Source organism: Chryseobacterium sp. KBW03 (assembly GCF_003852415.1).
Classification (GTDB): domain Bacteria; phylum Bacteroidota; class Bacteroidia; order Flavobacteriales; family Weeksellaceae; genus Chryseobacterium; species Chryseobacterium viscerum.
The window spans coordinates 288,358-346,028 of record NZ_QAJO01000003.1 but is presented as its reverse complement, the minus strand read 5'-3'; the positions used below and the strand labels follow the sequence as shown (position 1 = coordinate 346,028).

General features: G+C 36.6%; 50 protein-coding genes (2 of these 50 only partly in view). 23 read left to right on the top strand and 27 right to left on the bottom strand.

What is annotated here, in order from left to right; genetic code table 11:
- From DBR39_RS05430 to DBR39_RS05420, 3 genes are all read right to left on the bottom strand, one after another.
- On the bottom strand, positions 1–638 hold the 5' end (the start) of the coding sequence (locus DBR39_RS05430; RefSeq protein WP_124531186.1) for a response regulator. Its footprint begins 2,971 nt before the window's first position; only the first 638 of its 3,609 coding nucleotides appear in the window; it begins with the start codon at positions 636–638; the stop codon falls past the left edge of the window.
- Positions 639–643: 5 nt separating this feature from the next.
- A complete protein-coding gene (locus DBR39_RS05425; protein WP_124531185.1) occupies positions 644–2,122 on the bottom strand; it encodes a response regulator in 1,479 nt (492 codons plus the stop codon).
- Between the two features lie 261 nt (positions 2,123–2,383).
- Positions 2,384–2,989 carry an alpha-ketoglutarate-dependent dioxygenase AlkB family protein gene (locus tag DBR39_RS05420; RefSeq protein WP_124531184.1) on the bottom strand — a complete coding sequence of 202 codons (606 nt, stop codon included), beginning with the start codon at positions 2,987–2,989 and terminating at the stop codon, positions 2,384–2,386.
- A gap of 384 nt (positions 2,990–3,373) precedes the next feature.
- Between DBR39_RS05420 and DBR39_RS05415 the strand changes: the two genes are divergently transcribed.
- Positions 3,374–5,983 carry a TonB-dependent receptor gene (locus DBR39_RS05415; protein WP_124531183.1) on the top strand — a complete coding sequence of 870 codons (2,610 nt, stop codon included), beginning with the start codon at positions 3,374–3,376 and terminating at the stop codon, positions 5,981–5,983.
- 86 nt (positions 5,984–6,069) lie between these two features.
- Here DBR39_RS05415 and DBR39_RS05410 read toward each other — a convergent pair whose 3' ends face one another.
- The 11 genes from DBR39_RS05410 to DBR39_RS05360 all read right to left on the bottom strand — a co-directional run bounded on the left by DBR39_RS05410 (position 6,070) and on the right by DBR39_RS05360 (position 18,353).
- Entirely contained in the window at positions 6,070–6,651 is a 582-nt protein-coding gene (locus DBR39_RS05410) for a YdeI/OmpD-associated family protein (protein WP_124531182.1), read from the bottom strand.
- Between the two features lie 127 nt (positions 6,652–6,778).
- Positions 6,779–7,258 (bottom strand): MarR family winged helix-turn-helix transcriptional regulator, encoded by a 480-nt coding sequence (locus DBR39_RS05405; protein WP_124531181.1) that lies wholly within the window; start codon positions 7,256–7,258, stop codon positions 6,779–6,781.
- Between the two features lie 2 nt (positions 7,259–7,260).
- Complete coding sequence (locus tag DBR39_RS05400) at positions 7,261–7,749, bottom strand: GNAT family N-acetyltransferase (RefSeq protein WP_124531180.1); 489 nt, start codon at positions 7,747–7,749, stop codon at positions 7,261–7,263.
- A 215-nt stretch (positions 7,750–7,964) separates the two neighbouring features.
- Entirely contained in the window at positions 7,965–9,380 is a 1,416-nt protein-coding gene (locus DBR39_RS05395) for an efflux transporter outer membrane subunit (RefSeq protein ID WP_103233436.1), read from the bottom strand.
- 94 nt (positions 9,381–9,474) lie between these two features.
- Entirely contained in the window at positions 9,475–12,621 is a 3,147-nt protein-coding gene (locus tag DBR39_RS05390) for an efflux RND transporter permease subunit (RefSeq protein WP_124531179.1), read from the bottom strand.
- On the bottom strand, positions 12,621–13,808 hold the full coding sequence (locus DBR39_RS05385; protein ID WP_103233438.1) for an efflux RND transporter periplasmic adaptor subunit: 1,188 nt from the start codon (positions 13,806–13,808) through the stop codon (positions 12,621–12,623). The genes DBR39_RS05390 and DBR39_RS05385 overlap by 1 nt, the downstream gene beginning before the upstream one ends.
- A gap of 1 nt (position 13,809) precedes the next feature.
- Entirely contained in the window at positions 13,810–14,265 is a 456-nt protein-coding gene (locus DBR39_RS05380) for a transcriptional regulator (RefSeq protein WP_065394571.1), read from the bottom strand.
- A 117-nt stretch (positions 14,266–14,382) separates the two neighbouring features.
- The gene (locus tag DBR39_RS05375; RefSeq protein ID WP_124531178.1) at positions 14,383–14,895 is read right to left on the bottom strand and encodes a GNAT family N-acetyltransferase; all 513 of its coding nucleotides are present in this window, start codon (positions 14,893–14,895) and stop codon (positions 14,383–14,385) included.
- 174 nt (positions 14,896–15,069) lie between these two features.
- On the bottom strand, positions 15,070–15,300 hold the full coding sequence (locus tag DBR39_RS05370) for a DUF2007 domain-containing protein (protein ID WP_103233441.1): 231 nt from the start codon (positions 15,298–15,300) through the stop codon (positions 15,070–15,072).
- Between the two features lie 62 nt (positions 15,301–15,362).
- A complete protein-coding gene (gene lat / locus DBR39_RS05365; RefSeq protein WP_124531177.1) occupies positions 15,363–16,688 on the bottom strand; it encodes an L-lysine 6-transaminase in 1,326 nt (441 codons plus the stop codon).
- Between the two features lie 114 nt (positions 16,689–16,802).
- Positions 16,803–18,353: an aldehyde dehydrogenase family protein gene (locus DBR39_RS05360; protein ID WP_103234564.1), complete on the bottom strand. Its 1,551-nt coding sequence runs from the start codon at positions 18,351–18,353 to the stop codon at positions 16,803–16,805.
- Positions 18,354–18,488: 135 nt separating this feature from the next.
- Here DBR39_RS05360 and DBR39_RS05355 point away from each other — a divergent pair, with 135 nt between their 5' ends.
- Positions 18,489–18,638: a histidine kinase gene (locus tag DBR39_RS05355; RefSeq protein WP_045496381.1), complete on the top strand. Its 150-nt coding sequence runs from the start codon at positions 18,489–18,491 to the stop codon at positions 18,636–18,638.
- Between the two features lie 190 nt (positions 18,639–18,828).
- Here DBR39_RS05355 and DBR39_RS05350 read toward each other — a convergent pair whose 3' ends face one another.
- On the bottom strand, positions 18,829–19,017 hold the full coding sequence (locus DBR39_RS05350) for an Arc family DNA binding domain-containing protein (RefSeq protein WP_103234566.1): 189 nt from the start codon (positions 19,015–19,017) through the stop codon (positions 18,829–18,831).
- 78 nt (positions 19,018–19,095) lie between these two features.
- Positions 19,096–19,962: an SPFH domain-containing protein gene (locus DBR39_RS05345; protein WP_103234567.1), complete on the bottom strand. Its 867-nt coding sequence runs from the start codon at positions 19,960–19,962 to the stop codon at positions 19,096–19,098.
- 237 nt (positions 19,963–20,199) lie between these two features.
- On the opposite strand from DBR39_RS05345, the gene DBR39_RS05340 reads away from it, so the two are divergent.
- On the top strand, positions 20,200–20,973 hold the full coding sequence (locus tag DBR39_RS05340; protein WP_185147137.1) for a T9SS type A sorting domain-containing protein: 774 nt from the start codon (positions 20,200–20,202) through the stop codon (positions 20,971–20,973).
- A 78-nt stretch (positions 20,974–21,051) separates the two neighbouring features.
- On the opposite strand, the gene ccsA is transcribed toward DBR39_RS05340, so the two are convergent.
- The 5 genes from ccsA to DBR39_RS05315 form a co-directional block, all read right to left on the bottom strand.
- Entirely contained in the window at positions 21,052–24,396 is a 3,345-nt protein-coding gene (gene ccsA / locus DBR39_RS05335) for a cytochrome c biogenesis protein CcsA (RefSeq protein ID WP_124531175.1), read from the bottom strand.
- A gap of 288 nt (positions 24,397–24,684) precedes the next feature.
- Positions 24,685–25,266: a Crp/Fnr family transcriptional regulator gene (locus tag DBR39_RS05330; protein ID WP_124531174.1), complete on the bottom strand. Its 582-nt coding sequence runs from the start codon at positions 25,264–25,266 to the stop codon at positions 24,685–24,687.
- Between the two features lie 292 nt (positions 25,267–25,558).
- Positions 25,559–26,200: a cysteine hydrolase family protein gene (locus DBR39_RS05325; protein WP_124531173.1), complete on the bottom strand. Its 642-nt coding sequence runs from the start codon at positions 26,198–26,200 to the stop codon at positions 25,559–25,561.
- Positions 26,201–26,333: 133 nt separating this feature from the next.
- Positions 26,334–26,834 (bottom strand): hypothetical protein, encoded by a 501-nt coding sequence (locus DBR39_RS05320; protein ID WP_124531172.1) that lies wholly within the window; start codon positions 26,832–26,834, stop codon positions 26,334–26,336.
- A gap of 10 nt (positions 26,835–26,844) precedes the next feature.
- Positions 26,845–28,533: a hypothetical protein gene (locus DBR39_RS05315; RefSeq protein WP_124531171.1), complete on the bottom strand. Its 1,689-nt coding sequence runs from the start codon at positions 28,531–28,533 to the stop codon at positions 26,845–26,847.
- Between the two features lie 610 nt (positions 28,534–29,143).
- On the opposite strand from DBR39_RS05315, the gene DBR39_RS05310 reads away from it, so the two are divergent.
- From DBR39_RS05310 to DBR39_RS05295, 4 genes are all read left to right on the top strand, one after another.
- Complete coding sequence (locus DBR39_RS05310) at positions 29,144–31,708, top strand: FtsK/SpoIIIE family DNA translocase (protein ID WP_124531170.1); 2,565 nt, start codon at positions 29,144–29,146, stop codon at positions 31,706–31,708.
- Between the two features lie 63 nt (positions 31,709–31,771).
- Positions 31,772–32,419 (top strand): LolA family protein, encoded by a 648-nt coding sequence (locus DBR39_RS05305; protein WP_109738988.1) that lies wholly within the window; start codon positions 31,772–31,774, stop codon positions 32,417–32,419.
- A 110-nt stretch (positions 32,420–32,529) separates the two neighbouring features.
- Positions 32,530–33,987: an LptF/LptG family permease gene (locus tag DBR39_RS05300; RefSeq protein WP_109738989.1), complete on the top strand. Its 1,458-nt coding sequence runs from the start codon at positions 32,530–32,532 to the stop codon at positions 33,985–33,987.
- Between the two features lie 133 nt (positions 33,988–34,120).
- Positions 34,121–34,912 (top strand): hypothetical protein, encoded by a 792-nt coding sequence (locus DBR39_RS05295; protein WP_124531169.1) that lies wholly within the window; start codon positions 34,121–34,123, stop codon positions 34,910–34,912.
- Positions 34,913–35,139: 227 nt separating this feature from the next.
- Here the strand turns inward: DBR39_RS05295 and DBR39_RS05290 are convergent, their stop codons facing one another.
- A complete protein-coding gene (locus tag DBR39_RS05290; RefSeq protein WP_124531168.1) occupies positions 35,140–36,198 on the bottom strand; it encodes a 3-oxoacyl-ACP synthase III family protein in 1,059 nt (352 codons plus the stop codon).
- A gap of 570 nt (positions 36,199–36,768) precedes the next feature.
- Positions 36,769–37,323, bottom strand: coding sequence for a ribosome recycling factor (gene frr / locus DBR39_RS05285; RefSeq protein ID WP_124531167.1), 555 nt, complete (start codon positions 37,321–37,323; stop codon positions 36,769–36,771).
- A gap of 462 nt (positions 37,324–37,785) precedes the next feature.
- Here frr and DBR39_RS05280 point away from each other — a divergent pair, with 462 nt between their 5' ends.
- The gene (locus DBR39_RS05280; RefSeq protein ID WP_124531166.1) at positions 37,786–39,144 is read left to right on the top strand and encodes a lipase family protein; all 1,359 of its coding nucleotides are present in this window, start codon (positions 37,786–37,788) and stop codon (positions 39,142–39,144) included.
- Positions 39,145–39,227: 83 nt separating this feature from the next.
- Here the strand turns inward: DBR39_RS05280 and pyrH are convergent, their stop codons facing one another.
- On the bottom strand, positions 39,228–39,935 hold the full coding sequence (pyrH, locus tag DBR39_RS05275) for a UMP kinase (protein ID WP_109738992.1): 708 nt from the start codon (positions 39,933–39,935) through the stop codon (positions 39,228–39,230).
- A gap of 167 nt (positions 39,936–40,102) precedes the next feature.
- Here pyrH and porQ point away from each other — a divergent pair, with 167 nt between their 5' ends.
- The 5 genes from porQ to DBR39_RS05250 all read left to right on the top strand — a co-directional run bounded on the left by porQ (position 40,103) and on the right by DBR39_RS05250 (position 43,194).
- Positions 40,103–41,095, top strand: coding sequence for a type IX secretion system protein PorQ (gene porQ / locus DBR39_RS05270; protein WP_124531165.1), 993 nt, complete (start codon positions 40,103–40,105; stop codon positions 41,093–41,095).
- 84 nt (positions 41,096–41,179) lie between these two features.
- Entirely contained in the window at positions 41,180–41,854 is a 675-nt protein-coding gene (cmk, locus tag DBR39_RS05265; RefSeq protein WP_124531164.1) for a (d)CMP kinase, read from the top strand.
- Between the two features lie 96 nt (positions 41,855–41,950).
- On the top strand, positions 41,951–42,301 hold the full coding sequence (locus DBR39_RS05260) for a YtxH domain-containing protein (protein ID WP_124531163.1): 351 nt from the start codon (positions 41,951–41,953) through the stop codon (positions 42,299–42,301).
- Positions 42,302–42,381: 80 nt separating this feature from the next.
- The gene (locus DBR39_RS05255) at positions 42,382–42,690 is read left to right on the top strand and encodes a phage holin family protein (RefSeq protein WP_103234809.1); all 309 of its coding nucleotides are present in this window, start codon (positions 42,382–42,384) and stop codon (positions 42,688–42,690) included.
- Between the two features lie 3 nt (positions 42,691–42,693).
- Entirely contained in the window at positions 42,694–43,194 is a 501-nt protein-coding gene (locus DBR39_RS05250; RefSeq protein ID WP_124531162.1) for a phosphoribosyl-ATP pyrophosphatase, read from the top strand.
- 75 nt (positions 43,195–43,269) lie between these two features.
- On the opposite strand, the gene DBR39_RS05245 is transcribed toward DBR39_RS05250, so the two are convergent.
- Positions 43,270–43,995: a TrmH family RNA methyltransferase gene (locus DBR39_RS05245; protein WP_124531161.1), complete on the bottom strand. Its 726-nt coding sequence runs from the start codon at positions 43,993–43,995 to the stop codon at positions 43,270–43,272.
- Here DBR39_RS05245 and DBR39_RS05240 point away from each other — a divergent pair.
- Positions 43,981–46,590, top strand: coding sequence for a BamA/TamA family outer membrane protein (locus tag DBR39_RS05240; protein WP_124531160.1), 2,610 nt, complete (start codon positions 43,981–43,983; stop codon positions 46,588–46,590). The genes DBR39_RS05245 and DBR39_RS05240 overlap by 15 nt on opposite strands.
- On the opposite strand, the gene DBR39_RS05235 is transcribed toward DBR39_RS05240, so the two are convergent.
- Both DBR39_RS05235 and DBR39_RS05230 read right to left on the bottom strand, forming a co-directional pair.
- On the bottom strand, positions 46,587–47,144 hold the full coding sequence (locus DBR39_RS05235; protein ID WP_394337108.1) for a vancomycin high temperature exclusion protein: 558 nt from the start codon (positions 47,142–47,144) through the stop codon (positions 46,587–46,589). The two genes, DBR39_RS05240 and DBR39_RS05235, sit on opposite strands and share 4 nt — an antisense overlap.
- A gap of 56 nt (positions 47,145–47,200) precedes the next feature.
- Positions 47,201–48,325, bottom strand: coding sequence for a ferredoxin--NADP reductase (locus tag DBR39_RS05230; protein WP_124531159.1), 1,125 nt, complete (start codon positions 48,323–48,325; stop codon positions 47,201–47,203).
- A gap of 33 nt (positions 48,326–48,358) precedes the next feature.
- Between DBR39_RS05230 and DBR39_RS05225 the strand changes: the two genes are divergently transcribed.
- From DBR39_RS05225 to DBR39_RS05185, 9 genes are all read left to right on the top strand, one after another.
- Positions 48,359–48,919, top strand: coding sequence for a TlpA family protein disulfide reductase (locus DBR39_RS05225; RefSeq protein ID WP_124531158.1), 561 nt, complete (start codon positions 48,359–48,361; stop codon positions 48,917–48,919).
- Between the two features lie 25 nt (positions 48,920–48,944).
- The gene (locus DBR39_RS05220) at positions 48,945–49,916 is read left to right on the top strand and encodes an iron ABC transporter permease (protein WP_185147136.1); all 972 of its coding nucleotides are present in this window, start codon (positions 48,945–48,947) and stop codon (positions 49,914–49,916) included.
- 338 nt (positions 49,917–50,254) lie between these two features.
- Positions 50,255–50,632 carry a GxxExxY protein gene (locus DBR39_RS05215; RefSeq protein ID WP_124531156.1) on the top strand — a complete coding sequence of 126 codons (378 nt, stop codon included), beginning with the start codon at positions 50,255–50,257 and terminating at the stop codon, positions 50,630–50,632.
- Positions 50,633–50,730: 98 nt separating this feature from the next.
- A complete protein-coding gene (locus DBR39_RS05210) occupies positions 50,731–51,654 on the top strand; it encodes an ABC transporter ATP-binding protein (protein ID WP_124531155.1) in 924 nt (307 codons plus the stop codon).
- A 166-nt stretch (positions 51,655–51,820) separates the two neighbouring features.
- Positions 51,821–52,273 carry a MarR family winged helix-turn-helix transcriptional regulator gene (locus DBR39_RS05205; protein WP_103233950.1) on the top strand — a complete coding sequence of 151 codons (453 nt, stop codon included), beginning with the start codon at positions 51,821–51,823 and terminating at the stop codon, positions 52,271–52,273.
- A gap of 54 nt (positions 52,274–52,327) precedes the next feature.
- A complete protein-coding gene (locus DBR39_RS05200) occupies positions 52,328–54,721 on the top strand; it encodes a 3-hydroxyacyl-CoA dehydrogenase/enoyl-CoA hydratase family protein (RefSeq protein WP_124531154.1) in 2,394 nt (797 codons plus the stop codon).
- Positions 54,722–54,841: 120 nt separating this feature from the next.
- Entirely contained in the window at positions 54,842–56,023 is a 1,182-nt protein-coding gene (locus DBR39_RS05195) for an acetyl-CoA C-acyltransferase (protein ID WP_124531153.1), read from the top strand.
- A 57-nt stretch (positions 56,024–56,080) separates the two neighbouring features.
- On the top strand, positions 56,081–56,449 hold the full coding sequence (locus DBR39_RS05190) for a four helix bundle protein (protein ID WP_124531152.1): 369 nt from the start codon (positions 56,081–56,083) through the stop codon (positions 56,447–56,449).
- Positions 56,450–56,566: 117 nt separating this feature from the next.
- A protein-coding gene (locus tag DBR39_RS05185) for an acyl-CoA dehydrogenase family protein (protein ID WP_124531151.1) crosses the window boundary here: on the top strand, positions 56,567–57,671 show its 5' portion. It continues 671 nt past the right edge of the window; 1,105 of the gene's 1,776 nt are visible here — the first part of the coding sequence; it begins with the start codon at positions 56,567–56,569; the stop codon falls past the right edge of the window.

The window sequence follows — 57,671 nt, the reverse complement described above, 5'->3', positions numbered from 1 at the left end:
TTTTCCAGCTTATCTCTTCGAATAAGATCCGCTCTCATTTTGATATAGAAGAAAATCGTCACGACTACTGCGGCCAAGGCGGAAAAAATAATAAAAAGAACAGTTGTACCGGATGAACGGTTTAAGTCTTTGTTTTTAATGTCCAACTGGCTTTCTTCATATTGTACAAAATCATTTACCGCTTTCCTGCACTGATCCATATACGCTTTACCAGTAACGATCTGCTGCTGAGTCATTATGATGCCTCTGCGTCTATTTTCAACCAATTGCTTCAGGTTCTCCATCACCTGATTAACTGCTGTTTTTAAGCCAGCAAGTCTCTCCAATTGATTTTTATCCTGAATTCCTAATGATTCTGCACGTATCAAAGCTTTAGGATATTCTCTCAGACCACGTTTGTATGGCTCCAGAAAATCCTCTCTTCCGGTCAGCTGATACCCTCTGTTACCTGTTTCTGCATCCAGTAATGCTACCAGCACATCTTTCACTGCTGTCACAGAACGTCTGCTTTTTGAAAGACTTTCGCGATGATTCATCTGATTCTGGATACTCCAATATGAAGCCAGTGAACTTGCTATTAAAATCAAAAGGGAAAGACCTACTCCAAACTGAAGATTTCTTATAATTTTTTTCGGCATGCAAATTAATTTAGGGGTAATGTGAAATAAAAAGTAGAACCTTCATCTAAGATACTGGAAACGCCAACACTTCCATGATGCTGTTTGATGATTTCAGAGCAGATAAACAATCCAATCCCCATTCCCTGGAACTGCAGTGAAGATTCTTCTACCCGATAGAATTTTTTAAATACGGCATCCTGTTTAAAATCAGGGATTCCAATACCGAAATCAGTTACATTAACTCTGACCTCCTGTGCTTCTTCATCTACAAAGGTGGTAACAATCACCTGATTGTTATGGGGAGAATATTTAATTGCATTGGTCAGAAAATTAATCAGTACCTGCTCTATACGGATTTCGTCTAATGGGATTAAAATATCTGGTTTGATTCCGTGGCGTTCAATTTTGACTTTACCTTCATCATGGGTCTGCAGTATCGTTTCAATGGCGTTACTGATAACTTTTTCCAGATTAACCTGCTTTTTATTGATTTTCAGTTTTCCATTTTCGATCTTGGAAACATCCAGCAGATCTGTAATCAGTGTATTCAGCTTCTCAATCTGTCCCTGAACTTTCGTCACAAATCCTGCTTCAGGACTGTCTTTATCTAGTTTTAATTTTCTTTCCAATAACTGAACGTATGCTTTAATACTGGTTAAAGGTGTTTTCAACTCATGGCTTGCAATGCTTAAAAATTCATCTTTTTCTTTTTCCACTTTTTTCTGATCATCAATATCAGTAAAAGTTCCAACCCAGTTCTTAATACGGTCTTCATCATAATATACAGGAGTTACTCTCAACAAATGATACCGGTAATGACCGGAAATCACGTTTTTAATTCTAATTTCTAATTCGAGAGCCTTTCCTTTTTTCCTGCATCGCTCAAATTCCTCCTTGATATCATGATCGTCAGGATGTGTTTCTGGGAAATTCTGTTCAGTATCAGAGTACTGATACCATTTACCATTAACAAAATCAATGATTCCTGCTTCATTGAATGTGAATGCAATCTGAGGAAGAGATTCCAGCATTAAATGAAAGTGATCTATCTGAGACTTCATCGTAACCTGAGACTCCCGCCTTCCCTTCACCTCTAATTCAAGATTCTGCTGGGTCTTTTTCATGGCTATATTCTGCTCCTGAAGATTATAGAAAGTTTTTACTTTAAGTAAAAGGATTTCAGGATCTACAGGCTTGGTTACATAGTCTTTGGCGCCGGAAGCATAACCACGTGTTATAAATTTTTTATCTGTATTAACGGCGGATAAAAATATAATAGGAACCTCCTTCGTTTTACTATAATCTGCCAATGTTTCGGCAACTTCAAAACCATCCATATCTGGCATTTGAACGTCTAAAATAATCAGGGCATAGTCATTTTTTAGAGCTTTACCAAGAGCCTCTTCTCCTGAGCTGGCTGTTTCTACTTGGAAGTTTTTTGATTCAAGTAATTTTTGTAGTGAATAAAGATTACTTTGGTTGTCATCAACAATTAAAATCATAGAAATTAAAATCAATAATTAAATACTGGTATTTTAGGTTCAAAAATACTCACAATATTTGAAAAAACAGTAACTTTTAAAGGATTATGATTATACATTCCATACCACATTTTATGGTTGAAACAAGGAAAAATTATGTTTTGTAACGGTACTATATCTTTTTGAAAGCTTTAATTTCTGTATCATTAATTGCTGCAGTACTAATACAGGATGAAATGTCAAAGAAAAGTTTTAGCAAAAGGATTTTCATCCAGAAATGGGTCAACGAAGTAGTCTAAATGTCAGATTGATACGCTCTTTCATAGAGGTCACAGATTTGGCAATCCGGTGTTCCCAGTTTTCCTGTAAATCTCCTTTCATAATCAATAATGAACCATGGGGAAGAGGCAGGCTGTATTTACTCTGATGATGATCTTTTTTCCGGAAATCAAAGTTTCTTGTCTGTCCCAAACTTACCGATGCAATCACCGGGCGGTTTCCATATCTGCTTTCCTTGTCCCGATGCCAGGCAACAGAATCATTGTGATCCCGGTAAAGATTAAGCAATACAGAATTGAACTGATACCCAAAGGTTTGTTCTATTCTTTGTTTTAAGGAAAGTAGTTCCGGAGTCAAGGAATGAGTATCCAGTTCACCATCACCCAAAGGATAAGTATTTTCTGGATCTCCATACCATGCTGTTAAACGTGGTGTCAAAACCATTTTGTCATACATTTTCTGGGTACGTTGTTTCCATGGAGCGGTTTCCAGCAGATGAGCCCTAAGCTGATCCGCTTCTTCCCTGCTCAAAAAATGCTCTCTATACTCCAGAAGGTCCTTTGGAAATTCATATAATTCTTCTGAATCGAACAAGCTGAGCTGGGTCATATTTTTCTAATTTTTTAATACTTTACTATCTTCCAGTTGCTTCCTGAAAATCGTATGCTGTCTCAGAAAACAAAATTGATACAAATAATATCTACAAATATATTAAAATTGATACAAAATAAACCAAGCAATAAAACCTTTCAGGGAAAAAGTAAGCCATGATAAATTTCATAAGAGCTATATAATTATTTTATGTATTTAAACAGATTTCTTTTTTATAACAAATTGTAAACTAAAGATCTGAAATAATTAACACACTCAAAAAAATGAGTGGCAATACTCGTTTCACGCGCTGTATGAAGTCACGTAATGAAGATTTAATACTTTATTAAAAAATAAATTTTCATCTTTGCAGCCTTAAAATCAAACACGCTAGTTTATTTCATGAGCATTACTTTTAAAAAGCGACTTTTTATAGCGCTTGTATTACCTACGGCCGCCATATATTATGGACAGAGTACAAAGGATTCATTAGAAAAATCAAAATCTATTGATGAGGTTATGTTGGTAGGTAGAAACCTTTCCCAAACAGCCAAAGAGAGAAAAACTCCTGTTGCAGTTTCCAACATTAAGGCAGCAGAAATTCAGGAGAAGTTAGGAAATAGAGAATTTCCTGAGATTATGAAGTCTACCCCATCCGTATACGTTACCAAAGTAGGTGGAGGATTTGGAGACAGCAGAATCAACATGAGAGGATTTGATGGTGCCAACATTGCGGTTATTATCAACGGACAGCCGGTTAACGACATGCAGGGAGGTACCGTATACTGGTCCAACTGGACGGGATTGGCAGATATCGCGAGCAATATTCAGATCCAGAGAGGTTTGGGTGCTTCTAAATTTGTAGTTCCTTCTGTAGGAGGAACCATCAATATTGTAACCAAAGCTACCGATTCTGAGCAAAAAGCAATGATTAAGGGAGAAGTTGGAAACGACAACTACTCCAGAATATCAGCAATGTACTCTTCCGGATTAAAGAACAAATGGGGAACCACAGTATTACTTTCCCGCTGGCAGGGTGATGGCTACATCAACGGAACAAAAGGAGAAGGCTATTCTTGGTTTTTCTCAACAGGATTTAAGCCTAATGAAAAGCATGCGTTCAATTTAATTGCAACCGGAGCACCTCAGGTACACGACACCAGAAGATCTTCAGCAACCGGAGCGAATGTAGCAACGCTGCAGCAATTTGATACTTATGGAAGAAGATACAATCCACAAACAGGAATGTTAAATGGTTCTCAATTCAACCTGGCTCCTAACTTCTATCATAAGCCTATTGCATCCTTGAACTGGGACTGGACTATGAATGATAACCTGAAGTTATCTACAGTTCTTTATGGTTCATGGGGACGTGGCGGCGGTGGTACCGGACTTAATGGTTCTATTAAAAACGGCAGCGGACAAACCATGAACTTCATGAATTATGGTGCTGGTGGAGATGGTACCATCAACTGGGATATGATTTACCGTTATAACAGAGGGGGTATGGTAACAGATTATAATGGAAACACCTTCCAGAAATCAACCTTTACTGCGCCTGCGGGCTCTCCCGGTGATTACAACGGACAATATGTAGCGACGCTCAACGGAACCAACGGTATTGTGAGAAAGCAAAGTATTAATGCTCATGACTGGTATGGTGTAATTGCAGACCTTAATTACAAAAAAAATAACTGGACCTTTAACGGAGGTATCGATCTTAAAACTTATAAAGGAACACTGTATGATATTGTGACGGATATGTTAGGATCTGATGCAGTATTTGTTCCCAATACAGCGAATGCTCCAAAAGGATATTATATTAACCAAACCGTAAAACCGGAACCGCTTACGAAGCTTAAAGATGCTCAGAAAGTGTCTATACACAATGAAGGGCTGGTAAAATGGGCAGGAATCTATGGAATGGTTGAATACAGCTCTGAAAAACTAAGTGCATCTGTTCAGGGATCTCTTTCCGAACAATACTATAAGAGAAGAGACTATATGCTGTACACTCCTGGAAACCAGGAAACAAAATGGTATCACAAAACAGGTTATATTGTAAAAGGTGGAGCCAACTATAATATAGATGACCATCATAATGTATTTTTCAATACAGGAGTTATTTCCAGACAGCCGTTATTCAACGCTTTGTTCCCGTCAAATCAGAATATTTACAACGATGCAAAGAATGAAAGAATCTTCTCTGTAGAGTTGGGATATGGTTTCAAATCTCGTTATGTAGATGTGAATATCAATGCGTACAGAACGCAGTGGGATGACAGATTTATTTCAAGAACATTCAATGCTACTTCCGCAGATATTGCAAAGTTCCCTCAACTAAACCTTGGAAATGCTTATTTCTACAATGCTCTGAATGTTGGACAAGTACACCAGGGGATTGAATTGGAAGCAAAAGCAAGACCTTTTAGCAATCTTAAGCTTAGAGGAATGTTATCTTTAGGTAACTGGAAATACAAAGGAAACGCCAACTTCAACATCCTTGATGTTCAAAGCAATCAGGAAGTATCCGGAGCAACAGGAATGATCAATATCAAAGACCTGAAGGTTGGAGATGCTGCTCAAACAACCGCTAGCATCGGGGCTGATTATAATATTACGAAAGCTTTCAGTATTGATGCCAACTGGGAATATTATGACAAATTATATGCACAGTTCAACCCGATCAACTTCCTTACTGAAGCAGCTAGAGAGAAAGGAATTGTAAAGTTACCAAGCTATCATTTATTTGATGTGGGAGCTTCTTACAAGTTCACGATTGATTCGAAAAAATCTTTAACACTGAGAGCTAATGTGTACAACTTATTCAACAAATATTATGTTTCTGAATTAAGCTCTAACATCTTCGCTGGGGATAAAATTGCCAATGGTCCGGATGCCGGAAAAACGTATCAGGATGCAGGCAGAGTGTATCAGGGTATTGCTGATGGTAATACAGGATTTCTTGGTTTTGGAAGAACCTGGTCTGTTGCAGCAACTTTAAGATTCTAAGATAATATCATTTCAATAATGAATCAATTGAATAGGCTGTCCCAAAGTGGGACAGCCTATTTTTATATTGGTCAAAGGCCTGAAGCTTAAAAGTTTTTAGGTTTCTTATTCTGAGCTGCCTGTATTGCTATTTCATCAATGCGATTTTTCCTGGTTTCGGGTCTTTTGGCAAGTATAATCCATTGCAGCATCATTTTTTTTATTGATTTGCTCAAGCTTAAAAAATATGCTTCTGAACCTTCATGAAGTTTAAATGTTTCATTCAGATCTTCCGGAATTATCAATTCTTCCACAGTATCTAAAATAGTCCAGGAACCATTTTCTTTTGCAATCCTGATCGTTTCAAGGCCTGCCTGAGTCATCAGCTTATTTTCAATCAGTCTTTCAACTTTCTCTTTGTTGATCTTTGACCATGTACTCTTGGGTTTTCGCCTGCTGAATAACTGCATAAAAGAACCTTCATCAATTGTTTTCCTCGTACTGTCAATCCAGCCAAAACAAAGTGCTTCATCCACTAGTTCTGTCCAATAAACAACAGGTAGATTAGATTTTTTGGTATTGCATACAAGCCATATAGATTGTTCCACATGATGATTATTTTCTAACCATTCTCTCCATTCTTCTTTTGTATTGACATATACTGTTGATCTTTCTGAAGATGTTCCCATAGTATTGTGTTTTTAAACTTTCTGATAATGTAAAATTAAAAAAAATGAGTGACAACGGTTTGTCAGTATAAAAATTGAATTCTATGCTAAATAGCACACATTTTTTCAATACAATAAATAATTTATTTTATTTCGAATTCTTAACCTGCAGCGCTCTCTGATAAAAAGACTGACTGGCTATTTTCTCTTCCGCTTCATCAATGGCCATCAGCAGATTGTTTGTATTATCGGTAATATCTCCCAAAATCTGTGACATCAGCTCCCAAACGGGTTTCATTTTATCGATGAGTTCCTGACCTTTTGGAGTCAGCTTAAACAATCTCTTGCGCTCGTCCTGCTTATCTTTTTCCCACTGTATCAACTCCAGTTTTTCGAGTTCTTTGAGCAAGGTTATTGTGGAGGGATGGGTGTATCCAATCTCATTGGCTATTTCGACAACGCTTGCTATTTCTTTTTTATAAATGGTAAAAATGACCGGAAACCATTTCAGTTCAAAATCAATTCCGAATGCTTTATAGACCAAGGCTCCGTCTTTCCTCAATTGTTCACTGAGACGGTGCAGTCTGGTGGATATCGCAAGAATTCCTGCTTCGTTGATCACATTCATGTTTAGTCAATATGTAGATGGTAAAAAATATCGTCGGCACTCATTAGAGGAAATTTCACAGGAAGATTTCTTTTCTCAATCTTCACAAACTGATTCCGTTCGTAGAAATGCTGAGCTGCTTTCAATACATTTATGGTTCCTAAATACAGATCATCAATTCCATTTTCCTTGCAAAAAGAAATTAATACTTCTAATAATTCCTGAGCAATATTCAGTTCTTTTCCTCTGAATTCTTTTTTAACAAACATTTTTCTGATCGCTCCTGCCCTTTCATCAAACTTAACCAATGCAATAGAACCCACCAGTTCTCCCTCTACAAAAGCTCCCCAGAAGTTACCTCCGGCCTCCGTATAGAAACTTTCTATCTGCAAAAGATCAGGCTGATCCTGTATCGTAATCGGAATATTAAACTCCTTCTGCTGAATAGTCAAAATCAAGTCAATCGCCTGCTCTGAATATGAATTTCCTATGGTTTGTATCTCCAATTTCATAGTGCTTATATTTTAAAGTACAAAACTACGTAGTTGAATACATATATACAAACAGTTTTTACTTTTTAAAGAATTTTAACATACCTATTTAAAATTGACTTGGACTTTCTGATCGATGCTTTTAAGTCTGGATGGACTTAGTTTTATCTACCTAAAAAATAAAAAAAACGTATGCCGTTTCTGACATACGTTTTCATTATCTAACAAAAATAGTGTTATTTCCAGCCTCCGCCTAAAGCCTGATAAAGCTCTACAGCTGCTTTCATTTTACTATATCGTGCATTGGAAATATTAAGTTCCGCGTTCAATGAATTCACACTTGCATTCAATACTTCAAGGTAGTTTGCCATACCATAGTTCACCAATTCCTGGGAATAGTCAACCGATTTTTTGTAGGCATTCAATTCTTTTTGTTTTAATTCAATAAATGAATCCTGTACAGAAAATACTCTGATTGCATCTGAAACTTCTTTTCCAGCAGTAAGCACTGTTTTTCTGAAGTTTAAATAAGCCGTTTCCTGATTTGCAAGACTTACATCATAGTTGGTCTTGATCTGTCTTTTATTTAAAATCGGCTGTGCCAGCCCTGCTACTACATTCGCGAACAATGAGTTTACACTGAATAAGTGATCAATATCCACAGACTGAAGTCCTCCGCTTCCTGTCAATTTTAAAGTAGGATAAAATTGAGCTTTGGCAGCATTCGTCAATTCGAAAGTATTCATTAAGTTATATTCTGCTCTCATCACATCCGGACGGTTAGCCAAAAGCTGAGCCGGGTAACCCAATTTCAAATCGATCGGAATATTTTGCCCTTCCAGGGTAGATCTTTCAATAGAGTGAGAAGGTTCTCCCATCAAAAGACTCATGGTATTTTCAAGCTGCTGGATCTGTGTATCAATATCAATCAGTAATGATTTGGCATTGAAGACAAGAGCCTCGCTCTGCTGTACTGCTACTTCTGTTACGGTTCCTGAAATTTTCAGAGCTTTGGTAGTCTCTAAGTTTTTCTCACGTACCGCAATAGTTTCTGTAATAATTTTCTTCTGGGCATCAAAAGTCAGCAATTGATAATAAGCAGAAGCGATGGAAGATACCAGGCTGCTTTTTACTGCTTTATGAGCGGCAACAGTTCCTAAATACGTTGCTAATTGTGCTTTCTCCTGTGCTTTTAATTTCCCCCAGATATCTGCTTCCCATCCGATAGTTCCTGTAATGTCAAACTGGTTCACATAACGTCTTTCCCCAATGATCTGTCCAAACTGAGTATTGATTGACTGCGTTTGAAAAGTATAGTTGGGTCCGATAGAAAGTGTCGGCTGATAAGCAGCTTTGCTTTGTTTAAGATACGCCTCTGCAGAATTAATGCTTTCTAAAGCGATTCTGATATCAAGGTTGTTTGCCAGTGCTTTAGAAATATGCCCCTGCAATATGGGGTCTGTGAATATTTCTTTCCATGAAATATCTGCGATACTGGCACTGTCAGAAGGAAGCATATCCGTACGGAAAAGCTTTTCGTCTACAACGTTTTTCGGTCTTTCATACTCTTTTCTTGCCATACATGATGAGACGGCTCCGAGTATGAAAACTGAAAAAGTGATTCCTTTTATGATGTTTAATAAACTCTTCATTATTTAAAATTAGAAATTAGATGTTAGAGGCTAGAAGCTAGATATGATTTTAGACTAATTCCTAATATCCAGCTTCTAACTTCTCTAATTAATTTTATTCTGCTAAATTGATCTCTTCTTTTTTGATAGGTTTAATTTTTTCCTGCAATGTTTCAAAGATGACATACAGAACCGGAATAACAAATAATCCCAAAATAGTTCCTATCAAGAGTCCGATTGCCGCACCCGTCGCAATAGATCTGTTCCCTACCGCACCAATTCCACTTGCCAGAACTAACGGTAATAAACCGAAGATAAAGGCAAACGATGTCATTAGAATCGGTCTTACTCTGGCTTTTGCTGCATTGATGGCCGACATTACAATCGTTTCACCATGATGTCTTCTCTGAACAGCAAATTCGACAATAAGGATGGCGTTTTTCGCCAGTAGTCCTACAAGCATGATCAGTGCAATCTGGAAATAAATATTATTTTCCAAGCCCATAATCTTCTGTCCGAAGTACGCTCCCATTACCCCAAGAGGAAGAGAAATAACAACGATCAGGGGAAGAATATAGCTTTCATACTGTGCAGAAAGGATAAAGTAAACGAAGATCAAACTTAGCCCGAAAATAAGAAGCGTCTGAGATCCTGAGTTTAATTCTTCTCTGGTCAACCCGGTAAATTCTACGGCGTAGTTTTGATTCAGGGTTTCATTGGCTACCTGTTGTACAGCGGTAATGGCGTCCCCGGAACTATATCCATCAGAGTTTGCTCCTGTTACCTTTACTGAAGTAAACAGGTTATAACGGCTTACAGATTGTGGCCCGTATGCTTTAGTAAGGGTTACAAACTGGGAGATCGGAGACATGACACCTGAACCGGTTTTTACATACAATTCATTCAGGTTATCAATACTTTTTCTGTTATCAGGAAGAGCCTGAACCATTACTCTGAACTGCTTTCCGTATTTTGTAAAGTCAGCAGTATAAATCCCTCCAATATATCCCTGCATGGTAGCAAGGATATCACTAACGGAAACTCCAAGCTGCTTTGCTAACGGAACATTGATATCCATCTGATACTGAGGATATTTTGTATTGAATGAAGTCTGAGCAAATTGAATCTCCGGTCTCTGCATCAGCTTACCGATGAATTCATTGGTTTTATTATCCAGGTCAGCATAGTCTCCACCTGATTTATCAAGCAATACCATTTCAAAACCTGCACTGTTACCAAATCCTGGTACACTTGGCGGTTGGAAGAATACTACTTTGGCGTCAGGAACGGCTCCTACAATTCCAAATAGTTTTTTGGTAATATCTTCAGAAGTCTGGCCATCTTTTTTTCTTTCTTCGAAAGGTTTTAGTTTCACAAAGGCTAGACCGTTGTTACTTCCGTTCCCGGATAAGAATCCTCTACCGGTAGAAATCGTTACATTCTGTACTCCCGGAACCTTCATTGCTTTGGCCTGAAGTGTTTTCAATGCGTTGTAAGTTCTTTCCATAGAAGCTCCCGGAGGAAGCTGAACATCAGTAAAGATAATCCCTCTGTCTTCTGTAGGTACAAACCCTTTCTTCATACTGCTGCTTGCCCAGAATAAGATTCCTCCGGTAACAGCGAAGATAACCAGGGTTACCCATTTATGTCTTAGCAGGAATACAAATCCTCTTCCGTAACGCTCAGTTGTTGTTTTAAAAGCAATATTAAACTTATAGAAAAACTTCTGCAGCAGGTTTAGGTTCTTGTATTCTGTATGATGCTCTGCGTGAGGTTTCAGGAATAATGAACATAAAACCGGACTCAGCGTTAATGCGTTAATAGCAGAAATGATGATGGCTATGATCAGCGTAATCCCAAACTGTTGGTAGAATACCCCTGTAGGACCTGTAATAAACGTTACAGGAATAAATACGGCTGCCATTACCAAAGTAATAGAAATAATAGCTCCTGTAATCTCATCCATCGCTTCTACAGTTGCCTTTTTAGCATCAGAAATACCGTGCTCCATCTTCGCATGAACGGCCTCGACGACGACAATGGCATCATCCACCACAATACCGATGGCAAGTACCAATGCAAACAAGGTCAATAGGTTCAATGAATATCCGAAAAGATTCAGGAAGAAGAATGCTCCTACAATAGATACCGGAACCGCAATGGCCGGAATCAGGGTAGATCTGAAGTCCTGAAGGAAAATATAAACGACAATAAATACAAGGATAAAGGCTTCGATCAGGGTATGTACTACCTTTTCAATAGAAGCTTCCAGGAATTCGTTGGTATCAAAGTTAAAAGTATATTTAACGCCTTTAGGGAAAGTGCTTTCTGCAGATTTCAGATATGTTTTTATATTTTTAATAATCTCCTGTGCGTTGGAACCCGGTGTCTGGAAGATCCCCATACTGATGGAAGGATTGTTTCCGTTCTCCCCGATTCCTGTATAAGACTGCCCTGCCAGTTCTACTTTAGCAACGTCTTTCAGCATCAGGTTTTGTCCGTTTGCAAGAGATTTGATGATGATATTATCGTACTGTTCTTTATCGTTGAATTTACCTACATATTTGATGATATATTCAAAAGAACTTCCACTGTTCTGACCAATAGAACCTGCCGCAGCTTCTCTACTCTGCTCATTGATTGCATTGGTAACATCCGTAGGAGTTACGCTGTAGGCAGCCATTTTTGCCGGATCCAGCCAGATTCTCATAGAGTAATTTTTACCTCCGAAAACGTTGGCATCCCCTACACCATTTACCCTTTTAAGGTTTGGAATAATATTGATATTCAAAAAGTTCTGAAGGTATACGTCATCAAGATCTTTATTTTCAGAATAAAAAGACATATACATCAGGGCACTTGTCTGCTGCTTTTGAGTTACAACCCCTGAACGCGTCACTTCGGACGGCAGCAAAGGTGTCGCTCTGGCCACACGGTTTTGTACGTTTACCGCTGCAATATCCGGGTCTATTCCTTGTTTAAAGAAAACCTGGATCTGGGCAGAACCATCATTTCCAGCAGAGGAAGTGATATAATCCATTCCTTCCACCCCGTTGATCTGCTCTTCCAAAGGTACTACCACACTCTTCATCACCGTTTCCGCATTGGCTCCTGTATAGTTTGCAGAAACACTTACCGTGGGCGGTGCAATGTCCGGATACTGTGTAACCGGTAACGAGATCAGCCCTAGCACACCGAGAATCACAATCAAGATTGAGATTACGGTAGATAAAACCGGTCTGTTAATAAAGTTTTTTATCATTAGAATTTCGGTTTTATTGATTGAACAAGACTATCCATTTTGATTGGTTTTGGCTTCACAGCTGTTCCCGGTTTCAAACCTCCGATACCTGCTGCAATAACTGTTTCTCCTTTATTAACTCCTGATTTTATAAGAGCCAAATTGTCGATTCTGTCAATAACATTTACCACAACGTTTCTCGCAGTATCTCCTTTTTCTACTTTATATACGTACACAATACCTTGTTGTTCGTACGTAGCACTTTCAGGAACGACAAGAACATTATCATAACGCTGAGGGAATCTGATGGTTCCACTGTTACCATTGCTTAATAATTTTTGAGCATTGGAGAACACAACTCTGAACTGAATGGTCCCTGTTGTAGGATCAATCTGGCCGGTAATGGCCTCAATTTTTCCTTTTTCAGGATAAAGGCTTCCGTTTGCTAACTGAAGTTCTACCATTGGTAAGTTTTTGATTTTCTCAGGCATAGAAGATCCTGGAGCTTTTTCAAGGAAATCAAAATACTCTTTTTCATTCATCGCAAAGTAGGCAAAGATCTCAGAAGTATCAGAGATTGTTGTCAGAGGGGTCTGATCAGACGGTCCTACCAAACTTCCTACTTTTAACGGAAGTCTTCCGATTACCCCTGAAATAGGAGCACGAATGATTGAGTATTCGATGTTGGCTTCTACCCCTTTATAATTGGCTTCTGCCTGTCTTTTGGCAGCATTGGCCTGTTGCAGCTGAGCTTGCGCCTGAGCCAGCTGAGCCTGGGCTGTCTGTAACTGCACGTTGCTGATGATATTTTTCTGAACCAGAGGTTTTAGTTTGTTCACTTCAACCTGAGCTGCATTTACCGAAGCCTGAGCTGCTGCAATACTGGATTCAGCAGCGCCAATTCCTGCTTTGGAAGCGGCAGCATTTTCGTTCAGAATATTAGTTTCCAGACGGAACAATGGCTGTCCCTTTGTAACATATTGTCCTTCATCTACCAATACCTGGGTAATGTAACCCTGTATTTTTGCACGTACATCATTGTTTACCCTACCTTGGATGGTAGCCGGAAACGTCTGATAACCCACTATATTTTTTGACTCCACAGAAACAACAGGGTACGGCTTGGCACCATCTTGTTTGGGAGCTTCTTTTTTGCAGGCAGTCAGTGAAAGCGCTGCAATGGAAAGTATAACTAGCTTATTATTCATTTTATAGTTTATTAAGAGATTCCTGAATATTTTCTATGTTTTTATTTAAGAGTGCTTTGTAAACTTCTATTCTTTCATTGTATCCATCGTCTTTACTTTTTTTAAAATTGTTTAAATCATCTAATAGTTTTAATTCGTCCTGCATCTTTTGGACAATTTTTTCGAATCGTATTTTCTTGTATTCATCATTGATGAAAAAATATCGTTTCCGCTCATCCATTTTATTGTGGTCTACGATAAGCTGTGCATTTAACAGTAATGAAATACTTGTAGAAACGGAGCTTTTGCTTGCAGAGAGCACTTCAACAAATTCGTCAAAAGTAATTCCTACTTTCTCATAGTCAAAAAGAAGGTAGGAATAAATTTTCGATGCTAAAGGGGGTAAGCTAAACACGGTGCCATAGAACTTTACGGCATCCTGAAAAATTTTCTCATCAATTTCTATACTTTGGTGCATAATATAAAAATTTTTAACAAATGTAAAAATTAGTTCAGAACCAAACGAACAAACCTGATAGAGTTTATAAATACACCCCGGTTTAAAAATTCAATGAAAGATGATTTAACTTTTTGCTTAAATTATAATCTTCTCAAAGGCCTTTCTCATTCCGTCTTTTAAAAGAACCTCTCCACAATAGGAATAGCCTCTGCCTTCAAGGATTTTCAACATAGCAAGATTGTCATGATTGGTATCTACTTTAATGCTCTGAATTCCATGGGACTTGGTAAATTCTTCGATTTTATCAAAAAGTTTTTTTACCATCCCTTGTCCTGCAAATTTTTCGTCAACAGCTACTCTGTGTACTACTACAAATTCACCGTCACTCAGCCATGCTCCTTCAATGGTACTGTAAGCCGGCTCATCATTCAGAATCAAAGCTGCATATACTGCAATTTCCCCATCTACTGTCATCACATAAGCAAATCCTTTGGCAATATCACTCTCTACTGTTCCAAGATTAGGATATCCGTTCTGCCATTGGGTACTTCCATCCTGCCTTCTTCTTTCTATGGATTGCTGGATAATTTCCCAAATACTGTTTCTTTCTTCAATTTCCGCTTGTCTTAGTTTAATCTCTGGATTCATGTTGTCATATTTGATTAAAAAATGAGATGGTTTAAAGAATTAAAAATCTAGAATGACAGCTAGTTGCTTAATCTTTAAAACCCTCTTCTATAATAGTTTATAATTAAAAAACCGAAAATTAATAAGAAATTAATTTTCGGTTCGAAGTAGTAAAATTTAAAATTATGAAATTGTTTATTGATTCTCACTTTGTTGAAGGTAAGCATCAATAATATCAAATGCTTTTGTTTCATCTTCCAAATCTACCATTACCTTTAGCGAAGTTGCTGTAGGCGTTGTAGTAAACGTAAGATAGTTATTTTCAACGGTATTTGTAATTTCAGCATCATCCAATTTAGACTTAACCAATTGAATTTCTGAAGGGTTATCACTTACATAAACCGATACTCTCGTACTTCTTTCCATATCCTAATTGTTTGAGTATCTAAATATACGATAATTTTTTCAAAATTACAAATCCCGGAAGTTTAAATTTTATTAATATTGTTTTCAATTTTGTCTAAAGCAAGCTGGATTTCTTCCTTTGTAACATTCAAATGAGGTCTGAAACGAAGAGACTGATCTCCGCATGGAAGAATGATCAATCCATCGTTGAAAAGCTCATTCATCAGGTGGTTTCTTTGTTCTGCAGTTGGCAGATCAATTGCACACATCAAGCCTCTTCCTCTTGCATTTGAAATTTTTTCAGGATACTTTTCAGCAAAACCTTTTAAGCTTTCCAACAGGAAATCTCCAACTACTCTTGCATTTTCTACAAGGTTTTCTTTTTCGATAACTTCCATTACCAGCTGGAAACGAAGCATGTCTATAAAGTTTCCTCCGAAGGTAGAATTGATTCTTGAACTTTCTCTGAAGACGTTATTCGGAACTTCGTCAAACTTTTCTTTATTGGCTAATACACCGCAAACCTGAGCTTTTTTCCCGAAAGAAATGATATCCGGTTTTGCTGTAAAATGCTGGAATGCCCACATTTTCCCTGTAATAGCAATCCCTGTCTGAACTTCATCAAAAATAAGTAAGATTTCGTTGTTATCACAGATTTTTCTTAATCCTAATAAGAATTCATCTCTGAAATGATTGTCACCTCCTTCTGCCTGAATAGGTTCTATGATGATACAAGCCACTTTATTGGGGTTCATCAGAATAGCCTCTTCAATCTGAAGCAAAGCAAGGTTTTCATTTTTGATCGTTTCTTCCAGGTTTTCTTCTGTAATCGGGAATTTTAATTTTGGATTTAAAATTCTCGGCCAGTTGAACATTGGGAAATATTGGTACTTTCTCGGGTCAGAAGTATTGGTTAAGCTCAATGTATAACCGCTTCTTCCGTGGAAAGCCTGTTTGAAGTGAATGCAGATTCCTGCTTCTGTATCTAGTCCTTTTGCAAAGTTTTTACGGGTCTTCCAGTCGAAGCATGCCTTCATTGCATTTTCAACACCCAGACTTCCGCCTTCGATAAAGAAAGCATATTGTAATTCTTCAGGAATAACCACTCTCTCGAATACTTCAAGGAAATGAGCGTATTCTTCTGAGTACACGTCAGCCAAAGTCGGCTTGTTCACAGCCATTCTTCCCAACCACTCTGATCTTTCCAAAAGATAAGGGTGATTGTATCCTATAGATGCTGATGCAAACATGGAGAACATATCCAGATATTCTCTGTCTGTCAATTTATCATAAAGCCATGATCCATGTGATTTTTCAATATCCATCACAAAATCGAAACCGTCTGCCAACACATGTCTTCCTACTGTTTCTTTTACTTTATTTGCTTTTATATCTAATGTTTGTTCCATAATAAATTGTTGTGTGATTTAATAAGTGAATGATTCAATGATCCAAAGAACGAATCATTGAATCATTCAGGTTATTAAGTTTTTTTTGTTTTTTGAGTGCTTTAAGTAAAGCTTTTATAAATCAAATTTAATCCCTTGTGCTAAAGGAAGTTGTGCAGTGTAATTTATAGTGTTGGTTTGTCTTCTCATATAGTACTTCCAAGCGTCAGAACCTGACTCTCTTCCGCCTCCGGTTTCTTTTTCTCCACCGAAAGCACCACCGATTTCAGCACCGGAAGTTCCGATGTTTACGTTGGCAATACCACAGTCTGAACCTGCATGAGAAAGGAACAATTCTGCTTCTCTTAAGTTCTGAGTCATGATGGCAGAGGATAATCCCTGAGGAACATCATTCTGAATGGCAATAGCTTCTTCTAATGTTTTGTATTTGATAAGATATAAGATCGGTGCAAAGGTTTCATGCTGAACAATCTCATAAGAGTTTTTCACTTCTGCAACACAAGGTTTCACGTAGCATCCTGATTCGTAATCTTTTCCGGTTAAAACTCCGCCTTCAACAGCGAATTTCCCTCCTTCTTTTTTACATTTTTTGATCGCTTCTTCGTATTGGTTTACAGCATCAGTATCAATAAGTGGTCCTACATGGTTGTTTTCATCCAATGGATTTCCTATTTTAAGCTGGCCATAAGCTTTTGTCAGTCTTGTTTTTACTTCATTGTATACGCTTTCGTGGATGATCAGTCTTCTTGTTGAAGTACATCTCTGTCCTGCAGTTCCTACCGCTCCGAAAACTGCTCCGATGATAGACATGTCAATATCGGCTTCTTTCGTAATGATAATAGCGTTGTTTCCTCCTAATTCAAGAATAGATTTTCCGAATCTTTCTGCTACTTTAGAAGAAACCATTCTTCCTACTCTTGTAGATCCTGTGAAAGATACCAGTGCAACTCTTTTATCGTCTACTAATTTCTGTCCGATTTCGTGGTCTGATACCAATACACTTGAAAGTCCTTCAGGAAGATTATTCTCCTTTAAAACTTCAATCATTATATTCTGGCATGCAATAGCACAAAGTGGTGTTTTTTCAGATGGTTTCCAGATGGTAACGTTACCACAGATCCATGCTAATGCTGTATTCCAAGACCACACAGCTACCGGGAAGTTGAATGCAGTGATGATTCCTACAACCCCTAGCGGATGGTATTGCTCATACATTCTGTGTCCTGGTCTTTCAGAGTGCATTGTGTATCCCTGAAGCTGTCTTGAAAGTCCTACAGCGAAATCGCAGATATCGATCATTTCCTGAACTTCTCCAAGTCCTTCCTGTAATGACTTACCCATTTCGTAAGAAACAAGTTTACCAAGATCGTCTTTGTATTCTCTTAATTTTAAGCCCAGCTGTCTCACAATCTCTCCTCTTTTGGGAGCCGGGATCAGCCTGAATTCCTGAAATGCTTTTTGAGCAGTTTCAATTACTTTGTCATAATCACTTTCTCCGGAAGTTTTTACTTTAGCGATCAACTTTCCGTCCACAGGAGAAATGCTTTCTATCACCTTTCCTGAAGCGAAATATTTTCCGCCTGTTGAGGTACCTTTATTTTCTTCTTTAATACCTAAATTTTTCAGCGTTTTTTCGATTCCGAAATCCTTTACTTTTTTTGACATAAAATCTTACTTTTCGTTCTCTCTAAAGATAAAAATATTATGCGAACCTCAAAACTTTAATTTTTAATGTGTTTTTTATTTGGACTAATTATAAACATGCTTATCTTTGCAGGGTAATCATTTTGATAATCACCGATGGAAAATTCACAAGAAAACAACTCAAAGTTTAAAAAGTGGTTCAAGCGTGTAGGATGGGCGGGATTTGCTTTCTTTACCATTAAAGGCTTGATTTGGCTCGTCATATTCTACTTTGGAGCAGACACGCTTCAGAGTTGTATAAAATAAAAAAGCAGAGAAATTTTCTCTGCTTTCTTTTTTTGTAAAAGGTTTAGCGAATTGTCATTTTTTTATTGAAACGTTAAAAAAACAGCCCTTTTTTATATTTTCTGTAATTAAAAAAAGGAATGAAATACCAAGTTCTAATTGATCATCACCCGAAAAGATCATTTATTATCTTAAGCTGACCGTTTTAAAACTAATCATTCTTCTTTCTCCCTGCATGGATCAGGCTCTGATGCAACAGGTATTCTATCTGTCCATTCACACTTCTGAATTCATCGCCTGCCCACTTTTCAAGAAGTTTATAAGTAGACTCATCTATCCTTATGACAAAGGATTTTTTACCTTTATTTTCCGAAGTGTTCTGAGCTTTTTCTGATTTCATTATTCTTGTTTTTAATGCAAGATTTATTTTCCAGGTTTATAAGTTCAATCATCAACCTGAAAATTTTAATTATTATTCTTAGTTATACAGCGTTCCCGCATTTAGGATGGGGGTGGCTGCTTTTTCACCACATAAAACCACCATTAGGTTGCTTACCATGGCTGCTTTTCTTTCATCATCAAGTTCAACGATATTGCCTTCTGAAAGCTTTTTCAGGGCAAGATCTACCATTCCTACAGCTCCTTCCACAATTTTGGTTCTTGCTGCAACAATTGCTGTAGCCTGCTGTCTTTGAAGCATTGCTCCTGCAATTTCCGAAGCATAGGCCAAGTGTGAAATTCTTGCTTCCTGAATCACGATTCCTGCTTTTGAAAGACGATCCGTAAGTTCCTGTTCCAAAATAGAATTGATCTTATCTCCGCCTTCTCTTAAAGTGATTGGCGCGTGATCATCTTCTAAGTTATCATAAGGAAAGCTCATGGCCAAATGACGCACTGCCGCTTCACTCTGCATTCTTACAAAGTCAGAATAGCGTTCTACATCAAAAGCTGCTTTATAGGTATCTCCTACTTTCCATACCATTACTACAGCAATTTCGATAGGGTTTCCCATTTTATCATTTACCTTCAGGGTCTGTCCTTGTAAGTTCTCGGAACGTAAAGACATTTTCTGTGACGAGTACAAAGGATTGATAAAAAACAGTCCGTTTTCTTTTACCGAACCTACATATTTCCCAAAGAAGTTCAATACTCTTGAGTGATTAGGCTGAATGATCATTAATCCTTTCAGAAAAAAGCACGAAGTAAGAAAGCAAAGCATAGCGATCACCACATAGGCAATACTTTGATCTACTCCACTAACAAAGAAGTAAACTGCTGCCACAAACAAAGCAAGACAGATGACCAGTGTAATGTAACCTGACATAGGTTTTAATGTTTTTTCCATAATTGAATTTTAATTTGATATTATTTTGATATCATAAAGATAGCAATGAATTTTGAATTATGAAGTATTAATTATATTTTTTTTGAGGAGGTTCGTGATAAGGGTAAGTAGTATGGAAATAAAAATTGTTTCGAGCTTTTGAATTAAAAAAAGAAAATACAATAATTAAGCTACGGGAAGCCATAAGGAAGTTATCGGATGAGAAAATACTTTTGTAAAAATTTAAATTTAAAAACTATGAAAAAATTCATGTTATCCGCAGCAATGACCATTACAGGATTGATGTTTGGACAAATCACCCTTGATAAAAATTTTGCTTCTGAAAATCTGCAGGCTTACACCAATGCTGATGAAACGTTTTATTATTCGGTAGGACATGGTATGAATGCGGTAAAAATTTATAAAGCGGATTACTCTATTTACAAACAGTTTACTCCATCTGTGCCAAGTGGGTACAGCATGTTTATAGATCAATACAATAACAATTTTATATTATCTAAAAATATTTTTAACACTGATAATAAACTGGAAATCATTATAACATTTGAAAAATATAATCCTGCCACCTCTGAAAGAGAATATATTATAAAAATTTACAATGAAGACGGAAATATAATACATGAGTTTGGTCCGAATTATAAGTTCACTGATGAATATGACATCAATATTTATCACGACAATACCACTAATATCAATAAGCTAAGATTATTCAACCAAAATACAAATTCAACTGAAATTTATAGCTTGCCAACAACCTTACTTTCTGCAAAAGAAGTTCAGTCAAAAGCTAAACTTTCTGCTTTTCCAAACCCTACGAATAAGATTTTAAATATAATAAATCCGGGGAAAGGGTCAACTGCAGTAGAAATTTATGAGAGCACAGGAAAAATGGTTTTAACTCAACATTTCAATGTGTCAGACAACAAAATTTCAATCAATGTTGAAAACTTACCTGTTGGAACGTACTTTTATCAGATAGGTGAAATACGTTCTAAATTTATTAAGAACTAATCTATTATTGATTTTTATATTCATAAAAAAATCCCGGAAAATGAATTCCGGGATTTTGCTTTTTATATGTTTGAAGTTTTATTTCTTCGTTAAAGTTTTAAACTTGAAATAAGATACTGCTGATAGCGTAATCATTGTTGCGATTCCGATATATACCCAGGCTGGTACTGGTACCGGATCTCCTGCTGCATACGAGTGAAGTCCGCTCAGGTAGTAATTTACCCCAAAATAAGTCATTACCATTGAGCAGAACGCAAACATTGTTGCTACGTGGAATGCCCATCTGCTTCTCAATCCAGGTACTAATCTCATGTGCAATACAAATGCATACACCATGATGGAAATGAAAGCCCAAGTTTCTTTCGGGTCCCAGCTCCAGTATCTTCCCCAAGATTCGTTTGCCCAGATCCCTCCTAAGAAGTTTCCTACTGTTAATGCAAATAATCCGATTGTTAATGACATTTCAGAAACGACTACCAATTCTTTTAATGTTGTATCGTGGTGAATCTTATACGTTTCTTTATTGGATATAATATAGAACACTAGTGAGATTACAGCAATGATCATCGACAGTGCAAAGAATCCATAACTGGAAGTAATAATAGCTACGTGAACAATCAACCAATAAGATTTCAATACCGGAACAAGCGGTGTGATCTGCGGATCAAGAGCAGAACCTCCGTGTGCAAATCCCATCATGATAACAGCCACCATAAATCCAGAAGCAGGAATCAGAGCATTGACACCAGCTCCTCCTTTATTATTCACTAAATTCCCAACTGCCAAAGCTGCTCTCTGGCCCAGATTAGGTTTTGTAAATCTAAAATAGAATGACAAACCAGCTGTAATACCTACCCATGAAATAAAGATGATCGCTTCATATCCGTTACTCCAAGGAGCGTGTCCAGAGATATACCATCTTGCTACAAGACCTAAGAAATGACAGATATACCCTACTAATCCAACGTAAATAGTCACTTTGATAGCCTTGCTTAATACTTTATTTGGCTTGAATAATTCAACAAATCCCAGAATTAAAAGAAGACCTCCAATGATGGTATAGAAAATCAATAATTTGAAGTTAATATCCGCTTTATTCATGAAAACCTCAAGATCAACTTTTGATTTTGTAGGAACTACTGCTTTCCCCCATTTCTGCTGATACTCTGAAAGCTTTATCAATTCTTCATCTGCTTTGCTCCAGTTTCCTGATTTCTGAGCAGTAAGTGCTTGTGCAAAGTAAGGTCCCATTACCTGCTGAGATTCCATATCCGGTTCGAATTTCTGATCTAACCATGAATGCCATGTATGATTGGCATCATTTTTCACAGGAACAATTCTCATAAACTGACCGCTAAAGAACTCATTGAAGATCTGTACTCTTTCGTTTACAGCAATAACTTCTTTATCATAATTAGTCTGATCAGCCGGTTTCTTACGGAAAGCCGTATTGTAATCATGATCTAAAATATACGTTAGATTACCATTGGCATCTGCCGGGAAAAGGTTCATCAGTGAAGTATAACCATCTTCATCTGCCTTTGTTTTATTTTTCAGTTCATCACCCCCTTTCGGTCCCACCTTGATTATCGGAACCATTGTCCAGCTTGGAGTGTCTGTATTGATAGAGAGGAACCATTGGTTAGCAGTAAGTGACTTTCCGTCTGTTCCTTTGAATTCGTCTTTTTTATATAGTTTTCTTAAAACATCTAATGCTACTGTATTAATAGGAACAATTCTTCCTTCAAAACTTTGCACCAAAAGGTAACCGAATTTATCCGCATGTTCTTTAGTGATTTTATTTCTCGCAATGATTTCATCCGGAGAAATAGATCTCATTTTACCCATTGGGGTTGCTAATGAGTTATTCTTTGGAGCAGCACCATCAAGCGGTTGGGCAGATGGAGCCGGTGCATGAGAATGATTATCTCCTTCTACATGGATGTGTTCTCTGCTTCCATCAGTAGTACCATGGGTTTCGATTTTCTGTGCATTTAAACCTAAGCTTAAAAGAACCAATAATACTGCTGCAGCTTTCTTTTTACTAGCATCTACAAGCATTTTATTTAATTTCCAGAAGTGTGTTCCTTTCCAGAAGAAAATAACAAACATTCCTAAAAATAAAAGACCATATCCAATGTAAGAAATCAAAGTTCCCCAGAAATCATGGTTTACAGAAAGTACAGTTCCCATTCTGTCCGGGTCAAAACTTGACTGGAAGAAACGGTATCCTTTATGATTAAGAACGTGATTCATATAGATTTTATAAGGAGTTTCTTTACCTTCATCAATGATTTTAATGTGGCTTTCATAAGCACTTGGAGATGAACTTCCCGGATAAGTTTCCATAACGAAATCATCCAGTTTCAATGCAAAAGGTGTGTTGTATACTTTAGGTCCGAAGCCTACCATAATGTTTAAACCATCCATAGTAACCTGTTTGTAAACATTTGGATTTCCTCTTTCAACAGAAAGATCTACCAATCGTTTTGTTTTTGGCCCCTGAAGCTCAATCTGAAGCATATCCGGAACACTAGCATCTTTCTTTCTGTCCCCTTCAATAGCAATCAGTCTTCCTTTTTTAAGACCTTCAGGAACTACAAGCTTTAACTCGTTGATTGTATATAAACTTCTTAATGCTAACGGCTGGAATTCATTTTTAACGGTAGTTCCGGTGGCCTGAGTAGCCATGGTCATATAATTGGCATCTACAGGAGTTTTGATTAACAATTTCCCGCCTTCATTTTTGAATTCAACAGCTCCTTCAATAGCTCTGTTGAATGTCACCAAAGTTCCGTTGATCGATTTTGTTTCTCCCGGTTTGATGTAAATATTTTGTCTTCCGGTACTTCCGGTTGAAACCAAATGAAGATACTCTGCACCGTTTGGCTCAGCTACAAGGCTGTCTTTTTTTCTTTGAATGTATTCCTTAGCAAATACTTTCACTTCTTTTCCGTGGAAGTCATAAGTTGCATTGAAATCTTTATGCAATGGTGACATCAGATAAGGAACATCCTGATAGTTAAGAACATCTCCTTTTTCTTCGATCTGGATTTTAAAGAAATTTTTATCCGTTACGATTTCGTTGGAAGTCTCACCTTCTCTGATGTGCATTTGCCCTTCAAAACTGATGTATCTTGTGATAGCACCACCGATGAAAATGAAAATGAAGGCAAGGTGGAAAACAAGAACCGGCCATTTTTCTTTTTTCCACAGTCTGTATCTTCCGATATTTCCTATGAAGTTAAGAATGAGCACGACCATGATCAGTTCGAACCATTTGGCCTCATAAATTAATGCTTTTGCTGTAGGAGTTCCGTAGTCGTTTTCTAAGAACGTTGCATAAGCCATCGCAAATGCGTACACCAGCAACAATACAGCCATTGTTCTGGTTGAGATAAGAATATCTTGGAGCTTCTTCATGATTTATTGTACTTGACATGCAAAAATAAGCATGATAAACTACAAAGAGCGTAAAAAAAGCTGTTTTTTGTCACTTTGGCCCCGGTTTTGCTTATTTTGAAACATTCTTAATAAGCCCGAAAACATTAGGAAAAATTCAATTTTAAAAATCTGAACAATCCAGATTTATAATACCTATTCCGCTGATTGAAGTCTTCTATATCCCAACCCTCTAAGCTATCATAAAAACACTAATAGACAAATCGTTAAAGCACTTTGTATTATTTAAAAAGAAAATAAAAATGTAAACTATTTCCCCAAATATGTTTTTTTCCTGATTTTACTTAAAAATTCATGAGTTATTCCCAAATAAGAAGCCACCTGCTGTTGCGTGAGTCTTTGTTCTAATCCCGGATATTTTTCAAGGAATTCCAAATATCGTTTATCAGCCGTTTTGCCCGTTAATGAAAGAATTCTTCTTTGAAGTGCTACCGAAGATTTTTGGTTCATGATTCTGAAAAGCTTTTCTATCTGAGGCATTGTTTCGTACAAGATATCTTTATCTTTTTTTGAAATCATCAATACTTCACTATCCTCAAGAGCTTCAATATTTAATATAGAAGGAACATGATTGATCAAACTGTCTATATCTGTAATCCACCATCCCTCTACTGCAAAATATAATGTCTGTTCAAATCCGGTTTCGTTCAGATAATAAACTTTAAAACAGCCACTCAAAACAAAACCTTCAAAAAGGCAATAGTCTCCTTCTTTGAGAACCCTTTCTTTCTTTTTAAACGTTCTGGGTTCAAAAGGTTTTACAAAGCGGTTGAAATCTTCATCTGACAGATTTATATATTGACTGATATTTTTATAAAGTAAATCGGACATTCTTCTATTTAAGCAAAATAAAGGTATCAAAATTATTGACACCTTTACGTACTAAGTTATGTTAAGTTATTTTCGTACTTGAGTAATACAACCTCGATTTTTTGTTGGGTAAACGCAAAGGCGCAAAGACTTATTATACATTGCACTTATCTTTAGACGCAAGAAAATCGAAGATTTTCAGCAAGTTGAACTGTTTTTTAATTTTATCGGAGATAAAATCCTTGCGTCTTATAGAGGACTTTTCAATATCATTTTGCACCCTTGTGTATCCAAAACATGATCACTTTTAAACCTACTTATTTAAAAATTCATTTGTATTTGTTATACCAGCATAAAGATTTCCTAGCGCAGAAATACCTGCCAAAAAAGATCTTTGAATGTCCGCTGCTTTTACCACTTCCCCATTAAGCTCCCTGTTTCTGGTTGCTGTAGCATCTCCGATAATTGTATTGCCAAACCCAAAATCAAAAGCGGCTCTGGTGGTGGCCTCCACACAAACATCTGTCATCATTCCTGTAATCACCAGATTTTTAATTTTCTTTGACTGAAGATAGTGCAAAAGATCAGTTTCCCTGAAGCTGTTGGGAAAGTGCTTAACAATAACCTTTTCATCATTCATAGGTAAAACCAAATGATTGATTTTAGCGCCATCCGTATCCGGAAGAAAAAAAGTGGCTCCGTCATTCGTAGAAATATGCTGAATATGAATAACCGGAAGATTATTTTCCCTGAAATATTCTAAAATCTTTTTACTATTTTCTCCAGCCTGTTCAGCTTTTTCCAATGTCATTTTTCCTCCCTGGAAATAATCATTTTGTACGTCGATAATTAATAATGCGGTGTTTTCCATTTTTTGTTTTTGTTGTGCGTTCATTGTAATCAGTGAAATAAATACCAGACCTAAGGTCAGCATTGTTTTGAATCTATTTTTCATAGGTGAAATTTTATGAGACAAAATTACATAGGCTCCAGATCTTAACCTTTGAACTAGTTCAAAAAAAGTCGCTCATGGAAAATAAAAAACCGAAAGAAAGTCTTCCGGTTTTATTATTATTCTGGTCAGTATCTTATTTCCAGTAGTTCCACTTTAACCCATCAAATACAGCCACAGTTTTACTTACTGTGTCATAGCAAATCATGCCGGGATATGGATTTTTAACATTGATATGAGGTTCCGAAATTTTGGGAAGAATAAGTGCTTTGTCTGATGACTCCAATACCAGAACCCCGGGAGCCGTTGTTGTTGCAGCCCCCATAATAATCCTATTCTGTCCCGGGATTTCTGCATTGGTATTGAAAACAGCCCCCATAACAGAACCCTGATCACTTAAAGGAACCCATGCAGACTCCACATTCATTTTTATTATTTTATCGTTTTTATCCATTAAAAGTGTTCCCGGAGAAGCATCAGCCGGTAACGTTTCTACAATTGGGAGTAAAATACCTTTTGTAGTATTAGCAGGGAAATCCAAAAGACCACTCCCATCCACCTGAGCTTTCTCAATGGCAATTTGAGCAGAAGCCAGGCCAACATATAATATTGCGATTATTGATATTATTTTTTTCATTTCTTACTTTTTAATCATTACAAGATCTTACAATACAATTCCAGACTGATCCATTATACAACTTAAAACACTTATCCACAGTGTCATAGATCAACATCCCTTCAATCGGCAGCGCAATACTTCCAGAAGTAGTTCTCGTAACAACCAGTCCTTTATTCTTTGATTCCAGGGCTAAAAATCCATTAGGAATATTCCCCGGCCAGCCGTTCTGGATCTGATTCTGTCCTGAGATTCCTATTCTTGTAATCCCATCCGGGGTTCCTGTTGCAGGATCTTTGGTACAATAAGTTTGAAGATCAGTTCCGAATGTAAAGTATTTATTAGCCGGGAATGAATAGTTAAATATCGCCTTTCCCCCTGAGAAACTGGATGCAGAGATAGTTTTTACATTCTGGGTAAATCCTGCGTCATCTGCAGTTATCATAAAAACCTTATCTGTACTAGCAATGCTCACATATCTTGAAAGATCGGCCTGTAACCACGTAGAGCCTGTATCATTCGTTTTCTGTGCCAACCATTTTCTTTGAATAATTTTTCCTGAGGAAATACCATAATTTACTAATGCCAGATCCTGAACATTATTATCTCCCATAACCAAAAAGGTTTTATCCTGAGAAAAAGGAGTTCTGCTGATATCAGCATTGGGCAAAATAAAATTATTCATTGTAGCTGCCGTAAGCATGATATTATTTTCTTCATTGATACTGTTACTTATCTTCTGATTTAAAACAGACATATCATCTCTGGCTATTCCAAAAATATTATTATTAAAAGTCGGATTCAAGCCGGAATCCCATGTTACCGACTGTTCAGAATTCAAATAATTTTGAGGCTGCTGCAAAGTAACTCCATATTTGATGGCGAGATAAGAATTCACTCTCTGCCGTTCTATAGGAGTTTGGGTTTCCGAATATAAAATAAATTCACCTATTCTATCCCCTGCCAATGAAGTACTTCCACTACCTCCATCATTGTCCATTAAGAGAACTAACCCTGGATAATTAGCTGTAGAAGAAACATTATTTGAAGGACCACCATAAGAGAGTCCATTATTATCAAAAAAATATTTCACATTACTTCCTACAACGGCGTTATAATACGATTGAATACTGGGTACATCTGTCCCTACTGTATTGATAACATCTGTTCCAAAAAATACATCTCCGGATTCTTTTTCATTATAAAATTCAGGACGGGTATTATAGGTTCCAAAAAATGGAGATTGCCATACTCCTGCAATGCTGGTTGGGTTTGAACTTTGAGCAGTACCATTCATCACAAAAACAGTTCTATAAATAGTGGATCCTGTTCTGGAAAGGTGGGTGTATGAGGTAAGCGAAGTTGTCACATTATCAGGAAATCCTGATGGAAACTTATATCCAGATCTATAGCCATTGGTACTTACAATTTCTATGGCTGGATTAAAATTAAAACTAGGAATCGAAGTGGCAGAACGGTAAACCGGCTTTGCTCCCACCCCAGGGTCTGCATAGTAACCTGGCATTCCCTGATTAGCAATTCCATTTATCCCGCCTGTCTTTTGATTCTCCCATATGGAGACTTGTGTATGATCTGTCGTTGTGCCTGTACCTGTATCTGCTTTTACCCATATCTGTAAATTATTGGAAACACCCCCCGGAGATTGTGCCCATACAGTACAGCTACACAACAAGAACACAAAGAATAACTGCTTTCTCATTAATATATTTTTTAATATTATCTATATTTTGAAACCAGCCCATCAAGTACAGATGTGCTGATTAAGAGACTATCGAGAATATTTCGAATATGGAAATGATTAATAAGCAAAATCTACAGACCGCTTTATTATAGCTAAATGACAGATTATTTCCTTACAATAACGGTTAAAAACTACCACAAACTATAATAAGCAGATCTATAAAACCTGAATATTTATTCTAATAAATATACTGTTTTTTAATCAAATATCAAAAAACCATTAAAGCTTTTCATGTTTTTACAAAAAAAACAAGCATACATTTTACAATGTAAACCATTATTTACATAATTATACATATATTTAAATACAACACCTCTCAAACAGAAAATTTTATTATCTTTTTAAAAGAAAACAAAAAACAACTAGTTAATATAATTTAACAGGATCAGATTTGGATAAACAAAAAAAATAGTCTTATTTTAATTTTATTTTATTTTCTAAATAGCAGAAAATATTTTTCAATCAGGTTTTAAATAATCGCTGTAAAAAGCGGGATTTCCAAAATGTTTTTTGGAGAAAAAAGATTCTTTTAGTGTTGAAAAAACATTAAATTTGTGACATTGATATTATGGACAAAAAGACACAAAAAAAACAGACTGAATTGCCTGAAAAAGGCAGAATTTTATCTAAGCCCCGTATTTTTTCCGGGCTTACTTTTATACTTTTCTCGGCTGTTCTTGCCTTCTCATTCATCTCTTATTTAATGAACTGGAAAGCAGATCAAAGCCAGGCGGGAACGATGCTGGACAAGACTATAAAATCTTCAAATATCTTTGGCAAGGTAGGTGATTGGCTGGGAAATATTTTCATTTTCGAAAGTATTGGTATTGCCTCATTCATTATTGCATTTTTATTTTTGGTAGTCGGTACGCTGATTCTTAAGAAAAAAATCTTCAAACCCTGGAAAACCATCGGACATTCTTTATTTTTCATCTGCTGGCTTCCTATTTTCATGGGGGCACTTACCAAAGGGCAGGGTGTTTTAGGAGGAGTCTATGGATTTCAGATTATGGATTACCTTAATTCTATTATTGGAACAGTAGGTCTGTGGACTGTATTGGCTGCAAGTATCCTTTTATATTTTATTCTTGAATTTAATCTTCGTCCAAGTTCAATCAAAGCAAAACTGGATAAGATCAATGAAAATACAATTGGAAAAGTAAAATCTATGATTCCTGATTCTGATGAAGATTTCGAAGCTGATGAAGAATTGAAAGAGGAAATGGAAGAAACAGCACAGGAAACTGCTCCTCGTGTTACGGTAAGTGAAGTTTCCAGTAATTCAATCAATACAAAGAAAGAGCCAGAACCGGTGAGTATTCCGAAAGGATTTCCTGAAGTTCCGCTTTCTACCGATATAGAAACAATTACAACTCCCAATCATACTTCTTTCGAAGCGGAGCCAAGAGAAGTGAACCAACCGGTAAGCTTAAACTTATCCACAAAACCAGTTATTCCGGTTTCCACTCCGGAGGAAGCATTTGATATCAGGCCTTCTACCCCGTCTTCTGCAGCAACTTCCCCTGCGCAGGAAAATATTAAATTCAATGTAGAAGTAGCTCCGGTTATTGATATTCTGGACGATTCTGATAAAAAATCACAGGAACTTGTAGAAAAACACGGTCTGTACGACCATAAGCTGGACCTTGCTAATTTCCATATGCCGCCTGTAGACTTGCTGAAAGACTATGGAAATGAAGAGATTTCTATTAACAAGGAAGAATTAGAAGAAAATAAAAATAAGATTGTTGGACTTCTGAAGAATTTCAATGTAGGAATTGCAGAGATCAAAGCTACCATCGGTCCTACCGTTACTTTATACGAAATTGTTCCGGAAGCGGGAATCAGAGTGGCAGCCATCAAAAAACTACAAGATGACATCGCGCTGAACCTTTCTGCGTTAGGAATCAGAATTATTGCTCCGATGCCTGGAAAAGGAACAATCGGTATTGAGGTGCCAAGAAAAAATCCTACGATGGTTTCTATGCGTTCTGTAATTGCTTCTCAGAAATTCCAGAATACGGATATGGATCTTCCGGTGGTTTTTGGTAAGACAATTTCCAACGAAATCTTCATGGCCGACCTTTCAAAAATGCCTCACTTGCTGATGGCAGGAGCAACAGGTCAGGGTAAATCTGTAGGGATTAATGCAATCCTTACTTCCCTTCTTTATAAAAAACATCCAAGTGAACTGAAGTTCGTTATGGTGGATCCTAAAAAAGTGGAACTTTCATTATATTCAAAAATTGAAAGACATTATTTAGCAAAACTGCCGGATGCGGAAGAAGCGATCATTACAGATACCAATAAAGTAATCAATACCCTGAACTCTCTTTGTATTGAGATGGACACCCGATATGATCTTCTTAAAAATGCTTTCTGCAAAAACCTGAAAGAGTATAATAAGAAATTTACAGAAAGAAAATTGAATCCTGAAAACGGACACCGTTATTTACCTTATATTGTATTGGTAGTAGATGAGTTTGCAGATTTGATCATGACCGCAGGAAAAGAAGTTGAATTACCAATCGCCAGACTTGCACAGCTTGCAAGAGCCGTAGGTATTCACCTTATCGTTGCAACACAAAGACCTTCTGTAAACGTTATTACAGGTATGATCAAAGCTAACTTCCCTGCAAGGGCAGCCTTCAGAGTAATTTCCAGTGTAGACTCCAGAACGATCCTTGACTCTCCGGGAGCAGATCAGCTGATCGGTAAAGGAGATATGCTTTATTTCAACGGAAACGAGATCTTAAGACTTCAGTGTGCTTTCGTAGATACTCCGGAAGTAGAAAGGCTTGCAGAGTTTATTGGAGAGCAGAAAGGATATGCTTCAGCATTCTTACTTCCTGAATATGTTTCTGAAGATTCTACAAGTTCAGTAGGTGCTTTTGACCCGAATGAAAAGGACGCTTTATTTGAAGACGCTGCAAGAATTATTGTTTCTACTCAGCAGGGATCTACTTCAATGCTTCAGAGACAATTGAAACTTGGGTATAACAGAGCCGGAAGAATTATGGATCAGTTGGAAGCCAGTGGTATTGTAGGAGGTTTCAACGGAGCTAAAGCAAGAGAGGTGATCATCAGTGACCTTCATTCTTTGGAACAGTTTTTGGAAGATCTGCGTAGTTAAAGGGAAAATTGAACGATTTAACCTTTCAAAATTAAGAATGTCTAAAGATTATTAAATAAAAAAATGAAAAATATTATTTCAAAAGTTATATTAGGAAGTTTTGTTGTAAGTGCAGTAGGTATGGCGAATGCTCAGAAGATTGATGCTAAAGCCAAAAAGATATTAGATGATATTACAGCCAACTACAATTCTAAAAAGAATTCTTACTTCAAATTTTCTTTTGGAAGCGGTCTTAACGGACAGGTTACGAAAACGGAACCAGGTATTTATTATGTTGCCGGAGAAAAATACAAACTGAAGATCATGGATACAGAGCAGATCTTCGACGGAAACAAAATTTACAATATCAATGCTGATGATATGGAAGTAACGGTTGCTAAACCTAACGGAAGCGGCACCATGTTCTCCCCTATCAATTATCTTACGACCTATAGAAACGATTATAACGTAACGTATAACGGAAAAAAAATGGTTAACGGTGTCAATGCTGATTTTATTAAACTGACGCCTGTAAAAGCAAACGGAATACAGTTTGTGTACATTTTTGTAGATTCTGCGAAAAAGCAAATGGTAAAACTGGAACAACACGGAAATAACAAAGATGTTGCTGTAATTGCGATTAAAGAATACAAAGAAAACCAGGAACTGGATCCTAATATGTTTGTTTTTGACAAGAATAAGTTCAAAAACTACGTAATTACAGAACTTTAAAAAGCTGAAAGTGAATTCGCAAATACGCAAATTTGCTTTTAAAATTAAAAAAATAACAAAATATAAAAAGCCACAAGTAAACTTTGTGGCTTTTTGATTAATTTTGGCGCATGTTAAAAATACTAGACCGATATATCATAAAAACCTTCTTTGGGCCGTTTTTCTTTATATTCAGCGTATTGTTTTTCATTTTTATTGTAAACATTATCTGGGTTCAGTTGGGACAATTTATGGGAAAAGGGTTAAGCTACTGGCAGATCCTCAAACTTCTTTTTTACCTTGGGGTAAACGTTATCAGTATGGTTCTTCCGCTTACGATTCTCCTTGCGAGTATCATGTCATTCGGGGAATTTGGAGAACGGTATGAGCTTGCCGCAATGAAAGCAGCAGGAATTCCTTTGACAAGGGTAATGACTCCTTTGCTTGGAATTTCAACGGCACTTGCTATCATGCTGTTTTTCTTCTCTAATAATATTATCCCGGATTTTCAGAAAAAAGCCAAGAACATGCTTTTTAATATTGCCCAGACAAAGCCGGCAATCAATTTTACTCCGGGACAGTTTATTGATCAGATTCCTGGTTATATGGTAAAATTTGACAAAATATACGGAGAAAACGGAGAAAATATTGAAGGGGTTTTTGTTCATAAAAAAGCCAATGCTTACGAAAATCAACAATCTGTAGTAGCAGAAAAAGGAAAGTTTGTTCCGGCTGCGAATAAGAACTACCTAAAGCTTGTCTTGTATAACGGATATGTATTTGAAGATGCATTCGCTGGAAAAGGTGATAATGTAAGACAGAAACAGCCTGATCAGGCTATTAAATTTGACACGCTGACTTCCCACTTCGACATCAGTGAGATCATTAATAAAGCGATCGAGAAAGAACAGATTACAGACGACTACCGTTTCCAGACGTATAACCAGCTCGATGGAACGATTGCTAAGAATAAGAAAGACAATAAGCAGTTCTTTGACAATATCGGTTCTGAGGTCCTTAACCAGACTAATTCCGTTGTCACTTATATGGATAAGGGCAACAAACATAAAGTAGCACCCAAAACCCAGATAAAACTGGATACGGTAAAAGGTGACAAAAAACTGGAAATCATTTATAATTCCTACAACAGGCTAGAAAACCTAAAATCGACTTTGGAGTCTAAAAAGAATGAGTACAGTTCCAATGTAAAATACTTCAGTAAGGTGGTGATCTATCAGCAGAGAATTGTTGCTTATTCGGTGACCTGTATTATTTTCTTCCTGATTGGAGCCAGTTTGGGGTCTATTATCAGAAAAGGAGGAATGGGACTTCCGGTAATCATTGCGATTGTCATTTTCATTATCTTTTATGTCATGAATGTTGGGGTGGAAAATATGTCATGGAGCGGGAAAATGAACCCTTATCTTGCGGCTTGGCTTCCTAACCTGATCCTTCTTCCTTTTGGAGTATGGATGACGTATAAAGCGCTTACCGATTCACAATTATTTGATGCGGAAAAATACAAAACACTATTCAAACCCATCACAAAAAGATTTACAAAAAGTAAAGAACATCAGAGATATCAGTAATTCTGATACAAGAAATAAGATTAATAGTAAAGTTTCGATTTTTTCGGAGCTTTTTTATTGACTTTTTGCAAAACATTTAGTTTCATATTATTGAATATAAAAATTTATATTTGCTGGAATTTAAAACAAAACCATGAAGAAATTACTACTTATTGGCCTATTTGGTCTTCTTTCGTTGAATGCCTATGCCCAGGAGCAAGATGAAAACGGAACCTATAATGGTGAAAAATACGGATACATTATTGATAAATCCGGAAGGAAAACGGAAGGAGTTATACATCTGCACGGAGGCTACTCCAGCCCATGGCAGAATCAGTTAAAAGTAAAATTTGCTGCGATTGCTGATATTGATAAAGTAAAAAACAAAATCAAATTTAAAACCTACGATACAGACGACATCAAAGAATATATGCTGTATGAAGGCGATACTCCAAGAGTTTTTAAGTCTGTAAAATATTCCAATATGAGAGAAGCTTTAAACAGTTCTGAAAGTACAACAGGATTGGCAGCAGGCTTTAAAGCAATCAATAATCTTTCCAGAACGGATCAGTTTGCAGAAGTTATAGTAGAGGGTAAAATAACTGTTTATAAGTTGTATGGCTATCCTACAGCTCTTTCTGCAAACAGTACACAGGCCATCACCTATGCAGAAACAGAAAGATTAAAAGAAAACCCGAATTATATCTTTTCCAAGAAAAACGGAAAAGTAGAGGAACTGACTCCCGCAAAAGCAAAAATTATCCTTGCAGACTGCCCTTATGTAAAAGCAAAAATAACAAAAGGAGAATATGGTTCCCTGAAAAATGAGGAAAAGAAAAGAAGCGGTCTTGGGAAATTTATCAGAGACGAAATCAGCAATTCTACAGTAGATAAACTTTCAATTATCAATGAAGTGATCTATGATTACAATGAAAATTGTAAATAAAATAAATGTAAGGCTTTCAATCGAAAGTCTTTTTTTTGACCTCAATGTATTTATATTTTTATCAAACACTTCATATTTTATCCTTGGAAAACTTTATTTAAAAACACAAAGACCAGAAAACATCAATACAACACTATAAAAACAAAAGAGGATTCCGTTGGGAATCCTCTTTTTATATTCTCAAAACTGAAATTTATATTTCTATCATTTCAGCATATTTTACAAGCTTAAAACTGATAAACAAAAGCGTTAATATTCATTCCTGCCCCTACTGAAGCAAATAACACTACATCATTTTTCTTAATCTTATGATGTTCCAGTTCATCCTTTAAAATCATTGTCAACAAAGTGGGAATGGTTGCCACACTGCTGTTTCCAAGTTTATGAATGACCATAGGCATTATATTTTCAGGAACAGGTTTTTCATATAATTGATAAAACCTGCTAACGATGGCTTCATCCATTTTTTCATTCGCCTGGTGAATAATGATTTTATCCAGCTGGTCAATGGTAAAACCACTGCTATCCAGACATTTTTTCATGGCATCAGGAACATTGATTAGAGCAAACTCATATATTTTCCTTCCATCCATTTTGATGTATCGAGTATCCGGACATTTATCATTGTTGTAAGATTTTCCAAAATACAGGAAATCTTTCTCATTCAATGTATAAGAAGCCGATAAATGGGCCTTTATACCAGAATCGTCATCGTTGTTAACTTCCAGAATAGCCGCTCCTGCTCCATCAGCATAGATCATACTGTCTCTGTCGTGAATATCCACTACACGGGAAAGCGTTTCAGCACCAATCACCAAGCATCGTTTTGCAATACCTGCTTTAATAAAGGCATTAGCCTGTATCACTCCTTCAATCCACCCGGGACAGCCAAAAAGAACATCATAGGCAACGCAGAAGTTATTTCTGATTCCCAATAAATGTTTTACTCTCGCTGCAAGGCTGGGTACCGAATCAGACTGAATAGCCCCGAAACGGACATCTCCGAAATTATGGGCAAATATGACATAATCTAATGTTTCAGGATCTATCCCTGCATCTTCTATTGCTGCGCGGGCGGCAATAAAGCCAAGATCTGAAGTGACCTCTGTGCTATGGGCATATCTCCTTTCTTCAATACCTGTAATTTTTTTTAACTTGTCTGTAATGGAAGCATTATTCTCTTTTAATAATACCCCTTCTTCATTAAGAAAAATATGTTTATCAAAAAATAAATTGGTTATTGTTTCCGATGGGATGTAGTTGCCTACACCAATAATTTTAGTCATCGCTTTAGCATTTTGATTTCCAGATCATTATATAATAAATCGGAATAATTTTGTAAATATAACGATTAAAAGCTAATAATCATCATTTCTTTTTATGCAAAGAATACAGATCATCACTGATAAAAATGCAACATTCTATCATTCAATAACTTTAATTTTCAATAAAAAAACAAAAAAGATGCTGCTAAAAAAACATCCGTGAAGTTCTCTTACTTCTTGGTGGTATGAATTGAGTGAAACAAAACCTCCTGCTACTAACAAGAGGTCCAATGAAAACAACAGAATCATCAAAGCTTCCGGCCTCATTGTTCTACAATAAAAAATAATTTAATATATTGGAAATGTGCTTTTTACAAATTCACGTCTAAAGGTACGCTATTAAAAACGGATAATACTATAAAGGTTATATTTGTTTGAAAAGGCAGCTCCTCATAGAAAATATTTTTTTTGATCTCCATCATTCATTTTGTGTAAAGCATAAACATTAAAAAAAAACTATTATTAAACTTTAACCTACAAAAAAAGAGGTTCCCATTGGAAACCTCTTGATTATTTTCAAATAACTGAAAATTATACTTTCATAATTTCAGCTTCTTTTGTCTTAAGATGCTCATCGCAAATTTTTACATATTTATCTGTATAAGCCTGGATTTCTTCTTCCACTCCTTTTACAACATCTTCAGAAACGCCATCTAATTTTTTAAGCTCTTTCAAACCATCTTGTCTTGCATTTCTTACAGTTACTTTAGTATTTTCAGCCTCCACTTTAGCTTGTTTTGCAAGCTCTTTTCTTCTTTCCTCCGTCAAAGGCGGAACATTAAGGATAATATTCTCTCCATTATTAGAAGGTGCAAAACCTAAATTTGAGTTGATGATCGCTTTTTCAATTGCATTGATTGCAGTTCTGTCCCAAGGTTGAATAGAGATTGTCATTGCATCCGGAACAGAAACATTCGCAACCTGGTTGATAGGAGTAGGTGCTCCATAATATTCTACCATTACATCCTGAACCATTGCTGTAGAAGCACGTCCTGCTCTAATTCTTTGAAATGCATGATCCAAGTGCTTTACAGCCCCATCCATGTCTTGTTTTACAGATTCTAATATAAGATCTAATTCTTCCATTATTATATTAAAGTTTGATAAGTTACACATCTATTAATAAGTCTGAATATCAGCTGTTTAAAATTAAAAAACGCTGTAAAAACCAGTGATTCCTTACTGTTTTAAACTATTTTTTGCTATTCAATGCTGCAAAAATAATAATTGTTTTCGAATAATAGCTATTTCCATAGATGGATTTTGTGCACTTGCCTCTGCAGAGTACTTGCCTGCCTGAAAACTCTTTTAAAGCCAAGAACCTGAAGTACAAATACCTATCTTATATTTTGGTTGTTTCTACTTATTTGCATATCATTTTTTCTCTCTTACTTTACTATATTCTTTTAAAGAAGTTTTTTATTGATAAATATGACTGATCTTGAAATAAGATCAATGCTATGATAAAAAATGGAAAGTCTTACAAAAGATAATTTCCGGAAAAATAACCCATATCATTTTAAAAACTAATTTTAAACCAATCACATTATGACAAATCCATCTTTAGACGCCTATCAGCAAGTTTTTGCTATGTCAGGTCTTGCCAACCGTGCCGGAGGCTACAACGGTTTTGGTATCCAGCTGCAGCAACAGCTTCAGTATGATTTATCTTATTATTTTAACAATGTTCCTCCGGTTAAAATAATGGACCAGAAAACACCTTCAACAGCCGATCCATCAGTGCTGGAAAAATTAGGAAGCTGGGATCTTGTCTGGGGACCTGCCCTGATCGAAGAAAAAAATGAAAAGGGTGTTCCTACCGGTGTTGCAGATAACGCATTATATGTAGCCAAGTCTAATGCCGTCGCATTTCCGGGAGGCCCTACATTACCTACGTATGTTGTAGCGATTGCAGCAACCAACCCTTCCTCCCTTTATGACTGGGAAACAGAAGATTTTTCGGTAGCTGAAGTTGTAAACTGGACAACTTATAACCCTTCCAATTTCGCTCCATCAGCGTATAATGGTACTGACCCTTATATTTCAAAAGGGACTGCTACCGGTATAAGTATCCTTCTCGGACTTGAAAGCCCTTCTTCTGCAGCTTCACCCAATACCACACTGCAGCAGTTTCTTGCAGGCTTAAATCCGGAGCCGGGTACAGCCATTATATTTTGCGGACACAGTCTTGCAGGAGCCTTATCTCCTACTCTTGCTCTTTATCTTAAAGAAAATAAGGATTTAAATGCTTTCGGGGTAACGCTTGTATATCCTACTGCCGGACCAACGCCGGGTGAGGCAGCATTTGCCAAACTGTTCAATAGTAAATTTCCACCGTTGCCTCCAGGATGGCAGCAACAAACAAGTCCTTACCAAAGCTGGAACACGATGCACTGGAATGATCTGGATGTTGTGCCTCATGCATGGCCGGTATCAGAACTGGGGAAAATTGCCACTATATATGGCCAGGCCACTACCAATATGACGGCCTCCATATTAACAGCTTTACAAACAATGGCTATCGCTGATTCTTCAAATTCAGGAGCCAGCTATACAAGAATACAAAACCAATCGCTTCTAGGTCAACTCCAACACTTAAGCAGCACCTCCATTAGCATCAAAACACCTCCTGAAACTTTGCAGGACTATATGCTCCAGTTATCAGTACAACATGTGGGAATGTATAATGGTATTCCTGCAATAGGGTCTAATCCACCAGTAAAAGGTCTTATTTTAGACCAGCCACTACCCAAACCAGACGTTTTGAAGCTGGTACCGGGAGTAACTGCTGTCTCCGAATTTGAGATGATTATGAAAATCATAAGTCAGATCATTGGGTGGATTTCTTCCCATTATGTTTTGGTTGAAAAGAAAAATGCCGCACAAAATGTTGAAGCAGACCAATAAGTATTAAAAACTATTATAAAAACAAAAACACCTGTCACGCTAATCGTGGCAGGTGTTTATTATATTTTTTCAGCTAAAGTTGATTATAAATCAACCAAAGTACCTACATTTTCTCCATCTACAATTTTTTCTAAATTCCCGTCTTTATTCATATCGAATACGATGATAGGCAATTTGTTTTCATGACTCAAAGTAAAGGCAGTCATATCCATTACTTTAAGGTTTTTCTCAAATACCTCGTCAAAAGATAATGAATTGTATTTTACAGCATCAGCATTCTTCTCAGGATCGCTGTCATAGATTCCGTCTACTCTTGTTCCTTTTAAGATTACATCAGCTCCTATTTCGATGGCTCTTAAAGTAGCCGCGGTATCTGTTGTAAAATAAGGGTTTCCTGTTCCTGCTCCGAAGATCACTACTCTTCCTTTTTCAAGGTGTCTTACTGCTCTTCTTTTGATGAAAGGTTCAGCTACTTTATCCATTTCGATAGCAGACTGAAGTCTTGTCTTGATTCCTGCATCTTCCAAAGCTCCCTGTAGTGCCATTCCATTGATTACAGTTGCCAGCATTCCCATATAATCTCCCTGCACTCTGTCCATTCCTTTTGCAGCTCCTGCTACACCACGGAAGATATTTCCTCCTCCAATCACGATCGCCACTTCACAGCCTTTTTCTACTACTGTTTTGATCTCGGCAGCATATTCCTGCAGCCTTTCGTTGTCAATACCGTATTGTCTGTTTCCCATTAAGGCCTCACCGCTTAGTTTCAGAAGGATTCTTTTATATTTCATCTTTTATTTTTAGTAACTTTTTATTAGTATGGGTCTCCCCTGAATTTGATTTTGCAAATATAATCATTAAAGATATTGATAGAAGAAAAATATTTAAATAGAAATAATGTAAGAAATATTTTGAAAAGTACGAAAAAGGATTATTTTTGCATTAATTATAAATTGAGTTGAAGAAAATTATCATTTTTTCATTATTTCTATCAGGAATTGTTTCTTATGCACAAACAGGAACAAATGTTTATCCGTTCTTAAATGTACCTGTATCCGCAAGACAGGCTGCTTTGGGTGGAGATGCAATTTCGATAAGAGATTATGATGTTTCCTTTGCTATTGCAAACCCTGCCCTGTTAAATAAAGATTCCGACAAACAGCTTTCCGTCAACGCAACGGCTTATCTTGCCGATTCGAAATACGGTACTATTGCTTATGCCAAAGACTTTGAGAACGGCCACATGGCTACCATCAATGCAAGGTATATGAGCTATGGAAGTATTCCGAGAACGGATGAAAGCGGTTTTCAAAATGGAGAATTCAAAGCTTCAGATGTCGCTATTGGTGCGGGCTACGCCTACCAGTTTGAAGAAGACTGGACGATTGGTGGAGGGCTTAATTTTATTACTTCAAAAATTGACAACTATACTTCTTCCGCTATTTCAGGAACTGCGGGAGTTACCTATCATAATAAAAAGAACAAAGAAGTACTTTCTCTTGTCATGAGAAATTTTGGTTTCCAGCTGAAATCATTCAACGGAGAAAGAGAAAATCTTCCTTTCAGAATTGATCTGGGATATACCAAAATAATAAAGAACTTCCCTCTTGCGATCACGATTACAGCACACGATCTTCAGAAATTTGATATTTCTTCCGAATATAATCTTGACGGACAGAAAGTAAATGCCGGCAGAAAAATTGCTGATCACTTTTCATTGGGAGCAGAATTGTTTCCGGAGAAGAATTTCAATATCAGATTGGGATACAATGTGAAAAGAGGAAATGAACTGGCTGTTGCAGATCAAAGAAACTTCTCAGGACTTTCTGCAGGATTTGGAGTTAAAGTTTCCAGATTCCGTATCGATTATGCCCATGTAAGATATCACAACTCTTCGAACGTCAATCAGATAGGGATTTCCATGGACCTTTCCAGCCACAGAGGAGAATAATCTGCCTGGAAGAAAATTTCTTAATTATTCTGATTTTTTTTTACTTCCCCTTGATTTTTAAGAAAAAATCTTGAAATTTGCAGTATGAAAAAACCTGTAATTGCTATCGATGGGTACTCGTCTACCGGAAAAAGTTCTATCTCCAAAATCATTGCTGATAAACTTGGACTTATTCATATGGATACAGGCGCACTTTACAGAGGAGTTACCTGGTATGCGTTACAGCATTGTCTGAATGAAAACAGCGAGATTGATCTGAACAGATTATTCTCTTCCTTAGACCAGATCAAACTTGAATTCAAAAACAACGATGGAACGCTTATCCTTTTCCTTAATGATATCGATATCTCTAAAGATATCCGCACCAATATAGTATCTGACAATGTAAGCCTGGTTGCCAAGCAGAAAGAAGTAAGAGACTTTTTGCTGCAGTCACAACGCTCTTTGGCAGAAAAAGGCGGTGTTATTATGGACGGACGTGACATAGGGACAGTAGTTCTGCCAAATGCGGACTATAAGTTCTTTCTTACTGCCAGTATTGACGAAAGAACCAACAGGAGGTTTCTGGAATTAAAAGGACTGGGAATTGAAGCAGATAAAGAGCAGGTAAAGCAGAATCTTATTGAAAGAGACAAGATTGATAGCGAGCGCGAAATAGCCCCATTGAAGCAGGCTGAGGACGCTATCGTTATTGACAACTCAGCATTAACCAAAGAAGAAACCATAGATCTTATTTTATCTCACATTGAAAAGATTTAACAATTTTTAATAGGCTTAAGGCCTCCTTTGGTATACAAATTGTAAGTTTTATTACTGTAAAAACTAATCTTATTATTAATTATTAAAAAACTTAAAATGTCTAGAAAAGAAAAAAATACAGCAGGTATATTGGCAGGACTTCTTGCAGGTGCTGCGGCGGGTGTAATCTTAGGAATGTTATACGCACCGGAAGAAGGTAAAGAAACCAGAAAAAAGATTAAAAATAAAGCAAATGATCTTAAAGATCAGGCTAAAGATAAATATGGAGAGGTTTCTGAAAAAATGAAAGACCAGTACAGCAATATTTCTTCTACTTTCAAAGAAACGGCAAGCACCGTGGCACATACTGTGAAAGACGGATATGACAAATACAAAGATCAAATTGTTGCTAAAACAGCAGATGTAGTAAAGGATGTAGAAGCAGAATTGAATGATCTAAAAAAATAAGTAATTTATCTTTTTTAAGTAAATTACAGAAAGGAACTTTTGTGAGAAAGTTCCTTTTTTTGTAACTTTAAAAAAAAACAATGATAGAAACTATTAAAGAATATGCCTCCAAGAGAATAGATCTTCTGAAAATTGAAGCTACTGAAAAGTCATCTCTTTCTGCTGGTCTCATTACCTACTTTGTAGTACTGCTTGTTGCTTTTGCTTTTTTTATTATCCTTTTCAATTTTGGAATTGCCTTTCTTATCGGAAAAGCACTGGATAATTACTCCTACGGATTCTTAATTGTTGCTGCATTTTATGCGCTGGTAATGGCGTTTGTCATTGCCTTCAAAAATAAGATTGTCAATGCTGTTGCAGATCAGGTTATTAAATTTTTAAATCATTAAACTATGGGCAGAAAATACGAAAGCATAGAAGAATTAAGAAGAAAGAAAAAACTGCTTCAGGGGGAAATAAGTGATCTGGAAAATCTTCTTACCTTCAAAAACACGAAGGAAAGCTTAAGTGCATTTACCAATGGTTTAAGTGATCAGTATCTGCAGGAAAAGGTAGATGAAGACGGTGATGAGAAAGTGGTTCTGAGAAAAGATGTCATTGCCAGACAACTGACTTCAGAAGTAAAAGACCTTCTGATCAGCAAAAATACAGCCGTAGGGCTTGCAAGTTCCGCCTTCAAAGGAGGAAATATTACAGACAGCCTCGTTAAGCTGGGAGTTACCGCTATCGTTGGAAACTATGCCAAAAAGAATATGAAAAGTTCCAATTGGAAGAAAAAACTGATTGGTGCTGCATTGATCTATCTTGCTCCTATAGCACTGAAATATGTCAGAAAAAAGATGGAAGTATATCAGAAGAATAAAAGTGTTTCCAGTTTGGAACAATTGATATAAAAGTTAGATGTTAGAAACTAGAAGTTAGAGAATATCCAGTGATTACACTAATTTCTAACCTCTAGTTTCTAGCTTTTATTTTGAAAATAACTGTCCCAAAATAATCCCGGCAGCCATAGATACATTCAGGCTTTCTGTAGACTGGGATTTTCCAAACCTCGGAATACTGATACTTTTTTGTAGAAGTTTCTCTGTTTCCGGTCTCATTCCGTTTCCTTCGTTTCCTAAAATCAGATTAATCTTTTCAGGTTTCTCAAAAGTATAAATATTCTCCCCTTCCATATCTGTTCCGATATTTACATTTTCTGTTTTAGAAAGGTATTCTACGAGATCGGTATAAACGACATTCACTCTGGTAAACGAGCCCATGGTCGCCTGAATCACTTTTGGATTGTAGAAATCCACCGTGTCTTCACTACAGATAATCTGTTCAATTCCGAACCAATCTGCCAGTCGGATAATTGTTCCTAAATTTCCCGGATCCTGTATCCCATCCAAAACCAATTGTATATTCTTATCCCTCATTTTTTCTTCCTCAGCAAGATAACATACCGCTATGGAATCTTTTGGAGTTTTAAGGAAACTGATTTTTTTCAATTCATTTTCAGAGATATGAGTAATAGGGATATCAGTCCGGTCCAATTTTTGCGGATCGGTTGATAATATTTCTTTAACTTTAAAGTTAGAATTAAAAAGTTCACAAATGATTTTATTACCTTCAACCAAAAACAAATTGTATTTTTGTCTGAACTTCTTTTTATCTAAAGATTGTAAAACTTTTATTGTATGAGCTGTAAGCATTATAAGAATTCTCCTCAAAAATATTATAAAATTATCTCATTTGCAACATTTGTTGGTCTCCTTTATGCTTGTAGTACGACAAAAAAAGTTCCTGAGGGCGAATACCTCCTTACCAAGAACAATTTAGCGTTCGAGGATAAGAGAGAATTTTTTGACGAAGAGCTCAAAGATTACATTCAGCAGAAGCCCAACAAAAAGCAATTTCTCTTCATGCCATTGAGTCTCCTTTTGTATAATATGGCTGAGCCGAAATATGATACCATACTTAATGAATATATGACCTATCCCGGTGAGATGAGAAATCAGAAGCTGAGAGACTCTTTATTCCTTAAATACAACATGAAAAGCAGTGTTGGAAAAAGTCTACTTTTTGATCGTTTATTGCACAACTGGGGAACACCACCGGTAATTCTTGATCAGACCAGAAGTGAAAAAAGTGCTGAATCTATTAAAAAAAGACTTACCTACAGAGGATATTGGGATGCTGATGTAACATTCAAACATTCCCTAGACTCTGCGTCTAAAAAAGCATCTGTTAATTATTCGATTAAACATAACGAGCCTACCCGGATTAAGGATTATTATTACAATATTCCGGATCAGGGAATCAAAGGTTACTACAACTATAATCTGAGCAGAAGCCTTGTGAGATCCGGGCACATCCTGGATCAGACTGTGTTGGAAAGAGAAGTAGTGAGAATTACCGACCTGATGAGAGAGTTTGGATTCTATAGATTTAACGCCTCCAATGATGAGGTCTATTTTGTTGCGGATTCTCTTAAAAGCAAAAAACAGGTTCCTTTGACATTGGAAATTCATAAAGATTCACTGGATACCCCTTATAAGATTGCCACTTTTGGAAATATTGATGTTGCCATCGTTGATGAACCTGGTGACTACCCTAAAAATACCAGGAAAGACAGCTTAAGAAGAATAAGATTTCATACGATGAATGATAAATATAAGCTTTCATCTATATGGAGAGCTATCATTCCGGACAGTAAAAAGGTTTTCGACCAAACCAAGCTGGACATTACCAAGAGAAATCTTTTAGCGATGAACAACTTTAGTATCGTCAAGGCAAGAGACTCTCTGAGACAAGGTGGAATGACTTCTCCTAATGACAGCATCGTTGATGTTTTATATGTATTGAAACCACTTCCGAAATATGAGCTTAAAGTGGGGACAGATGTTAATTATTCTCAGATTCTGAATCTCGGGATCTCTCCATCTGTAGACCTTACTACCCGAAATGTTTTTAAAGGAGCAGAAAACCTTTCTACAAGCCTTTCAGGAACATTTGGTTCTATCAGAAGTACGAAGGATATTGACAAAAGAGTGGCTGCCTACGAAATATCTGCACAGGCATCTCTGAATTTCCCGAGACTGCTGCTTCCTTTTAATTATTATAAATTCATCCCTAAACGATACACTCCTACTTCATCTATTCTGCTGGGAGCATCCATACAGAACAATATTGGTTTAGGAAGAATTATCTTTAATACAGGACTGAATTATCAGGCAAGTGTGAATGATCAGGTATACCATAAGCTTACCTTATTCAATACTCAGGTCAGTCTTACTAAAAATAAAGATGCCTACTACGATTACTTTGTGAATGACGGAAGGGTAAAAGATGAGGTTTTCGGAAATTATTTTATGTTTAACCCGGAAACTGCACAAACCGGACAAGATTATAAAGATGGAAAACTCACTGTAGATGAGGTTTCCAAAAAGATTATAGAGAACGAAGCTTACCGTGGAAGTCTTAATCAGCAGGGAACTGATCTTTTAACAGCGTTCAGAGGAACTTTGGTGAACAAAGACAGACAGACACAGGATGTTCTTATTTCTTCCATGATCTATAACTTTGTTTATAGTGAGATTGGAAAAAAAGAATATCCAAATGCATTTTACTTTAACGGAAAAGTGGAACTTGCGGGTAACATTTTAAGCTTATTCAACAAAAAAGATAATGATGGAGGGGTTGTTACCAGTCCTCAAAAAACTATTTTCGGTTTACCTTATGCACAGTTTGTTAAGTTTGATATTGACGCCAGAAAATATTTCAAGTTTAATGGAAACCAGACATTGGTACTTCGCCAGTTTATCGGAGTTGGAATTCCTTATGGAAACTCTGAAGATATGCCGATCATTAAGTCTTATTTCAATGGAGGTTCCAATGATATCAGAGCATGGGTTGCGTTTGGAGGATTAGGTCCTGCAGACTCTCAGGTGGATGAAAGGGTTCGTACCTATATGACAGATAACTTAAAGCTTACTACCAATATTGAATATCGAATTCCTTTCAATAAAACATACGAGGGAGCCTTATTTACCGATATCGGGAATACATGGAGTCTTCGTAATTATAATGACGGATATGGAGATGAGTTTAAATTCAATAAGTTTCTGAAGCAGGTAGGTGTCGGAAGTGGATTTGGATTAAGATTAAACATAGCCTATGTTACTGCCAGAATCGACCTTGCCTACAAGATCTACGACCCAAATAAACCTGAAGGAGACCGATGGAGATTTAAAAATTTCCAGCCTTTCAAACCAACGGTTAATATTGCGTTCGGATATCCTTTCTAATCCGGAGAAACGCCTAAAATAAAATACACTACAGCAATCACACGGGCGAGGATTTCCCTCGCCTGATTTCTGTAAAAGCTTTCAGATTTTGTGACATCCTGAGCATCAAATCCCAAAGCATTCATATCATTATTTCTCGCAAAAAACAACGCTCTGAGGTTGTGAAATCCCTGAGATACGATAATGACATTTTTCTTTTTATAAACATCCTTACAACGAAGAATACTTTTATAAGTATTGAAACCCTTTGGATCTTCCTCAATAATATCTTCCGGAACGCCCTCCTGGTAGATCAGGTAGTTTTTCATCGCTCCCGGCTCATTATATCCCTTACTCTTCTCCCCGCTCACAATAATTTTTTTGATTTTGCCATGATGGTAAAGAAGCGCAGCCGCATCCATTCTTTTGGTAAAATAAGGGTTTGATTTTCCGGATCTCATTTTAGGAGATGTTCCCAAAACCAAAGCAACTTCTCTAGGCGGGATTTTTGATATTTTGGTATAAGTTCGTCCGTTGGTAAGCCCGAATACCCATACATTACAGAAACATATCATTAGAATTCCCAATTCCAATGATATAAAGCCCAGGTTAAATATGTTCCTAATAATTCTCAACTAAGATCAAAGTTAAGCTTTATTTTTTTACTTTTCACAATAGACATGCAAGCTAAAATATGCCCTTGTTCTTCTTCCTTTTCGGTAAGATATTCATTTTCCAGCAGTTCCACTTCTCCTTCATCCAAAGAACATTCACAGCTTCCACAAATTCCTGACTTACAGGAATAAGGAACCGGAAACTTCTGAATCAAAAGTTGCTGAAGGATTTTATCCTTATTATCAGGAAGTTGAACTGTATATTTCTTTCCGAATATTGTAAACTCCACTTCTATATTTTCAATCAGAGGAAATTCTCTTTCTACAGGATAAATATCATCATTAAATTCTTCAAAAAGTTCAAAATGGATATTTTTCTTTGGAATCCCGTGGTGATAACAGGCATTAGCCAATGTTTTGATCATCTCTCCCTTTCCACAAATCAGCACTTCATCTACAGCATCCCAGATCGTAGACTCTTCGTCTGTATCATCCAAATGAAGGATTTGATTAATGATAAGGTGCAATTTCTTTTCATCCAATCTGCCATAAAAGAACTGATCTCCTGTTTTCTCCTGTGAAAAAAAGTAAAATATCTGAAGTCTGTCCCCGAAAGTTCTGGCGAGATGATCCAACTGTTCGCGATAGACCAACTCATCGGAGCTTTTATTTCCAAAAAACAAAAATAACCTCGTTCTCGGTTCGGTATGAAGAATATTTTTAAAATGGCTCAGAATAGGAGTAATTCCTATACCGGCAGCGAAAGCAACAATCGTTCTGAATTCACTTGGCTTGGAAACCAATGTAAATCTTCCGGCAGGTTCACTCACCCAAATCTCGTCACCTGCATTATAGTTTTCAAACAGCTGAGAAGTCGCTCCATCAGAGGAATTAATCTTTATTCCAAGACTTATTTTACCCTCATAAGGAGCCGAAGTCATTGAATAATCATTAATAACCTCTTTCCCATGTGATTGAAATCGTATACTGACGAACTGCCCGGCCTCAAACCTGAAATTTTCTTTTAAATTCTCAGGAATATCGAACTCCAGAGAAAAAGTATTTTTGGTCAGCTCTTCCTTTTTCGCTATTTTTAACGGATGAAACTGTATTAGTTTCCCTTTATAGATTTGTTGTTCCATAACTTCAATTCAAAAATAGATAAAAAATAATTTATGAAGAAGATAATTTTATCCACGTTACTTCTTACTGCACTGTACAGCTGTAAAAAAGAAGGTCAGAAAACTGAAAATACAGCAGCTACAGATTCTCTTTCCGTATCTCAAACCACAGATACTAAGGAAAGTACAGCCGCGCCAAAAGAACTTTCCCCTGAAAATGTAAGCCAGCACTTAGCCAAAAATAATGATACATTATATGTTACCAATTTTTTTGCAACCTGGTGTGGCCCATGTATGAGAGAAATTCCAAGCTTTAAAAATAAAATGGAGGAATTGAAGGGAAAACCTGTAAAATTCACTTTCGTAAATCTTGATGATAAGGCAGAATGGGCTGGTGCTGTTAAAAATTTTGCAGCAGAAAACAAGTTAGGAGGCAGTATTATCTTACTGGATGGACAAAAATTAGATCAAAACTTCTTTCATAATAACTTCAAGCAATGGGACGGAGGTTCTATTCCCTTTACTTTCATGAGAAAAGGAGATAAGACCGATGAATATCTGGGAATGATGACGGAAGATGTATTGAATTCAAAAATCGATTCTTTCTTACAATAAAAATAGACTGAACTCTTTCTGAATCATGTCAAAAAGATTTAAAATCCTGTGTTTATTATTCGTGATTGCAATTATTGTAAGTGCTGTCATTAATATGAACACAGGATTTTTAAGTTTAAGTTTCCAGGACTTTTTTCAAGATTCTGCTCATAATCAGATTGCCGAAATCCGTATCAACCGTGTTCTCGTGATCATGCTTGCCGGAATTTCAATTCCTACTTCAGGTTTTCTGATGCAGGAGTATTTTCAAAATCCCCTGGCCGGGCCTGATATATTGGGAATCACTTCGGTCGCCAGTCTGTCGGTCGCTTTTTATATTTTCTTTTCCCATAATATTCTACTGCCTGAGTTTCTGCAGAACAGTTTTCTTAGTTTATCAGCAATTGGAGGAAGTTTACTGTTAATGCTGATTCTTCTATCAATGTCTAACAGGTTTCAGGATAAATCTTATCTTATTATTTTCGGGTTTCTTGTCTCAGCTTTTGCCGGAGCAATTGTATCCCTGCTTCAGTTTTATGCAGAAAATCAAAGCCTGAAAAACTATATTTTATGGTCTTTCGGAGCTAATAATATGGTGACCAGAAATCAGATCTATATACTGTTTATCTTAGTATCCATAGGTCTTTTCATTTGTTTCAGAGCGATAAAGCCTCTTATTGGAAACTCTCTTGGGAACTCTTATGCACAAAGTTTAGGAGTAAACCTGAAACAGCTGAAACTATTAATAATAGTAGCGTCCTCTCTTCTTTCAGCCTCTATTACTGCATTTCTAGGTCCTATTCTATTTATCGGAATCATTGTGCCTCATTTCTGCAGACTCATTTACAATCCATCCAAATTATGGCAGCAATGGATTCTTAATATGTTTCTGGGAATACTGATCATGTTATTTTTCTCAGTTATTGCAGAAAAAACACAGATCCCTTTGAATGTGATAAGCTCTGTATTTGGAATTCCAGTGATTCTGATGATGCTTTTGAAGCAGAATAAAGTGTAATTTTTGTTGGAAAACGCAAAGACGCAAAGTTATTTTTAAAATTACAACATTTTAAGGCGCAAATATTTTATCTCCGATAAAATTGAAAACTGCATATTCCAAACAAAAAATATCCTTACCTCCTTCTTGCTGAAAATTTTTGATTTTCTTGCGCCTTAAAATATACACAACGTATTACAAGCCTTTGCGCCTTTGCGTTTACCCAACACCCTGTGTCTATAAAACTATACCCAAGTTTTCTGAGGGTTTTTAATTTTTTATACATCATAGATTACAGTCTTCCATCTCACAATTATTAACCAACAATTCATATATTTAGATTCAACAAAACACCACAAATGACAGAAAATGAATTATCAAAAGTAGTTTTTGAAACCGGTTTAAAGATTCATAAAAAACTTGGAGCAGGACTCTTTGAACATGTTTACGAAGAATGTATGTTCTATGAATTAACAAAATCAGGCTTTCAGGTAGAAAAACAAAAATTATTTCCTATCATTTATGAGGATTTAAAAATAGAAAACGCTTTCAGACTTGATATGATAATTGAAAACAAATTAATTTTAGAATTAAAAACAGTTGAGTATATATCTCCTGCTCATAAAGCGCAACTTCTAACTTATTTAAAAATGACAAACTGTAAATTGGGACTATTACTCAACTTTCAATCTGATGTTTTCAAAAACGGGGTAACAAGAATTGTGAACAACTTATAGAATAAACAGAATAAAAATTTAGAAAAGTCAAATTCCCTGCGCCTTAAAACACTATTTTTGTAAAACATTTTAATCTTTTGCAGATAACCAACAAAAGCATGCACCTACAGATCAAACAGGCAAATATCGGCTACAATAAAGCATTAATCTCCAACGCCAATGCGGATTTGAAGCTTGGTGATGTATGCCTGCTGATTGGTAATAATGGGGTAGGAAAAACAACACTGATCAAATCTATTCTGCATCAGCTCCCTTTACTGAATGGAGAGATTGCTATTAATGGGAAAAATGTAAAGAATCTCTCTGTAAAAGAAATTGCCGAGAATATTGCAATTGTTTTTTCAAAGTCGGTTATTCCGCAGCATTATACGGTTGAGGATCTTATTTCCCTGGGAAAATATATCTACTACCCTTTTTATTTTGAGTTAAAAAAAGAAGACCGCGAAGAAGTTGCTCATATCATTGAAGAGCTGGATTTGAATCAATACAGATATACCCTTTTGAAAAATCTGTCAGACGGAAACCTTCAAAAAGCATTTATAGGACGGGCTATTACTCAGAACTCTCCCATTATTATTTTGGATGAGCCTACCACTCATCTGGATGAAAAAAATAAAGTAATTATTCTCAAGACTCTTAGAAAATTAGCCAAAGAACAGAATAAGCTCATCTTGTTTTCTTCTCACGACTGGAGATTGGCTAAAGAATTTGCAGATAAAATATGGTATGTAAAGGAAAATCATCTGTATTCGGGAATTGTTGAAGATATCCTGCTTCAACATGATGAACTCACCAATGCTTCATTATTCCAGGTCAATGAAAATTTTATTGCTCCGCAAATCTCAGCACCGCAAGTTCACAAAGAAATGTTGTATTCTCTGCTTCAAAAAAACTTCCAAAAAGACCTTTCTTCTTTCAATTTTGAATTCCAGCACTCGTTTTGGGTAATCACTAAAGATTCCGCCAGTTACCAATGTGAATCTTTTGAAGAAATCATTAATTCTATTAAAAACATTCATTAATACTACACTTTTATTGATTAATCCATATACTATGCATGCATAGTATTATGCTAATCATACAATTTAATCTATTTACTATCAGGTTATTAACAAAATTTAACGTTAATAAATACTATGCATGCATAATATTTACTAAATTTGGGTAAAACCATTGGCGCAAAAAATGATGGATAATAATAAAGAAAAAATAGAAAACGTAGATTTAATTTTAAAGCAGACTTGGTTGGCTGTTTCTAAAATGTACACAGAACTAGCCCAGGAACATGATTCCACAGCGGTACAAGCTCTCACCCTTCTTAAAATTGATCCCAAAGAAGGAACCAGAAGTACCAATCTTGGTCCTAAAATGGCTATTGAACCCACTTCTTTAACGAGAATCATCAAACTTTTGGAAGATAACGGATATATCTATAAGGAAAAGACAACCACTGATAAAAGAGAGGTTATCATTAAGCTTACAGATAAAGGACTCAACTCCAGAAACATGTCAAAGGAAGTCGTTGTCAACTTTAACAAGAAAGTGATGGAGAAAATCGCTCCTGAAAAGATGGACGCTTTCAAAGACGTGATGACTGAAATCATGAAAATAGCAAACGAATTATTAAACAATAGAAAATAAATTATGTTGAACCCTCAGGGTTCCATATAATCTTATAAAAATAAAAATTTACATATGAAAAGAAGAATCAAACATGTAACGGTTCTTGGTTCAGGAATTATGGGAAGCGGTATCGCAGCTCACTTCGCCAACATCGGTGTTGAAGTATCACTCTTGGATATTGTTCCTTTTGAACTTACTGAAGCTGAACAGAAAAAAGGTTTGACCAAAGATGACAAAGCAGTGCGTAACAGAATTGCTTCCGAAAACTTTGAAAAACTAAAAAAAGCAAGTCCTGCACTTCTTTATTCTCCAAAGTTTGCAGACAGAATTAAAATCGGAAACTTCGATGATGATCTACCGAAAATAAAAAATACAGACTGGATCATTGAAGTAGTAGTAGAAAGACTTGACATCAAAAAGTCAGTGTACGAAAAGATTGAACAGTTCAGAAAACCGGGAACATTAATTTCTTCTAATACTTCCGGTATTCCTATTCACTTCCTGACAGAAGGGAGAAGCGAGGATTTCAAAAAATACTTTGCAGGAACTCACTTCTTCAACCCGGTAAGATACCTTCCTCTTTTAGAGATTATTCCTACTAACGATACAGATCCTGAGATCATCGATTTCTATATGAATTATGGAGCAAAATTCCTAGGTAAAACAACTGTTTTAGCCAAAGATACTCCAGCTTTCATCGCCAACAGAATCGGGGTATTCTCTATGATGGATCTTCTTCACAATGTACAGAAACTAGGACTTACCGTTTCTGATGTTGATAAATTAACAGGTCCGGTAATCGGACGTCCGAAATCTGCAACTTTCAGAACAGCTGATGTTGTAGGTCTTGATACTTTGGTCATGGTAGCCAATGGTGTTCGCCAGAGCGGTGCTGAAGCGAATGACTTTAATGATGTATTTGCCCTTCCAGCTTATATCCAGAAAATGATGGATAACAAATGGTTAGGTTCAAAAACGGAACAAGGTTTCTATAAAAAAGTGAAAAATGCAGATGGAAAATCTGAAATTCATGGATTAAACCTTGATACTTTAGAATATGAACTTCAAGGAAAATCATCATTCCCTACTTTAGAATTAACAAAAGCTATAGATAAACCAATTGACAGATTCAAAGTTTTAATTGGTGGTAAAGATAAAGCGGGTGAATTGTACAGAAAATCTTTAGGGGCGTTATTCGCTTATGTTTCGCATAAGGTTCCTGAAATTTCTGACGAGGTTTATAAAATAGACGATGCCATGAGAGCCGGTTTTGGATGGGAAAACGGTCCGTTTGAAATCTGGGATGCTGTAGGTGTTCAAAAAGGTATTGAACTGGCAAAAGATGCAGGATACGAAGTTTCAGACTGGGTAAAAAATGTAGAGACATTCTACAAAGTGAATGATGAAGGACAAAGCATTTATGTGGATAAAAACTCAGGAGAATACAACAAAATTCCGGGTCAGGATGCATTCATCATCTTAGATAATATCAGAAAAAATAAAACGCTTTGGAGCAATTCAGGCGCTTCAATTGAAGATTTAGGAGACGGAATTATCAACTTCGAGATCCGTTCAAAAATGAATTCTCTTGGAGGCGAAGTTCTTGATGGCTTAAACAGAGCGATCGATTTAGCAGAAAAAGAATATGACGGATTAGTGGTAGGAAATCAGGGAACGAACTTCTCTGTAGGAGCCAACCTTGCTATGATCCTTATGATGGCTATCGAGCAGGATTGGGATGATTTGAATATGGCGATCGCTTACTTCCAGAAATCCATGATGAGAGTACGTTATTCTTCTATTCCTGTAGTAGTTGCTCCTCACGGAATGACTTTGGGAGGTGGATGCGAAATGACAATGCATGCAGACAGAGTGGTTGCGGCAGCAGAAACTTATATCGGGCTTGTAGAGACCGGAGTTGGGGTAATTCCTGGCGGAGGTGGTACTAAAGAATTGACTTTAAGAACTTCCAGAGAATTCCACAGCGATGATGTTAAAAACAACAGACTTCGTGAAGCGTTCATGAACATTGCAATGGGTAAAGTAGCTACTTCTGCGTATGAAGCTTACGATATGGGAATCCTTGAAAAAGGGAAAGACATCGTTTCCGTAAGCAAAAACAGACAGATTGCAGAAGCTAAAAAAGTAGCAAAACTATTAGCAGAACAAGGATATACTCAGCCAATCGAGCAAAAAGTAAAAGTTCTTGGTAAAGATGCATTAGGAATGTTCTACGTAGGAACTGACCAGATGTTAACCGGAAACTTCATCTCTGCACACGATAAGAAAATTGCTGATAAACTGGCCAACGTAATGGTAGGTGGAAATCTATCTGAACCGACAGTTGTTACAGAACAATACTTGCTGAACCTTGAAAGAGAAACCTTCCTTCAGCTTTGTGGAGAGAGAAAAACTTTGGAAAGAATCCAGTACATGTTACAGAACGGAAAACCACTAAGAAACTAATCATTTCAAAAAATAATTAACGAACACTTTGTCATTCCGAAGGAATCTAAACATTGGAGAGATGCTTTTTAGCATGACAAACAGTATGGTTAATTTTTATAACAATTAATTAATAAAACAATGTCAAAGACAGCATATATAGTAAAAGGTTTCAGAACTGCCGTTGGAAAAGCTCCAAAAGGAAGTTTAAGATTTACAAGACCTGATGTCATGGCGGCTACCGTTATTGAAAAATTAATGGCTGAGCTCCCACAATTAGATAAAAACAGAATTGATGACCTTATCGTAGGAAATGCAATGCCGGAAGCTGAACAGGGGCTGAACGTTGCACGTCTGATCTCTTTGATGGGATTAAATACTGATAAAGTTCCGGGAGTAACCGTAAACAGATACTGTGCTTCAGGAAGTGAGGCGATTGCAATTGCTTCTGCAAAAATCCAGGCTGGAATGGCAGATTGTATCATCGCTGGTGGTACAGAATCAATGTCATACATCCCAATGGGAGGTTACAAGCCTGTTCCTGAAACAGATATCGCAAAAACAAACCCTGATTATTATTGGGGAATGGGTTACACTGCGGAAGAAGTAGCTAAACAATACAATATTACAAGAGAAGAACAGGATCAGTTTGCTTTTGAATCTCATATGAAAGCTTTAAAAGCCAATCAGGAAGGAAGATTTGCCAACCAGATTGTTTCGATTCCTGTAGAATACAATTTCCTGGATGAAAATCAGAAAATGCAGACTAAAAAGTTTGATTTTTCAGTAGATGAAGGTCCTAGAGCAGATACTTCTTTAGCTGGATTAGCAAAATTAAGACCCGTATTTGCCAACGGAGGAAGCGTAACAGCCGGAAACTCTTCTCAAATGAGTGATGGAGCAGCTTTCGTAATGGTAATGAGTGAGGAAATGGTAAAAGAATTAGGATTGGAGCCTGAAGCAAGATTAGTTGCTTATGCTGCAGCCGGATTAGAGCCAAGAATCATGGGAATGGGACCTATCTATGCTATTCCAAAAGCTTTAAAACAAGCAGGTTTAGAATTAAAAGATATCGAGTTAATCGAACTTAACGAAGCATTTGCCTCTCAATCAGTTGCCATTAAGAAAGAATTAGGTTTAAATCCTGACATCTTAAACGTAAACGGAGGAGCCATCGCCCTTGGACACCCGCTTGGATGTACAGGAACAAAGCTAACCGTTCAACTTCTTGACGAAATGAGAAAACGTGGCAACAAGTACGGAATGGTTTCTATGTGTGTAGGAACAGGACAAGGAGCGGCTTCTATTTTTGAACTTCTATAAATAGACAAATGAGAGAATAGACGGATAGATAATAGAAGGTAAAGACACAAGAAATGCATGAATGATTTTAAAAGACACAATTTTAAGAAGCTTAAAATTTGGCAAATGGGTATGGAATTATCAAGATTAACTTTAGATCTTACAGATACTTTTCCAACTTATGAAAAATATGGACTGAAAAGTCAAATGGACAGATGCGTTATCTCAATTCCATCAAATATAGCCGAAGGTTCAAGCAGAACAAATAAGTCTTTTAGTCACTTTTTAGATATTTCTTTAGGTTCTTCATTTGAATTGCAAACACAAATATTGTTGGCAAATCATAGAAAATATTTATCTGATGAAAAAACTGAAATCTTTGAAATTAAAATTGAAGAATTTCAAAAAGCAACAATGGTATTTCAGAATACTTTAAATAGGGACTAATAAGAGAAAAGACAAAGAGATAATAGACAGATAGAAAATAGACCACACTCATAATCTATCATCTATCCGTCTATTATCCAATGTCTTTAAAAAAAAATTTAAATAACAAAATAACATATGGCTACATTAAAAGGCGGGGAATTCCTAATCAAACAAATTCCTGCAAACGAAATTTTCAGTCTTGAAGAACTGAGTGAAGAACAAAAAATGCTTCGTGATTCTGCGAAGGAATTTATAGATAGAGAAGTGATTCCACATCATGACCGTTTTGAGAAAAAAGACTATGAATTGACCGAAAAAACGATGCGTCAGTTAGGTGAAATGGGACTTTTGGGAATTACTGTTCCTGAAGAATATGGTGGTCTTGGAATGGGATTTGTGAGCACAATGCTGGCTTGTGATTATGTTTCGGGAGGAAATGGATCATTAGCAACAGCTTATGGGGCGCATACCGGAATCGGGACTCTTCCAACTCTTCTTTACGGAAGCGAGGAATTAAAAAAGAAATATCTTCCGGACTTAGCTACCGGAACAAAATTTGGAGCCTATTGTTTGACTGAACCGGATGCTGGATCTGATGCCAACTCAGGAAAGACAAGAGCAAAATTGTCTGATGACGGAAAACATTACATCATCAACGGACAAAAAATGTGGATTTCCAATGCAGGTTTTGCTGATACTTTCACTTTATTTGCTAAAATAGATGATGATAAAAACATTACAGGTTTTGTTATCAACCGTTCAGAATTAGAAGATCCAAACAGCTTATCTTTTGGTGAGGAAGAGCATAAATTAGGAATTCGCTCCTCTTCTACTCGTCAGGTTTTCTTTAATGATATGAAAGTGCCTGTCGAAAATATGTTGGGTGAAAGAAACAATGGTTTCAAAATCGCTTTGAATGCTTTAAATGTTGGTAGAATTAAGTTAGCTGCTGCCAATCTTGACGGACAAAGAAGAATTTTAAACCACTCTATTCAGTATGCAAACGAAAGAAAACAATTTGGAGTTTCCATTTCAACTTTTGGGGCCATCAGAAAGAAAATTGCTGAAATGTCAACCGGAGTTTTCGTAAGTGAAGCGGGTTCTTACCGTTTAGCAAAAAATGTAGAAGATAAAATTGCAGAATTGGTTGCCGGAGGCATGGATCACCAACAAGCTGAATTGAAAGGGGTTGAAGAGTTTGCAGTTGAAGCTTCTATCCTAAAAGTTTTTGTATCTGATC

What these genes read in the sequence shown, in the direction of transcription:
- DBR39_RS05425 (WP_124531185.1), bottom strand. Translation starts at nt 2,122, where the DNA reads ATGATTTTAATTGTTGATGACAACCAAAGTAATCTTTATTCACTACAA.
- DBR39_RS05350 (WP_103234566.1), bottom strand. Translation starts at nt 19,017, where the DNA reads ATGAAATCAGAAAAAGCTCAGAACACTTCGGAAAATAAAGGTAAAAAA.
- DBR39_RS05340 (WP_185147137.1), top strand. Translation starts at nt 20,200, where the DNA reads ATGAAAAAATTCATGTTATCCGCAGCAATGACCATTACAGGATTGATG.
- DBR39_RS05195 (WP_124531153.1), top strand. Translation starts at nt 54,842, where the DNA reads ATGTCAAAGACAGCATATATAGTAAAAGGTTTCAGAACTGCCGTTGGA.
- DBR39_RS05390 (WP_124531179.1), bottom strand. Translation starts at nt 12,621, where the DNA reads ATGATAAAAAACTTTATTAACAGACCGGTTTTATCTACCGTAATCTCA.
- lat (WP_124531177.1), bottom strand. Translation starts at nt 16,688, where the DNA reads ATGGAACAAACATTAGATATAAAAGCAAATAAAGTAAAAGAAACAGTA.
- cmk (WP_124531164.1), top strand. Translation starts at nt 41,180, where the DNA reads ATGAAAAAACCTGTAATTGCTATCGATGGGTACTCGTCTACCGGAAAA.
- DBR39_RS05220 (WP_185147136.1), top strand. Translation starts at nt 48,945, where the DNA reads ATGTCAAAAAGATTTAAAATCCTGTGTTTATTATTCGTGATTGCAATT.
- DBR39_RS05280 (WP_124531166.1), top strand. Translation starts at nt 37,786, where the DNA reads ATGACAAATCCATCTTTAGACGCCTATCAGCAAGTTTTTGCTATGTCA.
- DBR39_RS05420 (WP_124531184.1), bottom strand. Translation starts at nt 2,989, where the DNA reads ATGACCCAGCTCAGCTTGTTCGATTCAGAAGAATTATATGAATTTCCA.
- DBR39_RS05305 (WP_109738988.1), top strand. Translation starts at nt 31,772, where the DNA reads ATGAAAAATATTATTTCAAAAGTTATATTAGGAAGTTTTGTTGTAAGT.
- DBR39_RS05325 (WP_124531173.1), bottom strand. Translation starts at nt 26,200, where the DNA reads ATGAAAAATAGATTCAAAACAATGCTGACCTTAGGTCTGGTATTTATT.
- DBR39_RS05250 (WP_124531162.1), top strand. Translation starts at nt 42,694, where the DNA reads ATGGGCAGAAAATACGAAAGCATAGAAGAATTAAGAAGAAAGAAAAAA.
- pyrH (WP_109738992.1), bottom strand. Translation starts at nt 39,935, where the DNA reads ATGAAATATAAAAGAATCCTTCTGAAACTAAGCGGTGAGGCCTTAATG.
- DBR39_RS05385 (WP_103233438.1), bottom strand. Translation starts at nt 13,808, where the DNA reads ATGAATAATAAGCTAGTTATACTTTCCATTGCAGCGCTTTCACTGACT.
- DBR39_RS05360 (WP_103234564.1), bottom strand. Translation starts at nt 18,353, where the DNA reads ATGTCAAAAAAAGTAAAGGATTTCGGAATCGAAAAAACGCTGAAAAAT.
- DBR39_RS05225 (WP_124531158.1), top strand. Translation starts at nt 48,359, where the DNA reads ATGAAGAAGATAATTTTATCCACGTTACTTCTTACTGCACTGTACAGC.
- DBR39_RS05200 (WP_124531154.1), top strand. Translation starts at nt 52,328, where the DNA reads ATGAAAAGAAGAATCAAACATGTAACGGTTCTTGGTTCAGGAATTATG.
- DBR39_RS05415 (WP_124531183.1), top strand. Translation starts at nt 3,374, where the DNA reads ATGAGCATTACTTTTAAAAAGCGACTTTTTATAGCGCTTGTATTACCT.
- frr (WP_124531167.1), bottom strand. Translation starts at nt 37,323, where the DNA reads ATGGAAGAATTAGATCTTATATTAGAATCTGTAAAACAAGACATGGAT.
- DBR39_RS05310 (WP_124531170.1), top strand. Translation starts at nt 29,144, where the DNA reads ATGGACAAAAAGACACAAAAAAAACAGACTGAATTGCCTGAAAAAGGC.
- DBR39_RS05300 (WP_109738989.1), top strand. Translation starts at nt 32,530, where the DNA reads ATGTTAAAAATACTAGACCGATATATCATAAAAACCTTCTTTGGGCCG.
- DBR39_RS05240 (WP_124531160.1), top strand. Translation starts at nt 43,981, where the DNA reads ATGAGCTGTAAGCATTATAAGAATTCTCCTCAAAAATATTATAAAATT.
- ccsA (WP_124531175.1), bottom strand. Translation starts at nt 24,396, where the DNA reads ATGAAGAAGCTCCAAGATATTCTTATCTCAACCAGAACAATGGCTGTA.
- DBR39_RS05230 (WP_124531159.1), bottom strand. Translation starts at nt 48,325, where the DNA reads ATGGAACAACAAATCTATAAAGGGAAACTAATACAGTTTCATCCGTTA.
- DBR39_RS05345 (WP_103234567.1), bottom strand. Translation starts at nt 19,962, where the DNA reads ATGGAAAAAACATTAAAACCTATGTCAGGTTACATTACACTGGTCATC.
- DBR39_RS05215 (WP_124531156.1), top strand. Translation starts at nt 50,255, where the DNA reads ATGACAGAAAATGAATTATCAAAAGTAGTTTTTGAAACCGGTTTAAAG.
- DBR39_RS05400 (WP_124531180.1), bottom strand. Translation starts at nt 7,749, where the DNA reads ATGAAATTGGAGATACAAACCATAGGAAATTCATATTCAGAGCAGGCG.
- DBR39_RS05370 (WP_103233441.1), bottom strand. Translation starts at nt 15,300, where the DNA reads ATGGAAAGAAGTACGAGAGTATCGGTTTATGTAAGTGATAACCCTTCA.
- DBR39_RS05205 (WP_103233950.1), top strand. Translation starts at nt 51,821, where the DNA reads ATGGATAATAATAAAGAAAAAATAGAAAACGTAGATTTAATTTTAAAG.
- DBR39_RS05260 (WP_124531163.1), top strand. Translation starts at nt 41,951, where the DNA reads ATGTCTAGAAAAGAAAAAAATACAGCAGGTATATTGGCAGGACTTCTT.
- DBR39_RS05235 (WP_394337108.1), bottom strand. Translation starts at nt 47,144, where the DNA reads ATGATATGTTTCTGTAATGTATGGGTATTCGGGCTTACCAACGGACGA.
- DBR39_RS05320 (WP_124531172.1), bottom strand. Translation starts at nt 26,834, where the DNA reads ATGAAAAAAATAATATCAATAATCGCAATATTATATGTTGGCCTGGCT.
- DBR39_RS05290 (WP_124531168.1), bottom strand. Translation starts at nt 36,198, where the DNA reads ATGACTAAAATTATTGGTGTAGGCAACTACATCCCATCGGAAACAATA.
- DBR39_RS05380 (WP_065394571.1), bottom strand. Translation starts at nt 14,265, where the DNA reads ATGCACCAAAGTATAGAAATTGATGAGAAAATTTTTCAGGATGCCGTA.
- DBR39_RS05190 (WP_124531152.1), top strand. Translation starts at nt 56,081, where the DNA reads ATGAATGATTTTAAAAGACACAATTTTAAGAAGCTTAAAATTTGGCAA.
- DBR39_RS05255 (WP_103234809.1), top strand. Translation starts at nt 42,382, where the DNA reads ATGATAGAAACTATTAAAGAATATGCCTCCAAGAGAATAGATCTTCTG.
- DBR39_RS05295 (WP_124531169.1), top strand. Translation starts at nt 34,121, where the DNA reads ATGAAGAAATTACTACTTATTGGCCTATTTGGTCTTCTTTCGTTGAAT.
- DBR39_RS05375 (WP_124531178.1), bottom strand. Translation starts at nt 14,895, where the DNA reads ATGAATCCAGAGATTAAACTAAGACAAGCGGAAATTGAAGAAAGAAAC.
- DBR39_RS05355 (WP_045496381.1), top strand. Translation starts at nt 18,489, where the DNA reads ATGGAAAATTCACAAGAAAACAACTCAAAGTTTAAAAAGTGGTTCAAG.
- DBR39_RS05315 (WP_124531171.1), bottom strand. Translation starts at nt 28,533, where the DNA reads ATGAGAAAGCAGTTATTCTTTGTGTTCTTGTTGTGTAGCTGTACTGTA.
- DBR39_RS05210 (WP_124531155.1), top strand. Translation starts at nt 50,731, where the DNA reads ATGCACCTACAGATCAAACAGGCAAATATCGGCTACAATAAAGCATTA.
- DBR39_RS05410 (WP_124531182.1), bottom strand. Translation starts at nt 6,651, where the DNA reads ATGGGAACATCTTCAGAAAGATCAACAGTATATGTCAATACAAAAGAA.
- DBR39_RS05245 (WP_124531161.1), bottom strand. Translation starts at nt 43,995, where the DNA reads ATGCTTACAGCTCATACAATAAAAGTTTTACAATCTTTAGATAAAAAG.
- DBR39_RS05405 (WP_124531181.1), bottom strand. Translation starts at nt 7,258, where the DNA reads ATGAATGTGATCAACGAAGCAGGAATTCTTGCGATATCCACCAGACTG.
- DBR39_RS05330 (WP_124531174.1), bottom strand. Translation starts at nt 25,266, where the DNA reads ATGTCCGATTTACTTTATAAAAATATCAGTCAATATATAAATCTGTCA.
- DBR39_RS05395 (WP_103233436.1), bottom strand. Translation starts at nt 9,380, where the DNA reads ATGAAGAGTTTATTAAACATCATAAAAGGAATCACTTTTTCAGTTTTC.